Source organism: Ensifer sp. (assembly GCF_035999135.1).
GTDB lineage: Bacteria > Pseudomonadota > Alphaproteobacteria > Rhizobiales > Rhizobiaceae > Ensifer.
In genome coordinates this window covers 1-55,776 of sequence record NZ_DASYGZ010000065.1, presented here as the reverse complement: position 1 = coordinate 55,776, position 55,776 = coordinate 1, and the positions used below count along the sequence as shown (strand labels likewise).

Here is a 55,776-nt window from a genome sequence, read left to right as displayed (position 1 = left end):
TCGGTTCCCCGAAAAATAGTCTTGCGTCCGACAGGGCGAAAGACGCAGCATTTGCACTTCACTCGTGCGTTTGACGCCACATCAAAAGACCAGTCGTGTTATGAAAGGGAATGACCAGACCCGACCTCAACCTGCTCGTGACCCTCGATGTGCTTCTGTCCGAAGGCAGCGTCGCGCGCGCCGCCAGACGCCTGCATCTCAGCCCTTCGGCCATGAGCCGGGCCCTTGCCCGGCTGCGCGAGGCGACGGGCGACCCTCTTCTCGTGCGCGCCGGCCGTGGCCTTGTGGCCACCCCCCGGGCGCTCGCACTGCGCGAGCGGATCGGTCCGTTGGTGGAGGAAGCCGAGGCCGTGCTGCGTCCGGCCGAAAACCTGGACCTGAAGCGGCTGGTGCGCAGTTTCACGCTCAGGAACCGGGAGGGCTTCGTCGAGAATTTCGGGCCGGCGCTGATTTCGCGCGTTGCGAGCGAAGCCCCCGGTGTGCGCCTGCGCTTCGTCCAGAAGCTCGACCGGGACAACAGCCCGCTTCGCGACGGCGGCGTCGACCTTGAGACCGGCGTGATCGGCGAGGCGACCGGCCCGGAGCTGCGCGCCCATACGCTCTTTCACGATCGTTTCGTCGGCGTCACCAGTCCCGGCCATGCGCTCACCAAGGGTGAAATCAGCGCCAGCCGTTACGCCTTAGCCCGCCACGTCCATGTCTCGCGCCGCGGCAACGAGCGCGGGCCGGTCGACGAAGCGCTGGCGCCCCTTGGCCTTGCCCGCGAGATCGCCGCAACCGTCGGCAGCTTCTCCGAGGCGCTGGCGCTTGTCCGCGCCGCGGACCTGGTTGCCACGGTGCCCGAGCGCTACACCGGCACGCTTCGACAAGGCCTTTTGAGCTTCGCGCTGCCGGCAGCCCCGCCGCCCATCACCATCTCGCTCGTCTGGCACCCGCGCCTCGACGCCGACCCGGCGCATCGCTGGCTGCGCGGCCTGGTGCGCGAGATCTGCTCCCCATAGGGCAGCAATCGCATGAAGGGTGACGTCGGCGTCCGTCAGGACATCGGCTCATCGGGTGTGCCAATCGCCGCGGCCAGGGCATCGCGCGACACCGGCTTGGTCAGGAAGACAGCGGCGCCAGCCCGCAGACACCGCTCGCGCGTGCCCTCCTGCTCCGATCCGGTGATGACGATGGCTCTGACGGCAATGCCGCGGCGGCCGAGTTCGTCGAGCAGTTCCAGACCGGTCATGCCGGGCAGATGCAGATCGATCAGCACGGCAAAAGGAAGGCGGTCCTGCGCTTCGAGCAGAAACGTCTCGGCCGAGGAGAAAGCGATGGGCCTGAGCGCAAGCGACGCGACGAGGCGCGAAAGCGCACGACGAACCAGTTCGTCGTCGTCCACAATTGCGATGGCAGCGCCTGGCTCACTCATGTCTTGAGGTTAATCCAGGCATGCCGATGGTCCAGTTGGACCTAGGGGCAATGCAGAACGGTGACGGCGACGCACAACTGCGCAGGGTCGCGCGCAAAAGCGCCGCCCAAGCCCCCGTGAAACGCATCATCGTTGCATTTTCTCCGCGCTTGCCCCAGACAGGTCGCCAGTTCGCAGACGATCGCAGCACAGCTTCGTTGCTCCGCACGCATGCGCACACGGGAGAGAGATCATGTTCGACCACGTCAAGTTCGGTGTCAGCGACTATGCGGCAAGCGAAGCCTTTTATCTGAAGGCCCTGACGCCGCTCGGCGTCAGCGTCGTCGACCATGGCGCCCACGGCGTCGAGATGTCGACGGACGGCAAGTCGTCGCTTTGCCTCTACCAGACCGACGAAAAGCCCGCCCACCTGCACCTGGCCTTCGTTGCCAGGACGCGCGAAGAGGTCGACGCCTTCTACCACGCAGCGCTTTCCGCCGGCGGCAAGGACAACGGCCCTCCGGGACTGCGCCCGCGTTACCACGCCAATTATTATGCGGCTTTCATCATCGACCCCGACGGCCACAACATCGAGGCGGTCTGCCACGCGGCGTAAGGACTGGCGCGTCGGACGAGAGCGCCACGTGCCCTTCAGCCGGCCATGTCCTTGAGCAGGGCTTCGGCAGCGAGCTTGCCGAGCGCATTGCCCGCAAGCGGACTGTCCCCGGTCAACATCTTGCGGTCGTGATGAACTGCGCCGGAAATACCGTCGTTGAGGATCTCCATGCCGAGCTGGTCCTTGAGCTTCTCTCCGAATTTCCAGGTCAGGTGGCCGGGCATGTAGCCGATCTCGGGTGTCTGCGCGTCCATCGCATCGGGAAAGGCGCAGATCTTGTAGCCACGATAGATGTCGCTGTCACCCACCGCCAGGAATGCCGCCGGCCCGTGGCAGAGCGATATGACGAACCTGTCCTTGGCCGCCGCCCATTCCAGCGCCGCCTTCACGTCCTCGCTTTCCGGCAGACCGATCAGGGCGCCGTGACCGCCGGGAATGAAGATGGCGGCATAGTCGTCAAGCCCCTCTTCGATCACCTCGGACAACCTCAAAGGCTGCTTGAACTGCGCGCGGTAGCGCGCAAAGAAGGACTTCACGGCCTCGTCCTCTGCGGGCATGGCCCAATATTCGAACTTCACCGGATTGCCCGACAGCGTCGCCACGTCGAAGGCGAAGCCAGCCTTGTCGATGTGGTACATCGGGAGCAGCGTCTCCAGCGGGTGGTTACCGGTCGAGAAGAACGTGCCGTTGTCGGTCAGAAGATAACGCTCGTCGGCGCCGATCATCAGCACCCGTTTCACGCCTGTGTAGGGCTCTGGATAGTCAGCGCCGCTCAAATTGGACTTCGGCGATGTGAACTGGCTCAGCGAATAGGGAGACGGAAAGAAGGCGTTGTCCTCCGCGGGATCACGGGTCGGCATCTTTTCGAGAGGCTTCTGATCGGTCATTTCCAACTCCCCCTGTTCTCGTTTTGACGACGATAAACGCCCATGTTTCCTTGAAGGTTCCGCCGGCCACCGTCTCTTCGGTATCTCGCAATTCCTGACGAAAAGCCGTCGCCGCTTTCTCTGAAATTATCCTGGAGCGTCCTTTGTGCGCTCGGTTGAACGCACGGCGCTCTACCGCGCATGCTCCACCAGCCGCACCAGATCGGCAACCGTCCTTACCCCCATCTTCGCCATCATGCGGGCGCGATGGACCTTGATCGTCTTTTCCACCGTGCCGAGATCGCCGGCGATCTGCTTGTTGAGCCGTCCGGCGACGACGTGCTGCATCACCTCGGTCTCACGCGCCGTGAGACTGCCGAGCCTGGCGTGGACAAGCGCCCTCTGCTGACCGGCCTCCCGTTCGCGACTTGTCCGGCAAACTCCGGCCTCGATCGCCGCGAGCAAGGCATTCTCCTCGACCGGTTTCACCAGGAAATCGACGGCGCCGGCCTTCATCGCCTTGACGCTTGAGGGAACGTCGGCGCAGCCACTGAGGAAGACGACGGAGGGATGCCCGTCCATCGCCGCAAGCGCCTCTTGCACAGAGAGCCCGTCCGTATCGGGAAGGCCAAGATCAAGCACGATGCAGTCGGCGGCCGGCAGATCGGGCGAGCCAAGCAGCGAGCGCGCATCGGCAAACGGCGTCACCTGATAGCCCGAAAGCTTCAGCAGGCGCTGCAGGGCGCGCACGATACGCTCGTCGTCATCCACAATGAAAATGGTTCCGGCTCTGTCCTCCATCGCAGGCGCTCCCTCAAAAGCAATTGCAGGAAAAGTGTGAAACGGTTTTCCGTCCAGAATTGCACGCTTTCTAGCCCGGCGGCAACGTGACGATGGCGCGCGCCCCGCGCGCAACCTCGCCGTCAAAGACAAGCTTGCCGCCCCGCGCTTCCAGCAGCGAGCGGCAGATCGCAAGACCGAGCCCAAGTCCATTCTCCTTGGTGGTGACGAATGGCTTGAACACGTCCTTCATCTGGTCAGGCGCGATGCCGGGCCCCGCATCACTCACGGTCACGTGCCGCATGCCATTGTCGCCGAGGCCTGTTGTGATTTCAATCTTGCGCTGCTTCGGCGGCAGCTCCGCCATGGCATCGCTGGCATTGAGGATCAGATTGAGGACCACCTGCTGCAACTGCACCATGTTGGCCCTGACCGGCAGCGGCTCCGGGCTTGGGCTCACTGAAACCTGGGTCCGGCGTGCCAGCATTTCGGGGCCGACGAGCGCCACGGTAGAGCGCACGGCCTCGTTGAGATCGGTCGTCTCGACCGAGCCCTCCCCCTTGCGCATCATGCTGCGCAGCTGGGCGATCACCTCGGCGGCGCGCCTGTTGTCGGCAACGATGTCGTCGAAGATTTCCCCGATCTCGCGAAGATCGGCATCGTCTGCGGACGCGATCTTCCGCCCTGCTTCGGCATTGGCGAGGATCGAGGTCAGCGGCTGCGTCAGCTCATGCGCGAGGGTCCCTGAAAGCTGGCTCACCTGCGCGCGCCGCGACACGTGCGCAAGCTCCAGCCGCTGCGTCGAGACCGTGTCCTCCAGCCTGCGGTTGCGCCGGTTCTCAAAAACGATCACCGCAATCGAAAGCGCCTGGGCGGCGATCACCGACAGCCCGAGCATGATCGGCAGCCGAAACTGCTCCCAGGCGGTCGGTTGATAATTGAGGATGGTCGCATCCGCAGGGATGGCATCCCGCGCAATGCCGCGGCTGACCACCTGCCGCCAATCGATCAGCGCCACCTCTTTCAAGGTTTCCGGCGGCACGATGCCCTTGCCATCGAAAATCCTCAACGCGCGCGCTGCCATGTCCTCGCCGATCGCCCCGAAGGTGCTGACGTGGCCGGCGAGCACCGTGCCGTCGAAATAGCTGCTGTAAACGCTGTAGACGGGCGCGCCGGACGTGGCGGCGATCCCGCTCGCCGCATCGCGCGGGATGTAGGAGACGCCCCCGGCATCGGCAAAGACGGTGAGGATCAGAAGCACGCTGTCGGGCGGCAAGGCTGCGGCCTTCGCCTTGAAGCCATCGAGCGACAGGCCGGTGAGATAGTCGATGTCGAAGCCGGCATACTGCCTGCCAAGAAGAGCGTGGGCGGTCTCTTCCCAGCTGCGGTCAAACGGCGCCGACCCGGTGAGGATCGTCGCCCGCTTGGCGTCCGGCTGCAGCCGGCGGGCAAGCTCAAGGGTTCCCTTGACGTCGAAGCGGCTGAACACGCCGGTGACATTCGGCGGCATCGGCACGTCCTCCGGGAAGCCGCGCACCGCGCCAAAGACGATCGGCACGCCGGGTGCAAAACGATCCCGCTCGGCAAGCGCGAAGCGCAGCGCGCTCGGCCCCACCGTCAACAGAGCGTCCAGCGGCTTGCCGGCATATTTGGCCCGAACATATTCGATAAGCCTTTGCCGGTCGCCGTCCGAGCCGAAGCGCACGAGATCGAGATGCTCGGAGTAAAGCTCGACATGGCGCTTGTCCTCGACAAGCCTGCGGCTGATCCCTTGCGCGATTTCCATCGTCGCCGGCTGCGTGCTCTCGTTTTCGTAGAGGATCAGAATGCGCTCGGCAAAGGCGCTGCCACCGAAGGCGACGGCGGCGATCAGTGCAAGCCCTGCCCTGCGCAGTGAGGCACCCAATCCCATCCGGCCCGCACGCCCTTTCTGCTCACAAAAGGAGAAGAGACGATAACAAGCCCTCACCGTCGTCTCTAGGTCTATACGGTCCAAAGCAGGCGTTCGTTACAGTAACGTCGGCGTAAAATCGCAAGAGAACCCGCCCTCCGGACGCTCGCAGCTCCTGCGAAGGGCGCGATCATGTTGCCCCTAGGTCCAACTGTTCACGGCATCGGAATAGGCGAAAATGCCGCGTGTCTTGGCGCCTCCGTAGACGGGCGCAATCGAGAAGCCGTAACCTCCCGTCCCGCCCGTCAGCGCACCGGAGAGAATGCGGCCCGGCATGAGCGAAGTTTCACCGGCCATCCCTTGAAGGAGACGTTCAGTGACAGACGAAACCATGACCACCGACAACGAGAGCGCATCCCCCCACACCCCTCTAGGCTCGGGTGTCAGCCGACGCAGCGTGCTCTTGGGCGGCACCGCCCTTGCCGCCGCATCGGCCATGATCGCCTCAGGCGGTCCAAGCCCGGCGAAAGCGCAGCAGGCGGCAGCCCCCGCCGGCGGCCAGCCCAACATCCTCGTCATCTGGGGCGATGACATCGGCACCTGGAACATCAGCCATAACAACCGCGGCATGATGGGCTACATGACGCCGAACATCGACCGCATCGCCCAGGAAGGCCTCGCCTTCACCGACTATTACGCCCAGCAGAGCTGCACGGCCGGGCGCGCGGCCTTCATCGGCGGCAGCGTGCCGGTCCGCAGCGGCATGACCAAGGTCGGCCTGCCCGGCGCCAAGGAAGGCTGGCAGAAAACCGACGTGACGATGGCCACTGTGCTGAAGAGCCAGGGCTACGCCACCGGGCAATTTGGCAAGAACCACCAGGGTGACCGCGACGAGCACCTCCCCACGCAGCATGGCTTCGATGAGTTCTTCGGCAACCTCTACCACCTCAATGCCGAGGAAGAACCCGAGAACCGCGACTATCCGAAGGATCCAGAGTTCCGCAAGAAATTCGGCCCCCGCGGCGTCATCAAGGCTTCGGCCGATGGCAAGATCGAGGATACGGGTCCGCTGACGCGCAAGCGCATGGAGACCGTCGACCAGGAAACGCTGGATGCCGCCAAGGACTTCATCAACCGCCAGAACCAGGCCAAGAAGCCGTTCTTCGTGTGGTGGAACGCCACGCGCATGCATTTCCGCACCCATGTGAAGGAAAGCAACACCGGCATTTCCGGCCCGAGCGGCGACGAATACCATGACGGCATGGTCGAGCATGACATGATGGTGGGCGACCTCCTCAAGCTGCTCGACGACCTCGGCCTCACTGACAACACCGTGGTCATGTACTCGACCGACAACGGCCCACACTACAACACCTGGCCGGATGCCGGCACGACGCCGTTCAGAAGCGAGAAGAACTCCAACTGGGAAGGCGCCTATCGGGTGCCGGCCTTCGTGCGTTGGCCCGGCCATTTTCCGGCCGGAAAGACGCTGAACGGCATCGTTGCGCATGAAGACTGGCTGCCGACCTTCGCGGCCATCGCCGGCGCACCCGACGTCAAGGAAAAACTCCTGACAGGCGTCGAACTCAACGGCCGCAGCTACAAGAACCATATCGATGGCTACAACCTGGTCGACTATCTCGAAGGCAAGGTAAAGGACTCGCCGCGTCACGAGTTCTGGTATGTGAACGACGATGGCCAGGTGGTGGCGGCCCGCTACGACGACTGGAAGGTGGTGTTCCTGGAAAACCGCGGCGAGGCCTTTGGCGTCTGGCGCGAGCCCTTCACGGAACTGCGCGTCCCCCTGCTCTTCCATCTGCGCCGCGACCCCTTCGAAAAGGCGCAGCACAACGCCAATACCTACAACGACTGGTTCCTGGACCGCGCCTACGTCCTCGTGCCGATACAGGGCCTGGCTGCCAAGTTCCTGCTGTCGATGAAGGACTACCCGCCGAGCCAGTCGCCCGGTTCCTTCAACCTGACGAAGATCGAAGCCCAGTTGCGGGGTGCTGGTGGCGAATAATGTAAAACGCGCATACGTCCGGCCCACTCGGGCCGGGCGCATTCCAGCCGACAGGTCCGAACGCATTCAATCTCGCAGCCATGCCCTCGCTCCCCGCTACTTGCCGACCTCGATCACCAGCGGATAGCCCTCGTCGTCCCATTCGAGAAAGCCGCCGGCGAAATAGTAGACGTGGGTGTAGCCCCAGGCGATCGCCTTGGCGCAGGCATAGGCGGCGTGGGTGCAGTATTTGCCCTGGCAATAGAAGGCGACCTCGTCTTCCTGTCCCGCCACCCTGGCGAGGCTTTCCTTCGACAGGCCCGTGAGGAGCGACAGGTTGACGGCCTTGGGCAGATGGCCGTTGTCATAGCTGAGCGGCGCCCGAACGTCGATGAAGGGCACGCCGCGCGCAAGCAGCGCCCTTGCCTCCGCCAGATCGATCTTGATCGTTCTGTCGACGCTCATTTCGCCTTTCGTCAGCGTCATCAGCTTCGCATAGTCGTCGAGAGCAAGATCCGTGCCCGCCCCCTCGGGCAACCCGGCCTTGCGCAGGCCTTCCTGCAGGCGAGCGATATAGGGTCTGTGGTAGCCGAACGCGCTGCCATACCAGTCATAAGCGCTTTCCTGGACGGTGAGCGGATCGCCGAGGCCGGACGTGGCGAGCTTGTTGTATTGATCGATCAGCCGCGGAATGCTGCCCGTGCGTCCGAGATGGGCGTAGCTCGCGACCAGCGTTGCGTAGTCGGCCAGAAGATCGGGCTTGCTTTCGATGACCCGCTCAAAGGCGTCAGTGGCTTCCTGGTCTTTCCCTTGGGAAAACAGCGAGACGGCGAGCATGCGCAGCGTTGCCCGCGCCGGATGGGGATCGAACCGCATCGCCAGGCGCGCCTCCTGTTCCGCCTCGCTCGCACGCCCGGTCGCGTTGAGGATGCGCGCCATGCCGACATGGTTGTCAGGGTCGTTGGGCGCAAGCGCCAGCGCCTGGTCGATGGCAGCGAATGCCTCGCCATAGCGCCCCTGCTGGGCAAGCACCTGCGCCGATATCGCGTAGGCAAGCGGCGTCGGCTTCTCCATCGCCTTTGCCAGATTTCTGGTGAGGTTCTTCGAGGCGGTCTCGCGCCGATAAAAATCCCAGGACAGGTTGCTCGCACGCCAGTTTGCGGCGGCAAGCGACGCATAGGCGCGGCTGTAGCTCGGATCGAGCACGATCGCCTTCTGGAAGAAGTCTGAAGCGGCGACGGTTTCGGCGTCGCTGTCCCGGCGAAGATGATCCCAACCCCGCAACAGCATGTCATAGGCTTGCGGGTTGGTCGTTTCCGGCACCGCAGCAACACTTTTCTCGGCACTGGTCAGCTTGACCGAGAGCGTCGACACGATCTGACCGATCACCCTGTCCTGCAGGCCGAACACGCCGCTCATCTCGCCGTCGTAGCGCTCGGCCCACAGGTGGTGTCCGTCGATCGCGTCGATCAGCTGGGCATTGACCCGGACATGGCTCCCCTCGCGACGCACGCTGCCCTCGAGGATGTAGTGGACGCCCAGTTCCTCTGCCACCTGCTGCACCCTGGTGGGCTTGCCCTTGTAGGTGAAGGTCGAGTTGCGCGCGATCACGAAGATGCCCGAGAGTTTCGAAAGCTCGGTGATCAGGTCGTCGGTCATTCCGTCGGCGAAATAACCCTGTGCCGTATCGGCGCTGAGATTTTCGAAGGGCAGGACAGCGATCGAGGGCGTTTGCGGCAACGAAAGCGCCTGCTGTCCAACGGACGCGGTATCGGCACTCTCGCGCCCCAGAACGATCCACGTCACGGCAAGTCCAAGAACGACAGGAGCAGCGCAGGCTGCCACCAGTCCCCAGCCAGGCATACGCTTGCGGTGGCGGCGGCGCGGCCGGGCATTTCCCTGAAACTCCACCCGGTAGACGCGCACGGGCCGCTGGATGTTCTTCACGTGCTGCTCGCCGATGAACTCCAGCGGCAATTCGAACTTGCCCTGCAGATGGTCGAAAGCAGTGCCCGATACGAACAGGCCGCCCGGCTCGCACATCTGCTCCAGCCGGGCGGCAACATTGACGCCGTCGCCGAGCAGATCCTCCCCTTCGACCACGACATCGCCAAGATTGATGCCCATGCGCAGCAAGAGTCGATGCTCGGCGGGCATGTCCGCCTGACGGGCGGCGAGCCTGTCCTGCGATGCGACCGCGCAGGCGACGGCGTCGACCACGGAGCCGAACTCCACGATCGCGCCGTCGCCCATGAGCTTGACGATGCGCCCGTGATAATCGTTGAGAAGGGGATCGAAGATTTCGGATCGCCACGCCTTGATGGCCGCCAGCGTGCGCGCCTCGTCGGCCTCCATCAGCCGCGAGTAACCGACAATGTCGACGGCAAGAATGGCGACCAGCCGACGTTCTGCGCGAACTGCTTCCATGACCACCTCTCCCGAAGGTGTAGAAGGTCTCGCTACTCCATGGTTCCTTGTTTCCGCGGATCGGCCCTCACCCCGCCCCCGCCTTCGTCAGCCCCTCGCGCAGGTGCCCGGTGTCGGCTTCCTGCGCATAGTGCATCGTCGCCAGGAACGCCTCGATCTCGAAGGTCGGACACAGCGCCCGCACCTTCTCCATATGGGCGGCCGCCGCGATGGCGTCGCCGCGCCAGCCGTGGCAGGCGGCGACGAAGGCGTGCTGCGTTTCGTCCATGGCCGACAGATGCATGAAGGCCTCGATCGCCTCGCCATAGTGGCGGGCGGCGAAATGGGCCTTGCCGAGGTGGCTCCAGAAGCGTTCCGGATGATGCGGGTTGAGGCGCATGGCCTTCAGGATCCACTCCACCCCCTCCTCCGGCCGGCCGAGCCAGGTCAAGAGCTCGCCCTGCTGCACCACCACGAGGTCATAGTTGGGATTGAGGAACAGCGCCCGCTCCTGGTGGTAGCGCGCCGTCGTCAACGCGTTGGTGTTGACGTTGACGGCGGCGAGGATGCGGTGCACGTCGGCGTCGTTGTCGTCGAGCGAAAGCGCCCGTTCGAGCTCGGCATTGACCTCCGCCCAGGTCGCCTCCTTGTCCTCGCACCAGCCATAGACCCAGGACTGCCCGAGGATGCAGGCGCGCCAGGCATGCGCATGGGCGTATCCCGGGTCGAGCGCCACCGCCCGGTCGATCAGCGACTGCGCCTGAGCATTGTCGGCAACCGTGCTTCTGTGGTGCAGCACCTTGGCGGCCAGCGCACATTCATAGGCCGCCATGTTGGCGGGCTTGGTGCGGGAAATCTGGTCGCGCTGGGCGGCCTCAACACGGCCCGGGAGCGTGGCTGCGATCGCCGCGGTCACCTCGTCCTGGATGGCGAAGATGTCGTCCAGCTGCCGGTCGTACTTGTCGGCCCAGATATGGGCGTCGTTGACGGCGTCGATCAGCTGGACGGTGACGCGCACGCGACCGCCGATCTTGCGCACGCTGCCTTCCACCAGATACTGGGCACCGAGGCTTGCCGCCGCTTCACGCACATTAACCGATTGATTTTTATAGACGAAGCTCGAATTGCGCGAGATGACGAAGAGCTCGTGCCGGCGCGAAAGCTCGGTGATGATGTCCTCGGTCAGGCCGTCGGCGAAGAACTCCTGCTCCGGGTCGCCGCTCATGTTTGTGAAGGGCAGCACCACGATCGTCGGCTTGCAGACGGATTTGCGTGCCGCCTCGTCGGGCGACGCGGCAGGAAGCGCCTCCTCGAGCCCGATGCGGTAGAGGCGCACCGGGCGGCTGATGTTCTTCAACATCTTTTCGCCGAGGTCGTCGATTGCAAGCTCCAGCCGGTCGCCGACCTGTGTCGCCACCGCAGCTGTCACGCAGATGCCGCCGACTTCGGCCATCTGCTCGGCGCGGGCGGCAATGTTGACGCCGTCACCGAAGATGTCGTCGTCCTCGAAGATGATATCGCCGAGATTGATGCCGATCCTGAACTCGATGCGCCGATCCTCCGGCACATCTGCGTTGCGCCGCTTCATGCGTTGCTGGATCTCGACGGCGCATTTGACCGCATCGGTCACGCTCTGGAACTCCACCAGCAGCCCGTCGCCGGTGGTCTTGATCAGCCTGCCCTTGTTCTTGGCGATCGCCGGGTCGATCAACTCGATGCGGTGGGTCTTCAGCCGCGCAAGCGTGCCCGCCTCATCGGCCTCCATCAACCTGCTATAACCGGCCATGTCGGCCGCCAGCACTGCCGCAAGTCTCTGCTCCATGGATCTGCCAACTCTTGGGAAAGGCGGCCTTATCCGGACGTCCGGACCAGGGAGATTACAGGACAAATACTATCGCAGGGCGCGGCGATCTCCTACCTATTTTAGACAATGCTTCAGAAACGATGCATCAATGGCCGTCGATGGCTATTGGGCAGGAACGCCCGAGGCGGCCATATCGATCAGATGGCATTCTCCATCCGAAAGCCGATAGAACCCGTCCTGCGGCACCGGCAGCTCCAGCATCTCCCGCCGGGACAGGCCGCAATGGACGCCGCGCAGCAGCCGTCCGAACAGCCCATGCGAAATCGCGACGGTCGGTCCGGTGACATCGGCGAGCCAGCTTCTCGCCCTGGCGCACGCGGCGTCAAAGCTCTCGCCGACGGGTGAGCGAAAATACCGGTCGAAGGCGTCGGCGCCGTCGAGTTTGCCCGGAAACTCCTGGTCGATCTCAAACAGCGTCATGCCGTCCCACGAGCCGACAGTCACCTCCATCAGCCTCACGTCCTCGCGGGGCGCAAGCGGCAGCAGACGCGTGACCCGCTCCGCCGTTTCCCGCACCCGCCCAAGCGGGCTGACGTGGAGGTCGAAGGATTGCCCCGTTTCGGCGATTTCGTCCCGAAGCAGGCTTGCCATCAGGTCAGCCTGTTCAACGCCGCGCCTTGTCAGGGCAGAATCCATCTGCCCCTGGAAGCGGCCGAGCGTGTTCCAGACCGTTTCGCCGTGGCGGAGGAGGTAAATCAACTGCACGCTCTGACGCTCACAACCTGAACTTGGGTCCACGACGGTTGTGGCACGCCGCCGTGTGCGGTTCAATCCACCGGATCGAGGATATCGGGCGTGTCGTTCTTAGGCGAGCCGACTTTGCTGCCGATCTTCCACATCGTCATCAGTTCAGGCGGAAACCGCTTCATCAGCTCGGGCGCTTCCGGCTCGGGCGAAAGCCAGCGCTCGTAGTCTTCAGGGTGAAGGATGACCGGCATGCGGTCGTGAATGTCGGCCATCATTTCATTGGCATCGGTGGTGACGATCGCAAAGGTGCGGATGTCTTCGTCGGTATCGGGGTTGCGCCAGCTTTCCCAGATACCGGCAAGGCAGAAAGGTTCGCCGGTCTTCATCGCGATCGCATAGGGCTGCTTGTCCTTGCCGGTGCCGTGAATGTCCTTCCATTCGAAGAAACCGTCGATCGGCACCAGGCAGCGGCGGCGCTGGTAGGACGAGCGAAACTTGCTGGCGATCGTGTCGCTCCTGACGTTGACCAGCGGCCGGCCGGCCTTGGGGTCCTTGGTCCAGCTCGGGATCAGCCCCCAGCGTGCCGAAACGAACACCGGGCCGAAGAGATCGGGATCGCGGATCACGTCGCGGATGATGATCGGGTAGATCAGCGTCGGCGCGCCGTTATAGCGCGGAAACTGGTTGGCGATCGCCTCGACGCCGCCGCGCTCCGCAAAGCCGAAGGCCCGCAGCAGCCCCTCCAGATTGGTCTTCAGATAGACGCGTCCGCACATGGTGGCTCCTTCGGCAATCAGCGGCAACACCGCCGCCGCAGGCAAGAGGTATGGCCCGCACGCGCCGGGTCAATGGGCACCCGTCGCGCCGCCATCTTCGAGCCGCTGCAGGTCCATCGACGCGCCCGGCGTCACGGCATCTTCTCGGCATCCGGCAGTTTCCAGCTCTTGTCGAACAGCGGCTTTTCCGGGCCGTAGAGCCGGAACAGCAGCTCGAACTTGCGGGCCGGGTCGACCGGTACCCAATTGGCCTCCTTTCCGGCGGGCGCCTTGGCGCCGAAATAGACGTCGACCGAACCGTCGGCATTCTTCTTCACGCCCTCGCCGATCGAGGCGACGCTGGCCTTGTCCATGTTGCGCACGAGCGCATGGGTCTCGCGGTCGTAGACGGTCACCGACCAGTATTGCTTGACCGGCGCATCCTTCGGCACGACCAGCCGGTAGTTGGCGGCGCCGTCAAACGCGTTGCCGTCCTTGTCCTTGTTGGCCAGGAGGTAGTACTGCGCCGTGCCGAGACGCTTGATGCCGGTAAAGCCGAGCGTGTAAGTCACGCCGCGGGCATCGACCGGGTAACTGTCGGGATGATCATAGCCGTCCGAGGCCGCCTTCACCATCTCGGCCAGCGCCGCCGGGAACCAGCTGATGCCTTCGTTGAGAGGCGGGAAGCCGGCGTCGTAACGGGCGGAAAGTTCGGCCTTCGCCTCAGCCGCCGCCGCATCGAAGAGCTTCCTCGTCTCGTCGCTCGGCTGGAAGGGCTTGCCCTTCTCGATGCCGAGCGACTTCAACTGGTCGATCATCACCCGGTCGCGCTCGAGCCAGGGCTCCGTCTGCACGACCCGGTTGAGGTTGTCGAAGAAGCTTGCATCGTAGCGGATGGTCGCATCGAACAGCACGTCATAGGCGTCGGTGAAGGTGGTTTCCGGCGGCTTTCCCGCCGCTGACATCGGGTAGATCTTGACCCTCTTGCCATAGGCGACCGATTTTTCAATGTCGGCATCGGCGTGGCTCTTCAGGTTGGAGCGCAGGAGCGCAAAGCCGGTGAAGGTGTCCGAGCGAAGCGGAATGAAGCCCTCCGGCACCTCGCCCATGTAATCCGGCGGCAGGATCAGGTACTTCCCCCCCTTGCCTTCGTCCGCCCCTTGCGGTCCGGCGTCTTCAAGCGGCATCTGCCAGGCGTTGACGATGTTGCCGGCAAACGACCCGCCTTCGGCCGGCGGGATCTCGATGACAACAGGCCCGTCCTTCACGTTCCAGAATGACATCAGATAGATCGCGTCCGGATTGGGCGTCAGCGTCTGGTTCTTCCAGTTGACCGGCTTCGACCAGTAGACGACCTCGTTGACCTTGGCCTTGGTGGTCGAAAGCATGGTCTGCAACATCAGGTCGGCATTAACAGCCGGCATGCCCCAGATCACCGCGTCCGTCGCCCGGCGCTCGATGATGCGGCGTTGAAGGGTTTCGGCGGAAGGATCCTGCGCCGATACGCTGAGCGTGCCGGCAACGAGCGCAAGCGCCGTTAGGGTAAGTCGGAGCATGTCATCCTCACTTTCGGCTTCTGAATGCTGCTGGCGCTCTGCTTGACCGCGATCCGCGCGCCCAGCACGCCCGGTGGCTCGCGATGAAATGTGGCTCGCCATGAAGTAAGGTCTGCGCCCGCGCCGCGCGCAAGTACGTAACGGTTACCGCCGTTGACGCCGCACCCGCAGGCAACCGGTTGCGGGGGCCAGCGAGCCCTGCTCTGCCCGCCATGGCGCACGTCAGACCATCGGCAGAGGCTTGCCTCCACTCGTTTCCATCTCTCTCCACTTGTCGTCGATCATCGACGTGAAGCTTCGCGGATATCCCCTGGGAAAGACGTGTGACCTGATGAACGCGCGGTCCGAATAGAGAATATTGATGGTGTTGTTCACGGTTGAGGTCGCGAGCTTCTCGTCGACGTGGAGGGCGCTTCCAGACCAACTGTTGAAGGCGAGATTGAGTTTCAGGAAATAGGAATACATCCTCTTGGTCTGCTCCGAGGAGATTTCTCCAAACGGATGCATGTTTGCTTCCATCTGGAGAAGATCGGTGTCCGCCATGATGATCTGATTGTGGATCTGCCATTCCGTCTGTATCTGGGCGCTGGATTCAAAAATCTCCCTTTTCCTTGTGTAGTCGAATATGAACCAGGAAATAGCTACCGTCGCGCCTGCGGCGACTATTTCCGCGATGTTGGCAAGTACTTCCAAAGTGTTCATTCCGCCCCTCCCATGACTGTCTTCGGATTGACAATGCGCGACGGGTTCACTCTCGGCAATTGATCCATTTTCATTACAGAATTCCGCCTTCCGATCGGTGCCGGGCAAAGGCAGACTTGGTGGCTGCCCATCCCCCGCGAGGACACCATTTCAGGGACAGGGTTGACATTTGCCCGTGATTAGGTAGATCGGTCTACCTAACATCAGGAGGCACACATGAGCGACAGGGCGCCGGCGCGCGAGCGGCTTTTGAAGGCGGCAGCGGAACTCTTCTATCGTGATGGGGTCGGCGCCACCGGCATCGATGCGATCACGGCCCATGCGGGCGTCGCCAAGATGAGCCTCTACAACAACTTCTCCTCCAAGACCGATCTGGTGAACGCCTATATCGAGGCGCGCCACAGGGAATGGCAGGCGCTCTATCGCGAGCGCCTGTCGCAAGCGGCAACGCCGCGGGATCGGGTGCTCGCCATCTTCGACAGCTATGTCGACCATGCCGAGATGGCCTATTCCTGGGGCTTTCGTGGCTGCGGACTGCTCAATGCCGCAGCCGAGCTTTCCGTCGGCGATCCCGCCCGCGCCATTGTCGCCTCGCAGAAGGACGAGGTGGAAACACTCTTCAAGCAGTATCTCAGCGAAATGAAGCCCGGCGCCGGTGCGGCGATCGACGACACGGCCGAGCACCTCTCCTTCCTGCTGGAAGGCGCGATGTCGCGCGCCGGGCTCGACGGACACGACGCCAGGCTGAAGAGCGCCCGCAAGATCGCCATCTCCATCATGGACCAATTATGACCTCTCAGCCTTCCGCTTCTTTCGTCGGCATCGCCTGCGTGCTGATAGCCTCGGCGCTCTGGGGCACCACCGGCACCACCGCCACCTTGGCGTCCGGCGTCGGCCCGCTCGGCATCGGTGCTGTCGCCATGGGCCTTGGCGGCCTGCTCCTGGCGCTGACGGCACTCAGATCGATCCTCAAGAGCCGGCACCGCATCGCCGGGCAATGGCCGATGCTCGTCCTCGGTTCGCTCTCGGTCGCGATCTACCCGCTCGCCTTCTACTCTTCCATGCATCTGGCCGGCGTCGCCATCGGCACCGTCATTTCCATCGGCTCGGCGCCGCTCGCCGCCTCGCTGATCGAGCGTTTCTTCGATGGCCAGAAGCTCACGACCCGCTGGATTCTGGGTGCGGCCGCCGGCCTTGCCGGCGCAGCACTTCTCACCTTCTCCGAAAGTGCAGGCCATGGTGGCGCCGACGCTCAGGATGCGCGTGCCGTGCTTTACGGCATTCTTCTCGGCCTTCTCTCAGGCCTGCTCTACGCGCTCTATTCCTGGGTGGCGCGCCGGCTGATGCAGGCGGGTATCCCGCCGCGCGCCGCCATGGGATCGATCTTCGGCATCGGCGGCATGGCGCTGCTGCCGGTGCTTGCCGCAACCGGCGCACCGTTGCTCGCGTCCTGGACCAACATCGCCGTCGGCGTCTACATGGCGCTTGTGCCCGTGCTCGTGGCTTACGTGCTCTTTGCCTACGGTCTCGCCCGTGTCTCCGCCACCATGGCGACGACGTTGTCACTGCTGGAGCCGGTCATCGCGGCAGTCCTTGCCGTCGTCGTCGTCGGCGAGCGCCTGCCGGTCGCCGGCTGGGTGGGCGTGGGCCTCATCGTCGGCTCGCTGTTCATCCTGACGGTGCCGATCGGCGGCCGACGCCGCCACAGGGACATCGGCCGATCCGGCGCATCGGGGGCAGCACTGGCACTGGCAACGCCAGTGCGTGAAGGACGCCTGAGGCGATGAGCGATGGCGCGCTGCTTGCCCGACGCGATCCTCGAAGCGCCTGGCCGGTCCTCGCCCTGGTGCTGGTCGAAGCGGCGCTGGTGATGACCTGGAGCGCTGGCTTCGTCGGCATCCGCTTTGCAATCGACCATGCGCCGATCTTCCTGATCCTGCTCTGGCGCAGCCTCGTCTCCGGCCTCATACTCCTGCCCTTCGGGCTCCTGATCGGACCCCGTATCCGGCTCAAGGATGCCGCCGCACACATGCTGTTCGGCGCGCTGGCGATGTCCGGTTATCTCGCCGGCTTTGCGCTTGCGATCGACAGGGGTGTGCCGACCGGCCTTGTTGCGCTGATTGCCGACATGCTGCCGCTCGCCGTCGCCATCCTCTCCTGGCCCGTGCTCGGTCAGGCCCTGACCGCCCGGCAATGGCTCGGCTCGTTCATCGGCCTTGCCGGCGTCGTGATCGCATCCGGCTGGTCGATCGATCTCGGCAATGTCCCGCTTTTTGCCTATGCCCTGCCGGTCCTCGGCACCCTGTCACTGGCGCTGGCGACGCTCTTGCAAAAGCGCAGCCGGGCAAGCGCCATGCCGGTGCATCAGAGCCTCTGCATCCAGTGCCTGTCGGCAGCGGCGATCTTCGCGCTTTTTGCCGGGCACGAGGGCAGCGTGCTGCCGGTTCTCGACCCCGGCTTCGTAAGTGGCATCCTCTGGCTCGTGTTCGTCGCCACCTTCGGCGCCTGGAGCCTCTACTATCTGGCGCTGAAAAAATCCTCGCCCACCCGCGTCACCGCGGTCCTCTATCTGAGCCCGCCGGTCACGATGATCTGGGCGTGGCTGGTGTTTTCCGAGCCCCTGTCGCTCGGCATGGCCGCCGGTCTTGCCGTTTCGCTCGTCGGCATCGTCATGGTCGCCCGCGCCAAGGCGCCGCCTGAAGCCTGATGTCGGGCGCCTGACGGCCGCTTGCCCAAAAGGCCTCGCCGTCGAAGAGTGCTTGCATCACGGCTCGATTCGTAATAATCGAAGTTACATGAAAAAAGACAGCCGCCTTTCCTCCGTCCTTCACGCGCTCTTGCACATGGCCGAGCGCGGCGAGCCCATGACCTCGGACGAGCTTGCGCTTTGCATCAGCACCAACCCGGTCGTCGTACGCCGCACCATGGGCTACCTCAGGGATGCCGGCATCGTTTCGTCGACCCGCGGCCACTCCGGCGGCTGGGCGATCACCGGCGACCTCAAGGCCATCTCGCTCCGGCAGTTGCACGAAACGCTCGGCGAACCCGCGATCTTTGCCATCGGCAACCGGCAGGAAATGCCGGAATGCCTCGTCGAACAGGCGGTCAATGCCGCGCTCGACACCGCCTTTGCCGAGGCCGAGGCGCTGCTGCTCGAGCGCTTCGCCCACGTCACCCTTGCCGACCTCGCCGAGGATTTCACGCGCAGGCACAAGCTTCGATCGCATTGAAAGCACCCGATTGATCCCGTCGTGACGTGATCGATCCCTAACATCCGACATTTCCGGAACCGGCTGAACGCGGTTTCCGGCCGGAATTCCGTTGCCCAAAGCTCGGGTCGGGACACTGGTTGAAATGACCGGTGGGCTGGCCTGCGCCCAACCGAAAGGAACCGACCCCATGCAACAGGACGTCATCATCATCGGCGGCAGCTATGCCGGAATGGCCGCCGCCCTCCAGCTGCTGCGTGCGCGCCGGAGCGTGACGATCATCGACGAAGGCATCCGGCGCAACCGCTTCGCCAGCCACTCCCACGGTTTCCTCGGCCAGGATGGCGTCGACCCTTCGGAGATCGCCGCGACCGCCCGCAGGCAGCTCACCGCCTACCCGACACTCACCTGGATCGACAGCCGCGCCGAGAGTGCAAGCGGCAAGCTCGACAGCTTCGTCGTCGTGACCGCCGACGGCGTCTCCATTGAAGGTCGGCGCCTGCTATTTGCAACCGGCGTCAAGGACGGCCTGCCGGAGATCGAGGGCCTTGCCGAGCGCTGGGGCCGAAGCGTCTTCCATTGCCCCTATTGCCACGGCTATGAGCTGAACGAGGGCGCGATCGCCGTCATCGCCGCAAGCCCGATGTCGATCCACCAGGCGCAGCTCATTCCTGAATGGGGCAAGGTCACTTTCTTCACCAATGGCGTGGTTCAGCCTGACGCAGACGCGCGTGCCGATCTCGAAAGGCGCGGCGTCACCATCGACGAGACACCCGTCGCAAGGCTCGAAGGCCACGCCGACGTGGTGCTGACCGATGGCCGCCGCGTGGGCTTCTCCGGCCTCTTCGTCGCCACCCGCACGACGCCCGCAAGCGATATTGCCGAGCGTCTCGGCTGCGACATCGAGGAGACGCCGATGGGGCTGCAGATCAAGGCCACGGCCGCCAAGGAAACCTCGATACCCGGCGCCTTTGCCTGCGGCGACGTCGGTCGTGTCCCCCACTCCGTCTCGCTCGCAGTCGGTGACGGCGCCTGGGCCGGCGCGCAACTGCATCGCTCGCTGGTGTTTTAAACGCGGACGGCATCACCTTGAAGGCGGGGGCATTGAACATGCCTCGCCTTCAAGGCACCGTCGCTTCCCTGAAGGAATCAGCGACGCCCGCGTCGCCCCGATATCATTGGAGCGGATCACCGATGCCCATCGCCCTTACCTGCTTCCAGGGCCGCTGCGGCGACCACAACGACCTTGCCATTCCGGGCGCGAGGCCAATTGCGTCGCAGCTGGCGCTGAAACTCGGCCTTGAGGCCGCTGTCGTCGGCGCTCCCGCGCCGGCGATGAATGTGGACTGGTCCATCGAACTTGAAGCCGCGATGCCGGCCCTTCGGCAGATGCAGGATCGCTTCGAAGCGATTTACGCGGAGGGATCGGTTTCGCTTGCCGCGACGAGCCGATGCGCGGTTTCGCTGGCAACGCTGCCTGCCGTCGCGAGGCACCATAGGGATGCGGTCGTCGTCTGGTTCGACTCGCACGGTGATCTCAACACGCCTGAAGCCAGCGACACCGGCTACCTCGGCGGGCTGGCGCTTGCCGGCCCCTTGGGCCTGTGGCAGTCCGGCCTCGGCGACGGGCTGTCGCTCGGCAATGTCGTTCTGGTCGGCCAGCGCGACCTAGATCCGTTTGAAATCGAGCTAATCCACCAGCATCGAATCCCGCATATCCTTCCCGGGACAGACCTTGCGCAGAGATTGGCGGACGCTGTCGCCGGCAGGCCCGTCTACATCCACCTCGACTGCGATGTGCTCAATCCCGGCATCGTCCCGACCGACTATCGGCATGATGACGGCCTGTCGCTCGATGACCTGCGCGCAGCTTGCGAGGTCCTTGCCGAAAGCCGGGTCGTCGGCCTGGAAATCGCCGAGTTCCAGAATGCCTGGTCGACGGATGGCGAACCGGTTTCGCCAGTGCCTCTGATCGAGGCATTGGAACCGCTTCTGGCAGCCCTTCGTCGCTGACGTCGAGCGCGGGATTGCAGCCGGACGGTTTCGGCGTAGCATGGCGTTTTAGAAAGCACTGAAACGCCCGGCCGCCATGAACCTGCGATCCGCTCGTCTTGCCTGCGCCCGTCTTGCCTGCGCCCATGTTGCCTGCGCCCATGTCGCCTGCGCTTGTCTCCTGGGCGGCAGCACGTCCGCGCAGTCTTTGCGCGTCGATCTGGCGCTGGTGCTCGCCGTCGACGTGTCCTATTCGATGGAAGTCGAAGAGCAGCGGCTGCAGCGGCAGGGCTATGTCGCAGCTTTCCTCAACCCCGCACTGATACGCGCCATCGAAGACGGGCCGCTCGGGCGCATCGCCGTGACCTATGTCGAATGGGGAGGTTCGGCCGTCCAGGTTACGCCGTGGACGCTGATCGACGGCCGTGACGCAGCCGCACAGTTCGCGCAAGCGCTGCGCCGCCAGCCGAACCGTCGCATCGCCTTCACCTCGATCTCCAATACGCTCAACTTTTCGCGGCGCCTGTTCGAGCTCACCTCATACCAGCCGAGCCGACGCGTCATCGATATCTCCGGCGACGGACCGAACAATTCCGGCGTTCCAGCCCCTGTTGCGCGCAATTCCACCGTGGCCCGCGGCATCGTCATCGACGGCCTGCCGATCATGCCGTCGGTACACCCCGACACCGCCTCCATTCCCGACCTCGACGTCTATTACCGCGAATGCGTGATCGGCGGCGAAGGCGCCTTTCTGGTCAAGGTCACCGATGCCAGCCAGTTTGCCGAAGCCATCCTGAAAAAGCTCGTCACCGAGATCTCCGGCCCGCACATGAGCGGGTTCGAGCCGGCCGAGCAGCCACAGCCGGTTCAGTACGGCGCGGGTTACAATTGCTTCATCGGCGAGGAGATGCAGGAGCGCATGATCGGGCGCTAAGGCATGTCGCGCAACAGTGTGCGGCGGTTTGCGACACCGGCACGGGCCATATCAAGGACCGGAAGCGCCTGAAACATCGCGGCGCGCCTTGGACGAAGACGCCCACTCATCCACAGCCAGAACCAGGGCGATGTTGACTTTGATTAGGCGCCTTATTATCTGTCGCCTCATGACAATGCTGGAACAAAAACACCGGGCCCTGCTGCGGGAAGCCGAGCGTCGGGCGGCGGCCGAGACCGGCAACATGCGCGCCTGCTTCGAACTGCTTTCGCTCTCCGGCGCGATCGACCGGGACTGCGCCGCAAGATTAGCGCCGCACCGGCTTTCGGAAGGAAAGTTCGTTATCCTCTTCCTGCTTTCCGATCAACCCGAGGGCCTGGCGCCACACGAACTCGCCGATCGCGCCGGCGTCACGCGCGCCACCATCACCGGGCTCATCGACGGGCTGGAGCGCGACGGCTTCGTCGAGCGCCGATCCGACCGCAACGACCGGCGAAAGCTCGCGGTCCTGCTGACGGCGTCCGGCCGCAAGATCGCAGACAGCCTGCTTCTGGAACACAGCGCCTGGATCGCGTCGCTCTTTGCCGGCTTCACCGCCGACGAGCACCAGACGCTGCACGGCCTGCTGCAGCGCGTCTGGCAAAACCTCGGAACTGGCGGCGCGCCGCTGGACGCGCCGGAAGCATAGTCGTGAGCGAAAGCAGAACCCAAACACGCGGCGTCGCCGGCATCGACGCCCTGCGTCTCACGCAACTGAACGCCGGAGCGCCGGCGGCCACCCTGACCGAATGCCTCGCGGTCGATTTTGCGGCACTCATGCTGAGCACCCTCCCCGGCATCGGCGACGATGCGGTTGCCGAGATGGGTGCGGCCGCTTCGGCCGGCATCTCCCGGCGCATGCCGCTCGCCGCAAGGCTGATCGCGGAACGCCTTGGTCCTTCGGCGTTGGCGACGCTTGCGCTCCATCCCTCGGACACGGTCAGAGGCTGGGCCTGCTTCATGATCGCCGCCGAAAAGGACATGACGCTTGCCGCGCGCCTGGCCGCCATCAGGCCCCTTGCCGACGACGGGCATTTCGGCGTCCGCGAATGGGCCTGGATCGCCGTTCGTCCCCATCTCGCCTCGGAATTGGATCGGGCAATCGCGCTGCTCGTGGCCGAGTGGACACCAGACCCCTCCGAGCGCATCCGCCGCTTCGCCTCGGAAGCTCTCCGCCCGCGCGGTGTCTGGTGCGCCCATATCGCAGCCCTGAAGAAGGAGCCCGAGCGAGCGCTCGCCGTCATCGAGCCCCTCAACGCCGATCCCTCACCCTATGTGCAGGATTCGGTCGGCAACTGGCTGAACGACGCGGCCAAGGATCGGCCGGATTGGGTTCAAGCCCTCTGCGATCGCTGGTCCGTCGAAAGTCCAGTGCCCGCAACCGCACGCATCTGCCGGCGCGCGCTTCGATCCATTCCCACGGAACCCCGTTCCACAGGCGCCTAAAGCTGCCTGTCATCCCGACTTGTATCACTTCAGAAAACACGGAAAGCAGACCATGCCCCACTACCTGACCGAACTCTACAGCGCCAAGCCGGCCTGGCTGGCTCTCCCCCGTCAGGGTCGCCAGCAGTTCTTTTCGGCGATCGGCTCCGCCATGCCTTCGCTGAGCGCGCTCGGCGTGGAGCTCATCACCTTCGGCAAGGTCGACCAGTCGAAGCTGCATGCGGCATCGCAGACCTTCTTTGCGGTGTGGCGCTGCCCGGATGCGACGGCGCTGGAAGCGCTCGTTGCAGGCATTGCCCAATCCGGCTGGCACGAATATTTCGACACGGTCAACGCCGGCGGCAAGGGCACCGATCTTGCCGGCCACCTCGCCCAGCTCGGCGAAGCAGCCTGAGGCTTCGGCGACGTGTCGGCTGCCCGGCGGTTGACCTGATCAAGCGTCGACCGGCTGGACGGGGCTGTAAAAAACGATCTCCGGGTCGTTCTCGTCCAGATTGTCGATATAGCCGCTCGGGCGGAAACCGGCCCTGACCAGCAGGGCCTGCATCTGCTGGTTCGACATGTTCGTCGACGTAAAGAGTTTCGACCCCGCGCACATCGCCTGGAAGTGGGCGATCAGCGCCGCACCAAGCCCCTTTCGGCGGTGGGCGCTGCCGACCATCAGCATGTCGATGAACGCGTTGCCGAAGAAATGGCGGGTCAGCACGCCATAGGCTGCGACCGCGCCATCGAGCTCGACCAGATCACAGCATCCCGCGTCAAGCCAGCCGGAAATCTGGTCGCGTCGTTTCGGGTCAGCAGCGGCAACAGTGTCGACTGCGCAGAGCGCCACGAAGTCGTTCTCGTCCGCAGGTCGAATTCGCATGATCCCGTTCCGCAAGTTTTGCGCGAAACTACAGCGCCGCGCGTCTTATCAGACGCGCAAAGGTCGCTGTAGCACTTTGATTTTCTGCATGTTTTGGTCCTTTAACCGAATACGATTAAACGACCAAAACATGCAGTAGGACCTGGCGGCGTCTGACGCAACCAAATCCCATCCGTCGTCCAAGCCTCATTGCGGCGGCGCGGGGCCCGTAAATCCCTGCCGCGTCCATTGATAGACCGAGGTGTCCGTGCGGAAATTGCCGACCCTCGCCGAGGCGAGGTCGAGGATGTTGACGATGATCGAGGTCCAGACCAGCGTCAGAAGCACGATCAGGAAGCGCACCGGCCGGCCCTTGAGGCCGAACTGGTATCCGAGCGCGCCCATGCTCATGACCATCACGCCGATCAGCAACCAGAAGATCTGCCATGGCAGTCGGATGCCGAGCGCATAACGTTCCGCCGTGCTCGCGTCGAAGGTCTCATTGACGGACGCCATCAGCGACGCCGAGACGGCGTCCGGGTCCTGCTGCACGATCGTCGTGACTTTCTGCCAGATCTGCTGCTGCAGCTTGGACGTATCGCTGTTGGCCTTGGCGAGCGCGTCGCTGTTGCGCCCGGCACGCACGAACGCCTCGCGCGCCGTGGTGTAATCTTCGAGCAGCTTGGCGATATCGAGCGCTTCCGGCGTGCCGATCGCCTTGGCCCGCAGCCAGGCGGTGCCGATGGCGTTGGCCTCGGTAAGCGTGCCCTGGCGGCGCTCGGTAAAGCGCGTGGTCGAAAACGACAGCGTCAGCGCCAGCACGAAGGCGAGCAGGCCGAGCATGCCGGCAACGACGACCCCGACATTCTCGATCTGGCCGCCGGCCCGCTCCTTGCTCCTCACGCCGAAGCGATAGCCGATTTCGTGGGCGGCAAGCTGGCCGACGAGCAGGACGGCGGCGAACGCAGGGATGCTGACTTCGGCAAGCGAGATGAGAAAATCCATGGATGTCCGATGTCCCGGAAAAGGTGAGTGCAGCGCGCAGACAAGGCGCCCAGGAAGGTGGGCAACGGTGCGCCGCCCGCTACCGATGTTATCAACGAGCGTATCCGCCGCCGGCACGTGCCGGCGGCGGAGTGCGTTGCGCCTTACCTCGGAGCAAGGTTTTCCAGTTCGCCGAGCCGTTTCATCGCTGCCTGCTGCGCCAGCCAGCCATAGCTGATGCCGCTAGCATTGAGCGTGCTGCCGGCCTGGTACGGGTAATCATTGAAGTCCTTGAAGAACTCCTTGATCTTGGCCTGGATCGGCACCAGCAGCCACATGTTGCGGCCAACGAACTCCATGGATTCGCCGCCTTCCTTGATGCCGCGCTCGTAGGGGTCCATCCTGAGGTTGGTGATGTTGGCCCAGCTCGGCACTTCGCGCGTCGCCGTCGCGATATTGCCTTCGCTGTTGACCGCAAAGCTCAGCTTCCAGTCGTTCCAGCGGATCGCGTTCAGGTTGCCGCCCTGGTCGAAGTAGTAGATCGCGTCGCGCGGCGGTGTCTTTGCTTCTCCCTTCAGGAGCCCCGTCAGGTCGTAACCGTCGAGATGAACCTTGAAGGTCTTCGACGTGCCCTTGAAGCCCGCCTTCATCTCTTCCTTGACGTCGGCGATGCCGGCGGCGGTCGCAAATGTCGGCAGCCAGTCCATCAGCGTCACCGGATCGTTGATCTGCGTGCCCGGCTTTACGACGCCCGGCCAGCGCACCATCATCGGAATGCGGAAGCCGCCTTCCCAGGTCGTGCCCTTCTCGCCGTGGAACATGGTCATGGCGCCATCCGGCCACAGCGCGATTTCGGCGCCGTTGTCGGTGGTGTAGAGAACGATGGTGTTGTCGGCGATGCCGAGATCGTCGAGCTGCTGCAGGAGCTGGCCGACGTGACCGTCATGCTCCACCATGCCGTCGGCATGGATACCCTTGCCGGTCTTGCCGAGCGAATCCGGCTTCAAATGGGTGAAGACGTGCATGCGCGTCGAGTTGAACCAGCAGAAGAACGGCTTGTCGGCCTTCACCTGCCGGTCGATGTAATCCTTGGCGGCCGCCAGGAATTCCTCGTCGATCGTTTCCATGCGCTTGGTGTTGAGCGCGCCGGTATCCTCGATCTTGCCGTCGGCCGTCGACTTGATGACGCCGCGCGGACCGAACCGCTTCTTGAACTCCGGATCCTTCGGATAGAAGTAGCCTTCCGGCTCTTCCTCGGCGTTCAAATGATAGAGGTTGCCGAAGAACTCGTCGAAGCCGTGTTTCGTCGGCAGGTGCTCGTCACGGTCGCCGAGATGGTTCTTGCCGAACTGGCCGGTCGAATAGCCCTTGGTTTTCAACACGTCGGCGATCGTCGGCATCCAGTCCTGGATGCCGTGCGGATCGCCCGGCATGCCGATGGTCAAGAGGCCGGTGCGGAACGGCTCCTGCCCGAGGATGAACGAGGCGCGGCCGGCCGTGCAGCTGTTCTGACCGTAGCTGTCGGTAAAGATCGCGCCTTCGGAGGCGATCCGGTCGATGTTGGGCGTGCGGTAGCCCATCAGGCCCATCGTATAGGCACTGACCTGCGGAATGCCGATATCGTCACCAAAGATGACAAGAATGTTCGGCGGCTTGCCGCTCGAAGACGTCGATTGCTGGGCTTTGGCCGGGCTCACCGACGCGCCGGATGCCACCAGCGAGGCGGCCGCAAAGATCGTTCCGCTCAAGAGCAGGTCACGACGGCTGACGTCCGTTACCCCGTTCTCGGCCACAGCGGGATTGGCCTTGTTATCGTCACGCATGCTCATCGTACTCTCCTAGCTAAGGCGATCGGAAATGCACTGCTGTTTTAGACGTGGCGGATGATGCGCCCGGCAGGGGGCTTGTCCAAGTACGTAACAGTTACGACGTGCAGGCATCGCGTTAAGTGACAGGCGGCGCAGGCGTTCGGAAGCCGCGGCAACGGCTGCGACCATCTGCAATTGCGTAGCGCGGGTTGAACCGCGCCCGTGGCTGAACGATGCAAACCGGCCCCACCTGCCCACCCTGACAGATTGCCGCAACCACCCGTTCGGCCTTTGGCTTGGCGCAACGAGCGCTTATATGAGCAAAGCCGAAGCTGAAGGTTTTGAGATGGACAACGAGTTGCAGGGCCGCCCCGCCCATATCGCAGCGCTGCGCGAGCGCGCCGAAAGGGAGATGCAGGCAATCGGCATCAACGAGGCCTTCGTCAGCCACCTGGTCGACACGTTCTACGCCCGCGTGCTTGCGCATGCCGAGCTCGGCCCCGTCTTCGACGCCAGGCTTTCCGGGCGCTGGCCGGAGCATATGGATAAGATGAAGAGCTTCTGGTCGGCCGTCGCCTTCCGCACCGGCGCTTACGGCGGCAAGCCGGTGCAGGCACACACGGGCGTCGCCAACATGACGCCCGACCTCTTCCCGAAATGGCTCGCGCTCTTTTCGGCGACCCTCGACGACATCGCCCCGACCCCGGAAGCGAAAGCCTGGTTCATGGCGACGGCCGAGCGCATCGCCCGCAGCCTGACGCTGTCGCTGTTTTACAATCCGGCGCTCGACGATCCGGCGCTGAAGCGCGCCTAGAGCAACTCCAGGAAAGTGCGAACCGGTTTTCCGTCCGGAATTGTGTTCTTTCAAACAGTCTAAGAGCGCGCTGCCTGGCGTCAGAGCGACCGCCCGGCCATCAGGATGTCCTCGGCCTCCTCGGGCGACATCGCAAACACCCGTTTGCCAAGTTCGAAACTGAAGCCGCCGCGGGCAAAGGCCGAGAGTTCCTTGGCCGTGCGCTTCTCGTCGAGATCGGTCTTGCGGAACGGCCCGAAGGCGCGTTTGCGTGCGAGAACCACGGCGGCATAAAGATCGTCGGTCTCGGCCACCGCCGCGGCAACGGCGTCCCTGGCAACGCCCTTCTCCGACAGCTTCTGCGCGATTGCCCGTTTCGACTTGCCGCTGCGCATGGCCGAGCGCGTCTTGATCTCGGCATAGGCCTTGTCGTTGAGCGCGCCGTTGTCATAGGCGAAGGTGACGGCAGCGGCCGCCAGCAGTTCCACCTGGGTAACGCTGATATCCTCGAATTTTTCGCGCGCCTTGCGCGAGATGGCGTCGAAAAGCTGCTTTTCCGTCAGCATCTGCCGCGCCAGGCGATAGGCGGCGGAGTTGCGCGCCCAGGCCAGCATGCGCGGCGTCGGCTGGTCGGATTGCGCTTGATCGTCGATAAGGTCCAAGCCTGCCCTGCCCTTTGAAGTTCACCCAATGGTGCGACGGTGCGCGACCCGATCGGGTCGTCGCCTCGCCGGCAGCTTTGGAAATGACCTGACTCCCGCGCGCAAGGCAATCGCGCCTTGACGCCGCCCAACAGCTTTCGCGTCGATCTGGGCTCCAACCCGCCTCGCAGACGCATAGTCTCCTCGGCGGAGCACAAAAGCGCCCCGACGGAACGGCCGCACGGTTGCTCGAACCGATTGGCCATCCGTTCGCGCAGGGCGCTACTCGAACTTCTCGGTCGTATCGGCCTTGCCCTTGACCCAGTATCCGGAGGCCTTGAGAAACGGGAGCGGCAGCCCGCGTTCGGCAACAAAGTGGAAGCGGATTGCCCGCGTGACCGAGGCTTCGGCCGCGATCCAGACGAAGGTGCCAGGTTCGAGCGCCACCGCGCGCACGGCCGCAAGCAGTGCCTGGGGATCGCTTGCCTCCTCCAGCGGACGATAGGCCCAGTGGGTGGTGAGCGCGGCCTCGGTGCGGAAGCTCTGGCGTTCGTCCGGCGCGGTGACGACGGCGACGCTGGTGATCGTCTGGCCCGATTTCGCCTCCTCGATCCGCCGGCCGATCGCCGGCAGCGCCGTTTCGTCGCCGATCAGAAGCAGGCGCTCGACATCGCCTGACATGACCGCCGAACCCCGCGGCCCGCCGATCTCGAGCGGATCGCCGACCTTTGCATTCATCGCCCAGGCGGTCACGGGACCTGCCTCATGCAGCGCAAAATCGAGCGCCAACAGCCGGGCGTCGTTGTCGTAGCGGCGCGGCGTGTAGTCCCGCATCTCCGCAGTGCCGTCGGCGCCGGGCACGAAGACCTTGATGTGATCGTCGGCCCCAAGGCTGACGAAATCGGCGAGGTCTTCGCCGAAAAGCGTGATCCGGAGCATGCCCGGCGTCACCAGTTCGATGCCGGAAACGACGAGAGACCGGCGCTTCAGTTCATGGCGAACGCGCTCGATGCGCGGCGGGGTGAATTGGGAATAGCTGTGAGAGATATCCATAAAGTGTCCTTTGGGGCCGAAAACCTCGATCCGCAGGACACAGTCGCGCAGATCGAAGCCGCTTCCAGCCGTTCGATCATACGCGTTGAGTGACGTTAACGCTTACGTGGCCGGGATACGCCCGGTCATGTCACGGCAATCTGTCTACCGGAAAGGTCCGCATCGATCAATGCGTCATCTTGACCAAAAGACGAAGGTTTTTCCAGACAAAAGAAAACGCGCCCGCCGGAGCGAGCGCGTCCATTAAAAAACGGAAGTCTAGAGGTCTTAAGCCGCGAGCGCGACTTCGCCGCGGATGAGGTCGCCGAGGCGGCGGATGCCCTCGTCGATCATCTTGTCGTTGGCGCAGGAGAAGGAAACACGCAGGGTGTTTTCGCCCGAACCGTCGGCAAAGAAGGCGCGGCCGGGCACGAAGGCGACCTTCACCGTCTCGATCGATTTCGCCAGCAGCGTGGCCCCGTCCATGCCCTTCGGCAGGGTCACCCAGACGAACATGCCGCCTTCCGGCTTCGTCCAGGACACGCCCTCCGGCATGTACTTTTCGAGCGCTGCGAGCATCGCGGTCCGGCGCTGCTTGTAGACCTTGTGGATCTTGGCCACCTGCTGGTCGAAGCCGCGCTCGGCAACGGTGCAGATCGCCATCTGGTTGATGGTCGAGGAATGAAGGTCGGCCGCCTGCTTGAGGAGCACGAGCTTGCGGATCACCTTTTCCGAGGCGCAGACCCAGCCGACCCGAAGGCCGGGGGCGAGCGTCTTCGAGAACGAGCCGCAATAGATCGTGCGGGTGTTGTTGATGTCGCCCTTGCGTTCGATTTCGAGCGCGAGGATCGGCGGCACCGGCTCGCCGTCGTAGCGCAGCGACTGGTAGGCGGCGTCCTCGATGACGGCGATGTCGAGCTCTTCGGCCAGCGCCAGCACGCGCTCGCGGCCGGCCCGGTCGACGGTCTCGCCGGTGGGGTTGGCGAAATCGGCAGACAGATAGGCAAACTTGACCCGGCCGCCGGCGTCGGTTGCGGCCTGGCGATAGGCCTCGGGTGTGCGGTTGCCGTTGGGGTTCAGCTGGTCGTAGGTCGGCTCATAGGCGTTGAAGGCCTGCAGCGCACCGAGATAGGTCGGCCAGGTGACGAGCGCGGTGTCGTTGGGCGACAGGAACAGCTTGCCGATATAGTCGAGGCCCTGCTGCGAGCCCGACGTGATGAAGATGTTGTCGGCGCCGGCGGGGATGCCGATCTTTTCCATCTCCTTGGCGAGCCATTCGCGCAGCGGCTTGTAGCCTTCGCTGACCGAGTACTGAAGTGCTGCACTCACGGCCGGACCGGAAAAGATCTCCGCATAGGCGTCCTTGAATTCGGCGTCCGGAAACAGCGCAGGATCGGGAATGCCACCGGCAAACGAAATGATGTCGGGGCGATCGAGCAGTTTCAACAGTTCGCGGATTTCCGAGGCGCGCATCCGGCTCGAGCGCGTCGCGAAGATATGTTCCCAATCCAGCATGGGGTGTTTCCTCAAGAAGATTATTGGTGCGGAAAGCGGTTCTCCGCCTCCACCACGTCGTTTAGAGCGCCTTGCGTTACCACGAACGCACGAAGGATGCTCCAGTCCTGTCGTTCTAGAGCATCTTTCCGCTTCAAGCGACCCACTTGAGAGCGGAACGCTCCGGACGGTGAAGCGACAGGATCACGAAGGCCAATTTATGTCAACATTATTGACCTAAATTGGCATGCTTTTTGAGCACTGGACGATACGTCAATCGCATCACCCAACGTCAGTTTCTGCCGTCTGCCCTGCCCTTGGCCGGCAAGGGCAGGCAAACGTAACTGTTACATCCTTGCTCCCTGCACACCGGCGGAGCAGAGTCCCCGCCGACCACCGATTGCCTTCATCAGCCCAAGCCTCGGTCATCCACGCCGATATGGAGCAACGTGCCATGAGCAAGCATCCGGTAAGCAATAAGGAACAGAGTGAACAGCCCTTGAGCGTCAGCCGCCGCGACCTGTTGCTTGGCGGCAGTGCGCTGGCCGCAGCCGCCCTGACGGTTTCGGCAACTTCCGCCAGCGCCCAGCAATCGACGGCTCCAGCCGCCGGCGGCGGCAAGCCGAACATCCTGATGATCATGGGCGACGATATCGGCTGGTTTAACCCCAGCATCTACCATCGCGGCATGATGGGCTATCGAACCCCCAATATCGACCGCATCGGCAATGAAGGCGCGATGTTCACCGACTGGTATGGCGAGCAGAGCTGCACCGCCGGGCGCGCCGCCTTCATCACCGGTCAGTCGCCGATCCGCACGGGCCTCACCAAGGTCGGCCTGCCTGGCGCCGATCTCGGCCTGCAGGCTGAGGATCCGACCGTTGCCGAATTCCTGAAGGCGCAGGGTTATGCCACCGGCCAGTTCGGCAAGAACCATCTGGGCGACAAGGACGAGTTCCTGCCGACCAATCACGGCTTCGACGAATTCTTCGGCAACCTCTACCACCTCAACGCCGAGGAGGAACCCGAGAACCCGGATTATCCGAAAAACCCGGAGTTCAAGAAGCGCTTTGGCCCGCGCGGCGTCATCCACTCCTTCGCCGATGGCCGCATCGAGGATACGGGCGCGCTGACGAAGAAGCGCATGGAAACGGTCGACGGCGAGTTCCTGGCGGCAGCACTCGACTTCATCGACCGCCAGCACAATGCCCAGAAACCCTGGTTCTGCTACTTCAACTCCACCCGCATGCACGTCAACACCCATCTGAAAGCGGAATCCGAGGGCAAGACCGGCAAGGGCGTCTATGCCGACGGCATGGTCGAACATGACGGCATGGTCGGCGAACTCCTGAAGAAGCTCGACGATCTCGGCCTGGTCGAAAACACCATCGTCGTCTACACCACCGACAACGGCGCCGAGGTGATGACCTGGCCGGATGGCGGCAACACGCCGTTCCGCGGCGAGAAGGCGACCAACTGGGAAGGCGGCTACCGTGTGCCCACCTGCATCCGCTGGCCGGGCGTGATCAAGCCGAACACCGTCTACAACGAGATGTTCTCGCATTACGACCTGATCCCGACCTTCTGCGCGGCAGCGGGCGAACCCGACATTGTCGCCAAGTGCAAGACCGGCTACCAGGCCGGCAGCAAGAGCTTCAAGGTGCATCTCGACGGCTACAACCTGATGCCCTTCTTCCGCGGCGAGGTGAACGACGGCCCGCGGCGCGATTTCCTCTACTGGAACGACGACGGCGAACTGGTCTCCGTGCGCATCCAGGACTGGAAGGTGGTCTTCAAGGCACAGGAAAGCACCGGTATCGGTGTCTGGCGCGACGCGTTCACCGATCTGCGCGCGCCGAAACTCTTCAACCTGAGGGCCGATCCCTTCGAGCGCGGCGATGAATCGATCGAATACGAAAAGTGGTTCTTCGACCGCGCCTTTGTCGTTGTCCCCTCGCAGGCGCTGGTGGCGCAATGGCTCGAAAGCTTCAAGGAGTTCCCGATCCGCCAGAAGCCGGCGAGCTTCAACCTCGACGACGTGATGGACAAGCTGTCGAACGCCAAGCAGTAGGCTTCAGACCAGCCGCTCCCGTCCCCGCCCGGCAAACCGCGCGGGGGCGGCCTCCGCTCCGAACCGCCGACACGCCGGAGCCGCCACAAAGAGCAGCCGGAGACGGAGCCCGAGCATGACGGCGCCGGCGAAGCGTTCCTGCCGGACGATGCGGCGCAGCGCGCGCTTAAGCATTGATCGCGTCATCTCTCTCCACATCGCAGAGCCGGCAGCCTCCATCGCAGACCGGGAAAGCACCGGCGAAACAAACAGTTTCGCCGCGACCGGTGTCGCCGGGACTGGCCATGGCGCCGACGGTTCGATGAGAAGGGACGCAACAGATGCGCTGCGCACAAGTGCAGGGCACGTCGCTTTCCGCTACACCTCTGCTGCACTCGACAGAAAAGAGCAGCAATGGCAAACCCCGACCCCGACGACACCCTCGCCTTCTACCGTGACAATGCCGCAACCTATGCGGCGCGTGAGCGCAAGCCGCCGACCGCGCGCCTCGCCGCCTTCATGGACCGCCTGCCTACAGGCGCCGTCGCGCTCGATCTCGGCTGCGGCGGCGGTCACGACAGCCTCATCATGCTTCAGCACGGTCTCGATATCGCCGCCTGCGACGGCTCGGCGGCGCTCGCCCGCGCAGCGGAGCTCAGGATCGGCCGCAAGGTCGAGGTGATCCGGTTTCAGGAGATCGACTGGCGGGATCGTTTTGACGGCATCTGGGCTGAGGCCTCGCTGCTGCATGTGCCGCGCGCCGAACTCACCGACGTTCTCGACCGCGTTCGCCGGGCGCTGAAGCCGGGCGGTTTCCTGCATGCAAGCTTCAAGGCCGGCGAGGCCGAAGGGCACGACCGCTTCGGCCGCTACTTCAACTATCCCTCGGTCGAATGGCTGCGCACCCGCTTCGAAGCGGCCGGCTGGTCGGAGATTGAGATCGAAGAGGCGGATGGTAGCGGTTACGACGGCGAGCCGACCCGCTGGCTGCATGTCGAGGCGACCCGCTCAGCCTGAAAGCCGCTCTGCCTGAAAGCCGCGCTGGCCGCCAATACGATACCGCGAGGGCCCGGCGATCGGCCCCGCCGGAAGGCGCGCCGCACCTGCGACCTCATGTCAAAGGCCGAACCGGCATCAGCGCCGTGCCTTTACCAGACGCGTCCTTGACCGACGTGGACATGTCCGGCAACAGCCCGCCCGGCTGCCGCTTGTCGCCTCAGGCCTCGCGACTGAAGTAACTCAGGATCAGAAGCGTGCAGATCGCAGCAACGATCGCGGCGTCGAAAAGTGCAAAATGCTCGAAGAATGAGAGCATGGCATGTCCTCCTTCCAACTAAACCTATGAGAGCACATATCTTTCTCTTTTGAAAGAAAAAACCGACAATATACTGAACATCATCGAATATTACTCGGAACTATTATTGCCACGCAGCATTTTCTCTTCCGCGATGCACAATGGCATTTTCGCTGTCTTCCGCTGACATGGGCGTAGGAAGCCGCCTCCGCAGGCAAGCGCGGAAGGACTTGATTTCCCACCATCTCCCGCGGTTGAGCGGGGTACCCGCAAGGGCCGGCCCGGCACCAACCGGCATTGCCGGTGCGGCCGCAGGCGGGCAGCTGGCCGTCAGGCAAAACCCGACCCCGCCCTCCCCGCCACGCCGATTGACGACGCTACCGGGAGGTGTAGATATTAGAGACGTCGAATAAAACGACCCGCCATCCGACGGGCCGGCTTTCCAGGAGGTATACATGTCTGGACTGCAAGCGGGCCACGCGAGCACGAACGCTCGTGACCTTGAAACGACCGAGGCGACCAAAGGCGGGACGAGGCTGACGCGCCGACAGGCGCTGCTCGGCGGAGCGGCAGCGGTCGCCCTTGCCGCGGGCCTGCCTTCGGGTCTTGGCGGCATCTCGGCGACCCCTGCCCGCGCCGACGGCACGACGCCTCCGAACATCGTCTACATCATCGCCGACGACCTCGGCTGGGCCGATCTCGGTTTCCGCGGCTCCGACATCAGGACGCCCAACCTCGACAAGCTGGCCGAAACCGGTGTTGTCTTCGACGAATTCTACACCCAGCCCATGTGCACACCGACCCGTGCCGCCTTCCTCACCGGCCGCTACCCGTTGCGCTATGGGCTGCAGACCGGCGTGATCCCGGCCGCCGGATCCTATGGCCTTGCGCTCGACGAATATCTCTTGTCCCAGGCCCTGAAGGAGGCCGGCTACAGGACGGCGCTCGTCGGCAAGTGGCATCTCGGCCATGCCAAGCCGGAGTTCTGGCCGAAACAGCGCGGCTTCGACACGTTCTACGGCGCGCTGGTCGGCGAGATCGACCATTTCAAGCATTCGTCACACGGCGTGAAGGACTGGTACCGTGGCAACAAGCCGCTGGAGGAAACCGGGTTCGACAACAGCCTTTTTGCCGACGAGGCGGCGAAGGTGGTCGAAGGCCACGACCCCAAGGCGCCGCTGTTCCTCTATCTTGCCTTCACCGCGCCGCACACGCCGTTCCAGGCGCCACAGGAGTATCTCGACCGCTACAAGCACATTGCCGACGAAAACCGGCGCGCCTATGCGGCGATGATCTCGGTGGTGGACGATGGCGTCGGCAAACTGATGGCGGCGCTCGAAAAGAAGGGCATGCGCGACAATACACTGATCGTCTTTCACAGCGACAATGGCGGCGTGACCAGTTCGCTCTTTGCCGGCGACAGCAAGGTGAGCGGTGGGCTGCCGGCCGATAACGGCCCCTATCGCGACGGCAAGGGCACGCTCTACGAAGGCGGCACCCGTGTCAGCGCCCTTGCCAACTGGCCGAAGATGATCAGGCCCGGAAAGCTCAAGGGCATGGTCCACGTGGTCGACATGTATCCGACGCTGGCGGCGATCGCCGGCGCCCCGCTCGACGAGAACAAACCCCTCGACGGCGTCAATCTCTGGGGATCCCTGGTCGAGGGCAAGCCCTCGCCGCGGGCCGAGGTGGTCTACAATGTCGACCCGCTGGCGGGCGCCGTGCGCAGGGACAAGTGGAAGCTGATCTGGAAGGCGGCCCTGCCGCAGAAAATTGAGCTCTTCGACCTTTCCTCCGACCCCTACGAGACCAAGGATCTCTCGGCCGAAAGCGAAGACCGGGTGCGCGAACTGCAGGACCGGATCACCGACCTCGCCGGCGAGATGGTCCAGCCGCTGCTTCTGATGGACGCGACACGGCTCACCTTCTACGCCCCACCGATCGCCGCCGATCCCGCGACGCTGTTCAACCTTGGCGACTGATCGCCAGAGCAATTCCAGGAAAAGTGTGGAAGCGTTTTCCGTGCGGAAGTCATTTCACTGTATCGATGAAACAGTGAAATGATTTTACGAGAGTCATGCCGGACGAATGCGAACGCTGGCGTTCAGCCCTCAGAGCGCCGGACTATTCCCGTCACCCATCGCCCGGCCTCGAAAAGCCACCGGCGAAGTCATAGCCGCTGCTGATGCGCGCCCTCAGCGCGGAATTGTCGATCCACGTCTGGATCTCAGCTGTCATGGGGCCAGGAAGACAACCTCCGAAAGGACGACAACAACGTGCAGCGCCGTCATTTCGGGCCAGCCCATGGCGGTGTCGTGATGGCCGATCCATGCGGCGGGGCTGCTGTAGTCGATGACACCGCGGGCGCTCCCCTCCGATCCGTTCACGAAGAACCGGTAGGAAAGGACGCCGGGATCACCTTCGGCCGCGACCCTGTTCGCCAAAGCGGCGATCGCGCGCTCAAACCGGTCGGGCGGTGCCTTCAGCTAATAAAGGGATCGTGAGGCGGTCGCTGGTCAAATTTGCCCTTCGCTTGCGAGATTGCTGCTGCCCCTGTCGCCGGCAACCCGCGCCGGCACCGTCGTCGTGCCCGCACGTCAGCTCCTGCGGCGCTCCGATCAGCCGGCCGGCTGGACCGATTTCACGCTGCCGGCCGTGTCGACGATGCAGGTGAACTTGCGACCGCCGGCGTCGAGATCGACGTTGTAGGAGGTCGCATCGAGCGCCCGCGAGCTCGTCGGCAGCACCTTGGTACTGTCGACCTGGGCCGCACCGGCGACAGCGTGGGCGCACAGCAGTTGCAGGTCGGCCGGGGCCGTCTGCAGGCTAGTGCGCGCCATGTCCTCCGGTTTTGGCGGCGACTGGCAGCCGGCGATGACGGCGAGCACGGCAGCCGCCAGAAGAAAGCCTTTCGAACGCAACATCCCCTCGCTCACCGCGTCTCCTCCCCTTCGGCGCTTTCGCCGGATCTTGAACCTGTCACTGCCTTCAATCGAGCCGCCGCCTTTGCCCCCGGCAACCGCTCGAAATCCTCTCGAAAACGCCCCGAACACACCTGTCCCGAGGCCGTGCAACAACCGGGACCGTCAGACGCCCTTGTAGAGCGCCGCCCCCTGCATCAGCACGATCACCTTGGCGCCGATCTCGACGCGCGAATGCAGGTCGACGATATCGTCGTTGTTCATGCGGATGCAGCCGGAGGAGACGTCGAGCCCGATGGTCCATGGCTCGACCGTGCCGTGGATGCGGTAGATCGTGTCCTGGTCGCCTTCGTAGAGATAGAGCGCGCGGGCACCGAGCGGATTGTCCGGGCCGCCGGGCATGCCGGCCGCCCATTTGGCGGCGTTCGGGTCGCGCGCCACCATTTCGGCCGGTGGCGTCCAGGTCGGCCATTCGGCGGTACGCCCGACGCGCACGATGCCCGCCCAGCCGAAACCCTCGCGCCCGACGCCGATGCCGTAGCGGACCGCCTGCCCGCCCGGCTGCACGAGATAGAGAAAATGCTGGTTGCCGTCGATGATGATCGTGCCCGGCTTTTCCGCCGTGCGGAACGGCACCACCTGCCGGCGAAAGGCTTCCGGCACCTGGTTGGTGCGGGCGAAATATTGCCGCGCCTTCTTCTTGTCGTAGTCCACCCACTTCTTGGTGCGGGCGTCGTAGATCTGCGTCTGGGCAAGGGCTGCCAGCGGCCCGAGGCAGAGCGCCGCGACGACGAGGCCGAGGCCGACCCGGCGGCCGCGCGACGAGGAACGGTCGGCTTTCGCGATATCTGCCCTGTCGGTCATGGCTTTGCCCACCCGTCTATGCGGGCCGCATTGTCCTCGGCCCATTTCCTGGCATAGTCGGCCGGCGTCTGCCGTTCGACCTCGAGCGCGTAGCTCATCTTCGTCACTTCCTCGGGCGAGAAATCCACCTTGTCGAGGAACTTCACCACATCGGGATGCTTCTTGCCGAAGGCGGTGGCGTAGGCGATCTGGAAATGCGCCGCCTCCCAGGCGGTCGAGGCGCTCGATTTCGACACCCACAGCGGGTCGCTCGGCGGCAGGATCTTCCATTTGGCGGCATCGTGCGGCGGTTCTTCGAGCCTGACAATCGGGTGCAGCTCGAACACGTGGTGCGGTGCATAGCAGTAAAACACCATCGGCCGTTCGGTCGCGACCGCAGCGTCCACCGCCGCCATCGCCACCTCTTCCTCCGCCTCAAACAGGGTCAGGTTCGCGCCATAGCCGTAGCCCGCCGCCCGTGCCCGCTCGATGCCGGTCGAAAGCCAGGTCTGGGCGCCGATCCACATCTCGCCCTTGCCGTCGCCGTCGGTGTCGAGGACCCTGGTCTTTTCCGCGTCGCTGAGATCGCCGACCGTCTTGATCGTCTTTGCAGCTTCAGGCGTCGCGCAGAGCCCCTGCCAGGCGGGCACGCTACGCTCGGTCAGCTTGCCCACACCCTTCTCGGTCACGTATTTGCGAACGACATCCTCGAAGTTCGGCCGCCACACTTCCGGCTGGATGTCGACCGTGCCGGCCTCGAAGCCGACGAAGGCATTGAGCGTGCCCAGCTCCTTGACCTCGGCGGTGAGGCCGAATTTCTTCGCAATGCCTTCCTTCAGGATGTTCGCCGTCGCCTGGCCGGACGGCCAGTTCGGCATGGCGATCACCAGATCGGCGGCAAAGCTCGGCAGCGCCACTGAAGCGGCAAGACAGGCGGCCAGCGCCGCCGGCAGAACCCTCGACTTTCCCTTCACAGTCCCCTCCGGCCTCGATTGATCGATGCGAATGACGTCGTGAATGCGTATCAGGAATGCGTCGTGTGCCGGGCGCCAAGGGACGCTGCGGCCATGCGGATCTGTCAGATATGGCCCAAAGCCGGGGCGTTCCCTCCGCCATCGGCCGGCTTCTCATGCTGGCCGGCAGGATGCATAGAACCGCGGCTTTCGTCAACGACGGACGATCACACGTTGTGGGTTGCCTTGCGCGGAAAACCTGGGAGCGGGGCCGGACACCCTGCATGTCCGGCCCCGCCTCCATCAGGCGGCCTCTGCGTCGGTTGCCCGACGCCGGTCGCCGATGCTGCGATTTGCGGCGGAAGAGCCCGCCTCGCGCCGCTCGGTGCGGCGGTTGAGCTGGAAGCGGTTCACCAGCTCGGTCAGCCGCTGCGCGCCTTCCGCCAGCCGGACGCTGACGTCGGCGGTGCGGTCCACCATGCTGGCGTTCTTCTGGGTCATGGCGTCGATATCGTTGACCGCCCCGTTGATGTCGCCAAGGCCGGCCGTCTGCTCGGTCGCCGCCGTCGCGATCGCCTCGATGCGCGTGTCGATCGACGCGACATAGTCCTCGATTTCCTTCAGCGCGTTGCCGGTATCGCCGACAAGGCGCACGCCTTCGGCGACCTCAGAGACGGAATTGTGGATCAGCGCCTTGATCTCCTTGGCGGCCTTGGCCGAGCGCTGCGCAAGCTCGCGCACCTCGGAGGCAACGACCGCAAAGCCCTTGCCAGCCTCGCCCGCCCGCGCGGCCTCCACGCCGGCATTGAGCGCCAGGAGATTGGTCTGGAAGGCAATCTCGTCGATCACGCCGATGATCTGGCTGATCTCCTCGGAAGCCGCCTTGATGCGCTGCATGGCCGTCACGGCGTCCTGCACCACCGCGGACGAGGCGTGCGCCGACTGGCGCGCGCTCTGCACCAGCGCGCGTGTCTGCTGGGTGTTTTCCGTCGAGGTGCGCACGGTGACGGTCGCCTGTTCCAGTGCTGCCGACGTCTGCTCGAGGGCTGCTGCCTGCTGGCGCGTGCGGTCGGCGAGATGCTCGGCCGCATCCTTCATCTCATGGCTGTCGTTGTTGAGCGCGCGGGTCTGGTTGAGCACCGCCGAGAGCGTTTCCTGGAACATGCCGATCGAGGTGTTGAAATCGCGCCGGAGGCCTTCAAGTTCACCGGCGAAAGGCTCGTCCAGCGTCATGCGGATATTGCATTCGGCAAGGCGCCCAAGTCCCGCACCGATCTCCCTGACCGCAAAGACCCGGTCGGAAACGTCGACCGCGAACTTGACCACCTTCGAAACGCGCCCGGCATCGTCGAGGATCGGGTTGTAGGACGCCTGGATGAAGACGGTGCGCCCGCCCTTGCCGATGCGCATGAACTGGTCGGTGGCAAAGCGCCCGGCTGAAAGATCCCGCCAGAAGGCTGCGTAATCGGGCGAGTGCGCGTAGGCCGGCTCGCAGAACATGGAGTGATGACGGCCGACGATCTCGTTCAGCGCGTAGCCCATGGTCGACAGAAAATTCTCGTTGGCGGTGATGATCTCGCCCGAAGGCGTGAACTCGATGACCGCCTGGGCACGCGACAGCGCGTCGATCTTGCCCTGGTCGTCCGCGCTCTTTGCCCTGGTCGCGGTGATGTCGGTTGCGAACTTCACCACCTTGTAGGGTGTCTTGCCCCTGAAGACCGGATTGTAGGAGGCCTCGATCCAGATTTCGCGGCCGCCCTTGCCGATGCGCTTGTATTGCTGGCTGTCGTACTCGCCGCGGGAAAGCCGCGCCCAGAAGTCGCGATAGGCGCTCGACGCCGCCTCCTCCGGCAGTACGAACATGCGGTGGTGCCGGCCGACGATTTCGTTCAGCGCATAGCCCATGGCCTGGCAGAAATTCTCGTTGGCTGTGAGGATATTACCGTTGAGATCAAATTCGATGATCGCCTGCGACCGGTTGATCGCATCGAGGATGGCTTTGGCATCAGATGTGAGGAATGACGGCAGGCCAGACATGGGAAAGCGGAGCCTCATAGCTAACAAATTGAAAATGGATGCATGCAAATTCTAGCTATTCGTATGATAAATTTCTTAAGCGATGGTTTTCGCAACCGCTCGTTTTTGCTTCCATTTTGGTTGGATTGGGGCGTTTTTCGCACGGCCCGCGACAGCGCCGCCTGCGATGCAACTCAGCATGGAAAAGACGGTCATCGCCGCTTTTCAGGGCCGGTGGCCCGTGACTACCAGTTACCGGGGTCAGCCGTATGATCGACGCCGGAAAATTCGTCCGCCTCGTCCCGGTCGAGCGTCAGGCTGGTCGCCTTGCCGGCGACATCGGTGACCGCGTAGGTGAGCGGCGCCGCCTCACGGGTCAGAAACTGATACATCAGCAGGGCGGCCTCCTCGGCGCTGTCGGCTTCGAACTCCCTGACGACGCTGACTGAGAATTTGTGCATGACGTGACCCTGCCCTCATTGCCCGGAACGCTCGGACGAACGCTACGATAGGAAATGGCGCGCATTCGTCCGGCGTCAATGCGCAAAGGTCAATGCGTGACCGGCCCGTCCACCATCTTCCAGGCGGCAATGCCGCCCTCGATGTGGCAGGCGCTGGAGATGCCGGCGGCCTGGGCCGCCTCGACCGCCATGGCCGAGCGCTCGCCGAAGGCACAGTAAAAGACGATGCGTTTTCCGGTCGCCTCCGCCAGTTCGTTGAGCACGCCGCCGGCTGCGATGTTTTCCTGCAGGTTGGAATAGGGTGCATGCAGCGAGCCGGGAATGGTGCCGTGTTTTTCACGCTCCGACCTTTCGCGCAGGTCGACGAGCGCGATCCTGGCGTGCCCGCACAGTGCCAGCGCCTCCTTGGCGGAAAGCGCCCAGCCGCGTCGCGCGATCTCGTCCTGGTGCAGGCCGATATGTACATTGGCCGGCACCGCGACATCCATCATCTTCGGGTTCGGCAGGTTGAGGTTGTTCATCAGATCGACATACTCATCGACCGACTTGACGCTCAGGCGCGGGTTGAAGCGCTTCTCCTCGCCGATGGTCGACACCGTGTCGCCCTTGTAGTCATGCGCCGGATAGACCAGCGTCTCCTCGGGCAGCTTCAGGAGCTTGTTGAAGATCGAGTCGTATTGCTGGCGCGGGTCGCCGTTCTGGAAATCGGTGCGTCCGGTGCCGCGGATGAGCAGCGTGTCGCCGGTAAAGACCCGCCGGCCGAAATCGCTCCCCATCAGGAAGGAATAGGAATCGTCCGTATGGCCGGGCGTGTAGAGCACGTCGAGGCTGAGCCCCTCGATCGACACCCGGTCGCCCTCCGTAACCCGCATCGAGACGACGTCGGCTGCCGTCTGCTCGCCCATGACGGTGATGCAGTGGGTCTGGTCGCGCAGCGCCCCGAGCCCGGTGATATGATCGGCATGCAGATGCGTGTCGACGGCTTTGACCAACTTCAGGTCGAGTTCGCGCACGAGCTGCAGGTAGCGCTCGACCTTGTCGAGAACCGGGTCGATGATCAGCGCTTCGCCGCCCTGGCGGCTGGCGATCAGGTAGGTATAGGTGCCGGACACGCTGTCGAACAATTGCCGGAAGATCATCGGCGGCTCCCATGCAGAGGATAACGCGGCTTCCAATCGTGGCGCATTGCGGCGCGGTTGGGTCAGGCAAGTTGCCCCTCATCCGCGCGGTGAGGAAGGCCCCTCATCCGCCTGCCGGCACCTTCTCCCCGCAAGCGGGGCGAAGGGACGTTGCCGCACGCCCCGAGTTTCTCGCTATCGTCGCTGCGACAAGCAACTTTGCATGGCGACCGCTCCCAGCCCGGACTTCGAGACATCGACGAAGCTCGGGCCGGGCGGGTGCCACATGTCCCTTCTCCCCGCGGGCGGGGAGAAGGTGCCGGCAGGCGGATGAGGGGCATCCTCACCGCGCCGCGCCGAATGTCAGCCGCCTCAGCCCTTCGGCTGCGGCACGATGCGGATATAGGGCTTCGGCGCCTTCCAGCCGTCCGGATAGACCTTGCGGGCGTCGTCATCGCTGACGGAGCCGGCGATGATCACGTCGTCGCCCTGCTTCCAGTTCACCGGCGTCGCCACCTTGTGCTTGGCGGTCAGCTGCAGCGAGTCGATCACCCGCAGCACCTCGTCGAAGTTGCGGCCCGTCGTCATCGGATAGATCAGGATCAGCTTGATCTTCTTGTCCGGGCCGACGACGAAGACGTTGCGCACCGTCTGGTTGTCGGCGGGCGTGCGCTGCGTCGGATCGCCGGAAACCGGCGCCGGCAGCATGCCGTAGAGCTTCGACACGGTGTAGTCGACATCGGCGATCATCGGGAAATTCGGCGCGTGGCCCTGCGTTTCCTCGATGTCGGCCGCCCAGCCGGCGTGGCGGTCGAGCGGATCAACGGAAAGGCCGATGATCTTGACGCCGCGCTTGTCGAATTCCGGCTTGATGCGCGCCATGTAGCCGAGCTCGGTCGTGCAGACCGGGGTGAAGTCCTTCGGATGCGAGAACAGCACCGCCCAGGAATCGCCGATCCAGTCGTGAAACCGGATCGTGCCATCGGTCGTCCCCACCTCGAAATCCGGTGCGAGATCATTAATTGCAAGCGTCACGATACCCTCCAGTTGTCTATCATCGCCGCGCCCGAATGGGCACGGTCTCTGCAGTCTCATTGTTGGCAGCACGCGCTGTCCGCCAAGGCGTCATAAGGTCGCTGTTCGTCTCTGGTTTCGTCCACGTCCAGCGCTCCGGCCGAAACGTTCCGAAGACAAAATCCCTTATAAAATCAGATTATTACAATTACGTTCGTCGGGCGACGGACCCGTCGGCGCCATGATGCGCCGTCCAGTGTGCCACTTTTGCCGCCCAAGGCAACCGGAAAGACCGATGGCGGCTTCCCGCACCGGCCGCCTACCTCAGAAGCGCGCCATAGGTCGCCAGGTCGACATTGCCGCCGCTCAAGACGATGCCGACGCGCTTGCCGGCGCAGGGGATCACGCCCTGGAGCACGGCCGCCGCCGCAAGGCACCCGGTCGGCTCGACGACGATCTTCATGCGCTCGCCGAAAAAGCGCATGGTCTCGACGAGCTGCGCGTCACTGACCGTGACGATTTCATTGACGCTGCGCTGGATGATCGGAAAATTGGTCCGCCCGACGCTCGGCGTCAGGGCGCCGTCGGCGATCGACTTCGGGATCTTGATCTCGACGATCTTGCCCTGGCGAAGCGATTGCTGGCCGTCGTTTCCGGCCTCCGGTTCGACGCCGACGAGCATTGCGCCCGGCGAGCGCTCGCCGGCGCTGAGCGCCGTGCCGGCAAGCAGGCCACCGCCGCCAAGCGGCGTGACGATCAGGTCGAGTTCGCCGACCTCCTCGATCAGTTCCAGAGCCGCCGTCCCCTGGCCCGCGATCACGTCGGCGTGGTCGAAGGGCGGGATCAGCACGGCGCCGCGCTCGGCCGCCAGCTTGGCGCTGATGGCGCTGCGGTCCTCCGCGTAGCGGTCATAGAACACCACGTCGGCGCCATATCCGCGGGTCGCCGCGACCTTCATTTCGGGCGCATCGCTCGGCATCACGATGGTCGCGGCCACACCCTGCAGCCGCGCCGCATAGGCGATCGCCTGGGCGTGATTGCCGGAGGAAAAGGCAACGACGCCCTGCCGCGATCCGCTCTCCCTCAGGGCGGCGATCGCGTTGTAGGCGCCGCGAAACTTGAAGGCGCCGCCGCGCTGCAGGTTCTCCGCCTTGAAGAACAGGCGGGCACCGGTCGCGGCATCCGCCGTGCGCGCAGTCAGCACCGGTGTCCGGTGCGCAACCCCGGCAATGCGGCCCCTGGCCTTCTGCACGTCATCGAATGTCGGAATTCGCATTGCCTCGCCTGCCGCTGAAACTGCCATCGAGTCGCCCCCTGAGCCCGCCACGTCGAAGGCTATTAAAGACGGTCATGCAAGGCAAGGATGTCGGCTTCATCCCCCATTTTTGGACGGGCTTGGGGATCCGGCCCGGTAGTGATCGACAGCGAAGCTGAAGAGCACCTTGAGCATGAAGAGGCCGGCGACAGCCGCCATCGGCGGCGTCAGCCCGGGGATGAGCGGCAGAAAGGCAAGGCCGAGCGAAAGCAGCACGCCGGCGACGAAAGTCTGCGCCGCGCGGCCGGCCAGCAGATTGACGGCCGTCGCGGCTGAGATCGTATAGGCCCAGACGACGATTGCCGGACCAAGTCCGCTGCCGAGAAGCCATGCGACGGCGACAACATGCACGTGGATGGCGATGAAGACCGAGCGATTGCGCGGACGCGCGGCGTAGAAATCGTTGGTCGACGGCGTGAAATTGGCAACGCACCCGGCGGCGATATCGAGCACGAGGAGAACGGCGAGCGCCGCACGCCAGAAGGACACGGCGGCCAGAACCGGCCACACCGACAGCGCAAAGGCGACGGCAACGGTGAGGCCGAAGAGGACGATTGCCAGCAGATAGATCGGCGGCTGCGCCTTGCCGAAGACATCGTGGAGATGCGGATGAATGGAAACTGTCTTCATGACCGTCCTGCGCCACGAGCCCAAATGATGGCGCACTATGGCCGGGTGGGTTCGATAGGCAAGCGGCTAACGGTAACGACGTGCCGTCACGCCGGATGCGACGCACCGGATGGCGGCGAGACGCGTGGCCCGCCCGGACCGTGATGGCGCGCGTTCACCCCCGATTGCCGGTGATGTCACCGAGAACCGCCGCAAGCGCCGCGATGCCGCTCGCGATCTCCGTCTCGGTGAGGCTCGCATAGCCCATGACGATCCCCGCCCGGTCGGGCCGGCCGCCGGCAGACGCATAAAGCGGCGCGACCGGATAAAGCCCGATGCCGGCCGCCCGCGCCTTTTCGACAAGCACGGCTTCGAGCGCGCTATCCAGCCGCTCGAACCAGACCACGACATGCAGCCCGGCATCGGCGCCCGATATGCTCACCGCATCGCCAAGTACTGCCTTCAAGGCAGCGAGCAGCGCCTCGCGCCGCCGGCCATTGCTGCGCCGGCTGCGGCGGATATGACGCTCATAGGCACCATCGACAATCATCGCCGAAAGCGCCTCCTGCTCGAGAACGGGCGAATGGCGGTCGATCAGCTGCTTGGCGGCGGCAAAGGCCGGCCGGAGCGGCGGCGGCACGACCAGATAGCCAAGCCGCAGCATCGGCGACAGGCTCTTGGAAATGGTGCCGAGATAAAGCACGTTCTCGGCATCCGCCATGGTCTGGAGCGGCGGGATCGGCTGGATGTCGTAGCGATATTCGCCGTCGTAATCGTCCTCGATCACATAGGCGCCGGTCCGCCCGGACCAGGACAGCAGCGCCTGCCGTCGCCGCGCCGAAAGCACGCCGCCGAGCGGAAACTGGTGCGAGGGCGTGACATAGGCGAGCCTCGCGTCGCCGACGCCGTCGAGCAAGTCCGTCTTCAGCCCCTCCTCGTCGACCGCCACCGGAACGACATAAGCGCCGGCCGAGGCAAACACGCGCCGCGCCATGACATAACCGGGATCCTCCATCACCACCCGGTCGCCCGGATCGACGAGCACGCGGGCGGCAAGGTCCAGCCCCTGCTGCGAGCCGTTGACGATGATGATCTGGCCGGGATCGCAGCGAAGCCCCCGCGCACGCCAGAGATAGGCCTGAAGCGCTGCGCGCAGGTTCGCAGAACCGCTCGGATCGTCATAGGCAAGGCGCGGCCGCCTTCGCCTGAGCGCCGCATTCACCGCCTGCCGCCAGGCCGCATCCGGAAAATCCGCAGCTGACAGATCGCCATAGCGAAAATCGGCGATCGGCCCGGCGGACGCCGGCGGCAACCATGTCGGCCCGTCCGCGAGGCTCGTGCCGAACCGCGATAGGCGCGCCTCTGCTGCCAGCCCCTGTCCGGATGGTGTTTGTGTTGAGCCTGACGGGCTTGCCTGCCTGCGCGCCGTCGGCTGCTGCCGCTCGAGCGGCGCAACGCGCGACCGCGCACCCTGCCGGCTTTCCAGATAGCCCTCGGAAAGAAGTTGTTCGTAGGCCGCCGTGACGGTGGTGCGCGATACGCCGAGTTCGGCGGCAAGCGCGCGGGTCGATGGCAGCCAGGCCCTCGCCGCATAGGTGCCGTCAAGGATCTGCGCCTTCAGCGCCTCATAGATGCGCCGCGTGGCTCCACCCCTCGCCCGGCCGTCTCCATGCATCAACTGGCCCACTCATTTATAGGAGAACTGGATATTCGCGTCAGTCCAGTTTGCAACTATCAAAGGCCAAGCACAAGGAGCGCGACGATGTACACACCCCCGGCCTTCAAGGAAGAAGCATTGAGCGTCCTGCACGACATCATCGATGCCGCCTCGCTTTCGACCCTGGTGACGGCAACCGCCGAGGGTCTGCTCGCAACGCCGTTGCCCTTGCTGCTCGACCGGAGCGAGGGTCCGAATGGCACGCTCTACGGCCATATCGCCCGCGCCAACCCACAGGGCGCGATGTCGGTCATCGGCAAGGCCATGGCGATCTTCGCAGGCGCGGACGCCTATGTGTCGCCCTCCTGGTACGCCTCCAAACGCGAGCACGGCAAGGTGGTGCCGACCTGGAACTATGTCGCCGTACACGCCTATGGCGAGCCTGAGTTCTTCACCGACGAGCACCGGCTGCTCGATGTCGTCACCCGCATGACGAACCGCCACGAGGCCGGACGTGCCGAGCCCTGGCGCGTGGATGACGCGCCGGCCGCCTTCGTCAAGGCCCAGCTGCGCGGCATCATCGGCCTGCGCCTGCCGATCGACCGGCTCGACGGCAAGCGCAAGATGAGCCAGAACCGCAGCGCCGATGACCGGGCGGGCGTTGCGGCCGGGCTTGCAGCAAGCGAGCGCGCGGGAGACCGCCTCGTCGCGGAAGAAATCCCGGCCTGACGCGGCATTCCGGCAGCGATAAGAACGCCTCGCCGCCGACGCGCGGCACCCCGGGGCGTTTCGTCCGGTGGCCGTGATATTGTCCTTCAACTTTTCCGCGCAAGGCCCTAAAACGTTACCCTGACAAGGCCGCGCATCCGCAAGACGAGGTGTAAACAGCATGCCATCGCTCGAAATCCTCCTCACCTTCTTCGTCACCACGGCGATCTTCGCCTATATCCCGGGCCCGGCCATGCTTTATGCCGCCGCCCAGACCGTGGCGCGCGGTCGTCTTGCCGGCCTGATGGCCTCGCTCGGCATCCATATCGGCTGCTATGTGCATGTCTTTGCCGCCGCAGCCGGGCTTTCCATCCTGTTTCATGCGGTGCCGACGCTTTATATGGTGGTGAAGCTTGCGGGTGCCGTCTATCTCGTCTGGCTCGGCTTCACGCTGATGCGCGCCAAGGCGAGCGGCGAAGACGGAATGCCGTTGGTGGAGGCGAAATCGGCGCGCCGCGCCTTCTTCGAGAGCATCACCGTCGAAGTGCTGAACCCGAAAACGGCGATCTTCTTCATCGCCTTCCTGCCGCAGTTTACCGATGTTTCCGCTGCCTTTCCGGTGTGGCTGCAGTTCCTGCTGCTCGGCATGGTGGCCAACCTGCTCTTTTCCTCCGCCGACCTCGTCTGCGTGTTTCTGGCCGGCGCCGTCGTGTCGAGAATGCGCCGCTCGGGCAAGGCGCAGCGCCTGATGCAACGGGCCGGCGGCACGGTGCTGATCGGGCTCGGGGCCCATCTCGCCCTGCAGCGGACCTGACGGCGCGCGGTATCGCGTCCTGACGCCGGTCGGCTGCGTCTTGCGCGGCGGCATGGTGCAGTTATCATGCGCCGAGGCCATCGGGGGGACAGGCGCATGGGAGAAGGCGGCCAAAGAGCGCGCACCACGGGTGCGGATATCCTTGTCGACACGCTGCTGGCAAATGACGTGAATGTCTGCTTCGCCAACCCCGGCACATCGGAAATGCACTTCGTCGCAGCCCTTGATCGAAAGCCGCAGATGCGCTGCATCCTCGGCCTTGCCGAAGGCGTCGGCCGCGACCCTGCTGCACACCGGACCGGGCCTCGCCAACAGCCTAGCCAACCTGCACAATGCGCGGCGCGCCCGCACGCCTGTGCTCAACATCGTCGGCGATCACGCCTCCTATCACCTGGCGCTCGATGCACCGCTCACCAGCGATATCGAGGGCCTCGCCCGGCCGATGTCGAACTGGGTGCGGCGGGCGAAGGATGCCGGCGATGTCGGCCCGACGGCGGCCGCCGCCTATCGCGCCTCCCTGTCGCCACCGGGCGTCGCCACCATGATCCTGCCGGCAGACGCGTCTTGGGCGCCGCTGTCGGCTGACGCGCCGCCTGAAAAGGTGCTCCTCGAAGCGCCGTCGCCCGCGAGCCCCGAGACCGTCCGTGAGGTGGCCCGCCTCATCCGTTCGAATCCTGCAGGGGTCGCCATGGTCTTGAGCGGGGAAGCCGCAAAGGCAGAAAGCCTTGCCGTTGCCGGGCGGATTGCTGCGGCCTCAAATATCGAGCTGTTCAACGAGGTCCTCGTTGCCCACGCTCAGCGCGGTCGCGGGCGGGTGGCGCCGCGGCGGATCCCCTACCCGATCGACATGGCGCTGGAGACACTCAAGGACGTCAAGGTGCTGATCCTCGTCGGCGCGCCGGAGCCGGTGGCCTTCTTTGCCTATCCGGGAAAGCCGGGCCGGCTGGTTCCGGAAGGCAGCGCCGTCGTCACGCTTGCCCGCCACGGCGAAGACCTCAAGGCGTCGCTCGAAGCGCTGCGCGACGAACTCGGAATCAGCGCGACCCATCCTCTGCCGGCGCTGGCGGCAGCCTCCGACGAAGGCGAGCCGACGGGCACGCTCACCGAGGACGCGATTGCCGTCATCGTCGCCCACAAGGTGCCGGAGGATGCCATCGTCTGCGACGAGGCGGCCACCTCGGCCCGTCGATATTTCGCCCTTTCGGCCTTTTCGGCCCCGCACGACTTCATCATGCAGACCGGCGGCGCCATCGGCGGAGGCATCCCGCTTGCGACCGGGGCCGCGATCGCCTGCCCGGATCGCAAGGTGATCTGCCTGGAGGCGGACGGCTGCGCCATGTACAACATTCAAGGCTTGTGGACGCAGGCGCGCGAAGATCTCGACGTCGTCACCGTGATCTTTTCCAACCGCACCTACGCCATCCTGCATGCCGAAATGCGCAACGTCGGCGTTGAAGAGATCGGCACGAACGCCCGCCGCATGCTGAACCTCGATCAGCCGGCGCTCGACTGGGTATCGCTGGCCCGCGGCTTCGGCGTCGAGGCCGCGATCGCCACCTCCTGCGAAGCCTTCGCGGCCCTCTTCGATGCGGCACTCTCGCGCCGCGGCCCGTTCCTTATCGAGGCAAGGCTGGCGTAGTCTCAAGTTCACGCCGCGGACTGACGCGGCGTGAGGCGCTAGGGAAGAGGCATCCACGCGAGCGAAACCGCCCCCCTCACAGTCGGCCGCCGTGTCGTCACAAACGCTGCTCTGGGAGCGATCCGCTCGCCACAAAGTCCCGTCTCCCTGCCTTCGGAGAGAGGGTGGCCGGCAGGCCGGATGACGGGCGATTTTCAGCGCGTTCAGCCGCCAAAACCCCGAAAGTCACAGCCTAACAAATTGAATACATTCGATATTAATCAATACAACCGCCGCAAACTTGCAACGGCGAACTTCGCGCTTATATTAGCGACGCCCTAGGTTAGCGATCATCTCATTTGAGTCGTATTTCAGTTTTGGGCCCCCTTCACCCGGCAGTCCCTTGCCGGTGGACCAACGAAGGAGACACTTCATGTCCTTTAAGAAAGACCTACATAAAGCTCCGGGCGCAAATCTGTCCCGCGTCAAAATCGGAGCCGCAATCAAACGTTCGCGTGAAACCGCCGGCTACTCGGTCGATGACCTCTCGGTCACGACGGGCCTGACGGAAATCGAAATATCCAAGATCGAACTTGGCGCCGATACCGATCCCGCCAAGCTGCAGCGCATCGCCGCCGCCTTGCAGGTCTCGCCGCAGACCTTCACCGCCTGACCAAGGCGGGCGGTGCGCAAGAAAAAAGCGCGCCGCCGCCTGCCCCTTCCAAGCCTTTTCGCGCCCCCAAGCGAACCTCCGGGTCTGCCGCTGGTCAAGGCCCGGCCGTCACCGTCGCGGAACGCGCGGCGCCGCAAACGGTCGGCCGCCGGACGCCCCTTGAAGAGCCCGGATTTCAGTCCTCAACCAGCGAAATAAGGCGCCAATAGACAGAAAAAATGCGCACGAAAAACCCGCCATTTCAGGCTTTTGGCGATGGTTTCCCCTCGATGCGGAACTGAATAATCCGATATTTTCATTGAGTTTCGAAAAGTATCGTCTATATATCACCCCATCGAATATTGCTTGTGACCTTTGACGCGGCGCTTTTGCGCGGCCAGATCTCCTCTCAAATATCGATCAACGCCAGAGAAGTATTTTCTGGCAAACTCAACGATTGAAAGGAAATCGTCATGGCTTCAGGCACTGTAAAATGGTTCAACGGCACCAAGGGTTTCGGCTTCATTCAGCCTGACGACGGCAGCACCGATGTGTTCGTTCACATCTCTGCAGTCGAGCGCGCCGGCATGCGTTCGCTCGCCGAAGGCCAGAAGGTGACCTACGATGTGGTTGCCGACCGCAAGTCGGGCAAGAGCTCGGCTGACAATCTCAAGTCGGCCTAAGCACAATTTGTCATTCGCCCTCCTCTGACCACGGATGAACTGGCAGGGAGGCGCTTGAATGACGGGAAGAGGTCGGGAAACAACCCGACCTTTTTGCGTCTTGGGGCCTTTCATGCCCAGGACGGGACGTCCGACCACCGCGTCGACATAGATCAAGTCCGGGACCGCAAGCCGGCCCGACAGACAGGTGCACGCGCCGGATCCGCGCCGCCACCGACAAACAGGAGAACACGTTTTGCAGGTACTCGTCAGGGATAACAACGTCGACCAGGCATTGCGCGTCTTGAAGAAGAAGATGCAGCGCGAAGGCCTGTTTCGCGAATTCAAGGCACGCAGCAGCTACGAGAAGCCGTCGGAAAAGCGCGCACGCGAAAAGGCCGAAGCCATCCGCCGCCAGCGCAAGCTGACGCGCAAGAAGCTTCAGCGCGAAGGCCTGCTGCCGGCACCCAAGCGCGCCGTACGCCCCCGCTGAGGTCTCGCTCGGTCGGCAAGAGCGCCCGGCTCAGGCGATATCACCGAGGACGGACATACGTCCGGTGAGAATGGGCGTCTGGCATGAATGGGCTTGGATCCTTGTGCGCTGCTGTGAACGCGGCGTTCAAGGAACGCCCGCTTCAGGAGACACGTCATGAAGCCAACCCCGGAAGCCGCGTTCAAACCGGCCAGAACATCGGCCAGCGACAAAGCGGCCGCGACCGACCATACGGCGCGCACGATCGTCGCCGCCGAGAAGGTCGCACGCGACAAGAAGACCGAGAAGCTCAAGGCGCAGCGCCTGGAGCGTGCCGCCGCCGAAACGGCGACGGCCTCGACGGACACGGTGAAGCCGTCGCGAAACTCCCCTAAGACAAAATAGAGGTGAGGATGCTGCAAACGCTGGCAAACAAGATCCCCCGATACGACTACGCTTCGGCGGCAATCAAGACGTCGCTCGCGCTTTCGCTGCTGTTCGTTGCAGGCATGGTCCTCAACGGCCTGGTATGGTAGCCAAGCGTCGCAACTGACTGGTCGCCGCACCGATCTCTGGATTTGACGGCTGGCGACCCGCGGTCGCTCCCCTTCCCGGTTTGCACCTGGTTGCGAGGGGCTGGCAGCTGAGGGAAAATTGCCCCTCGATGGGTCAAGGTCGCGCCCCGGCAAACCAACCGGGGCGGGCGCGTTGACCCGACAGACCGGTATCGCCAAGTCCAAGGCGCCCTCAATGGAACATCCCATGCCGCTTCACATCGAAACACCCCTGATCGAATCCGTGCCGCTCGGCCTTGCGTCCGGTCGCCCCGTCTTTCTGAAGATGGAGGCGCTGCAGCCGCCGGGCTCGTTCAAGATCCGCGGCGTCGGCGCCGCCTGCGAAGTCCACGCCGCATCCGGCAAGCGCCGCTTCGTCTCGTCGTCCGGCGGCAATGCCGGCATGGCGGTCGCCTATGCCGGGCGCCGCCTCTCGATCCCGGTCTCCGTCTTCGTTCCCGAAACGACGACCGAGCGGGCAAGAAGCCTGATCCGCCAGCAGGGCGCCGAGGTGATCGTGCACGGCGCCGCCTGGGACGAGGCGAATGCCGCCGCCCTTGCCTCCGTCGATGCCGATACCGCCTTCATCCATCCATTCGACGACCCCTTGCTCTGGACCGGGCACGCGACTGTTATCGACGAGGTCGTCAAGTCCGGTCTCGCCTTCGATGCCGTGGTGCTGTCGGTCGGCGGTGGCGGGCTGTTTGCCGGCGTGGCCGAGGGGCTTCAGCGCAACGGCCTTGCTCATGTGCCGATCCTTGCCGTCGAAACCGAAGGCACCGCATCGCTCGCCGCCTCGATCGACGCGGGCGCGCTCACGGAACTCCCGTCCGTCAGCGGCATCGCCACCTCGCTTGCCGCCCGCAAGGTCAGCGAGCGCGCCTTTGAACTCTCACAGACCCGCCCCGTCGAAAGCGTCGTCGTCAGCGACGCGGATGCAGCAACGGCCTGCATCCGTTTCCTCGACGATCACCGCGTGCTGGTCGAGCCCGCCTGCGGCGCAGCCCTTTCGGTCGCCTACACCCATGCCGACCGACTGGCCGCGCACGCACGCATCCTGATCATCGTGTGCGGCGGCGCCACCACCACCGTCGAGCGGCTACAGGCCTGGCAGGAGTTTTGACAGCGCCACGGGAGCCTTCGACACGGCTCATTACGTCCGCCTCAGGAGGTAACGACAACGTCGATGAATGCCATCAGCATGCGCGGAATCTTGGATGAGGCATCAACCAGAAACGACAGGTCGGCGTTGGTTCCGTTGCCGGCTCCGATGCGGTCCGCTGCAGCCTTCGCCTTTACCGTGAGCGCCAGTAACTGCTTCAGAAGATCGTTCTGTGTAGAGAGCGGAGCGGTAAACAACTGTGTCTGGATAAGCAAGGAGAGATCCTTTTTGCTGATATCCTGGGAAAAGCGTTTCTCGTCTGTCAGCAATGTGAGTGCTTCGATGGCCGTTTGGTAGCTGGAGGCCGCTGATTTCATTGCCGCGAGCAGTTGCTCATCTTCGCCATTGACGATCGCCAGCAGGGCCTTGCCTATCTGACAATTGCCTTCCTCGAGGCTCATTACTGCTTTGCCAGTCACGTCTCCTTCGTCGACACGTCGTCTTACGTCTCTGAACCGCTCACGCTTGTATTTAATCAAGCCAATCTGATCTTTCGGCGGCTGCTCGCTGGGTGTCTCCTGCGCGAATGCGAACCGGGGATCCGGCAGCAAAGATAAGGCCGTAGAGAGCAAAAGCGCGCCACAACCCAGCAACCACGCTCTTCTGGAGCTGCCATTTCTCGACATGTTTCCTCTCCCTTGGCAAGCTGGGCGCGACTACTGGGTGTTTTTCTCACAAATGGCTCGTGTGTCCGCCAGCGGGTCGTCGACATCTTTAAAGAAATTCTCGTCCTTCAATCGTCTGCAATATCTGCTGATGAACGCCTGCCATCCGTTCACAAATCCGCCGTCCTCATGAAGGTCGTTCGCGATCACAAACGCGCTGTTGAAATCGAACAATCTGTTCGTCAGTTCGTCTGCGCTTGCCATTGCGGCTTCGGTGAGCTTGTTTGCCACCAGGATCTGAACCTCATAGCGGTTCTTCGCATCAGTAGCCGCCAAGGTGCTTTTCAGCGCGTCGCCGGCGATCTTGTTCGAGTAGGTCGTCAGTCCTGCGGCCAGAAAGGCGGCAAGCATCGAAAGCACGGCAATCGTTGTGGTGACGCGGCTTTCGCCGCCTGCATTTCGCGCATCACGTCCGTCGTTCAAGAAAACCCGGTGAGAGTTCGCGGCTCTCAGTACAGCCTCGTTCGCAATGAGCGCATCAGCTTTGTCGCTGTCGATCGTCACCCTGCCATCGGCTTCCCTCCTGTACATGGAGGACTTGGCCAAGGCCACTCCGAGCTCTGCGAGAAGAGAGCTGCTATATCGCTTCGTACGTTCGCTCACGTACTCGTCGATCGTCATACGGCCCATCGCGCCCCTCCGAAGACACGCAGGATCAAGCCGGCAAATATGTCAGAATACCAATATATTCGCAATTACTAATTGATTATCCGCGACGATACCACCGAGCACGCCACCGGCAACGCTCACGGCTCCGCCCAACGAAAAAAGCCGGAGCAATCGCCCCGGCTTTCTTCATTCATCCGTTCGATAAGGCTTAGTTCTTCGCCTTGTCGACCAGCTTGTTCTTGCCGATCCAGGGCATCATGCCGCGAAGCTTCGCGCCGACTTCCTCGATCTGGTGGTTGTCGTTGACGCGGCGGATGCCCTTGAAGCGGGCCGCACCCGACTTGTACTCCTGCATCCACTCCGAGGTGAACTTGCCGGTCTGGATGTCCTTGAGGACACGCTTCATCTCGGCCTTGGTTTCTTCGGTGATGATGCGCGGGCCGGTGACGTATTCGCCCCACTCGGCCGTGTTCGAGATCGAGTAGTTCATGTTGGCGATGCCGCCTTCATAGATCAGGTCGACGATCAGCTTCACTTCGTGCAGGCACTCGAAGTATGCCATTTCCGGAGCGTAGCCGCCTTCGACCAGCGTTTCGAAGCCGGCGCGGATGAGCTCGACGAGACCGCCGCACAGAACGACCTGTTCGCCGAAGAGGTCGGTTTCGCACTCTTCCTTGAAGTTGGTTTCGATGATGCCCGAACGGCCGCCGCCGACGCCGCAGGCGTAGGAGAGTGCGAGGTCAAGGGCGTTGCCCGAAGCGTCCTGGTGAACGGCAACGAGGCAGGGAACGCCGCCGCCCTTCTGGTATTCGCCGCGAACCGTGTGGCCCGGGCCCTTCGGCGCGATCATGACGACGTCGAGCGAAGCCTTCGGC

Annotated in this window: 56 protein-coding genes and 1 pseudogene; 26 read left to right on the top strand and 31 right to left on the bottom strand. The window is 63.9% G+C overall.

Features of this window, described 5'->3' with window-relative positions; all coding sequences use genetic code 11:
• Positions 1-110 precede the first annotated feature (110 nt).
• Positions 111-1,001, top strand: a complete 891-nt coding sequence (locus VGO12_RS07400; protein ID WP_327512073.1) for a LysR family transcriptional regulator — start codon at positions 111-113, stop codon at positions 999-1,001.
• A 35-nt stretch (positions 1,002-1,036) separates the two neighbouring features.
• Here the strand turns inward: VGO12_RS07400 and VGO12_RS07395 are convergent, their stop codons facing one another.
• A complete protein-coding gene (locus tag VGO12_RS07395; RefSeq protein WP_327512072.1) occupies positions 1,037-1,414 on the bottom strand; it encodes a response regulator transcription factor in 378 nt (125 codons plus the stop codon).
• A gap of 232 nt (positions 1,415-1,646) precedes the next feature.
• Between VGO12_RS07395 and VGO12_RS07390 the strand changes: the two genes are divergently transcribed.
• Positions 1,647-2,009 (top strand): VOC family protein, encoded by a 363-nt coding sequence (locus VGO12_RS07390; RefSeq protein WP_327512071.1) that lies wholly within the window; start codon positions 1,647-1,649, stop codon positions 2,007-2,009.
• 35 nt (positions 2,010-2,044) lie between these two features.
• Here VGO12_RS07390 and hchA read toward each other — a convergent pair whose 3' ends face one another.
• The 4 genes from hchA to VGO12_RS07370 form a co-directional block, all read right to left on the bottom strand.
• Positions 2,045-2,896: a glyoxalase III HchA gene (gene hchA / locus VGO12_RS07385; protein WP_327512070.1), complete on the bottom strand. Its 852-nt coding sequence runs from the start codon at positions 2,894-2,896 to the stop codon at positions 2,045-2,047.
• A 171-nt stretch (positions 2,897-3,067) separates the two neighbouring features.
• Positions 3,068-3,676: a response regulator transcription factor gene (locus VGO12_RS07380; RefSeq protein WP_327512069.1), complete on the bottom strand. Its 609-nt coding sequence runs from the start codon at positions 3,674-3,676 to the stop codon at positions 3,068-3,070.
• A 70-nt stretch (positions 3,677-3,746) separates the two neighbouring features.
• Positions 3,747-5,561, bottom strand: coding sequence for a sensor histidine kinase (locus VGO12_RS07375; protein ID WP_327512068.1), 1,815 nt, complete (start codon positions 5,559-5,561; stop codon positions 3,747-3,749).
• 186 nt (positions 5,562-5,747) lie between these two features.
• Positions 5,748-5,882 (bottom strand): hypothetical protein, encoded by a 135-nt coding sequence (locus VGO12_RS07370; protein WP_327512067.1) that lies wholly within the window; start codon positions 5,880-5,882, stop codon positions 5,748-5,750.
• Between the two features lie 55 nt (positions 5,883-5,937).
• Here VGO12_RS07370 and VGO12_RS07365 point away from each other — a divergent pair, with 55 nt between their 5' ends.
• The gene (locus tag VGO12_RS07365) at positions 5,938-7,569 is read left to right on the top strand and encodes an arylsulfatase (RefSeq protein ID WP_327512101.1); all 1,632 of its coding nucleotides are present in this window, start codon (positions 5,938-5,940) and stop codon (positions 7,567-7,569) included.
• 96 nt (positions 7,570-7,665) lie between these two features.
• Here VGO12_RS07365 and VGO12_RS07360 read toward each other — a convergent pair whose 3' ends face one another.
• From VGO12_RS07360 to VGO12_RS07335, 6 genes are all read right to left on the bottom strand, one after another.
• On the bottom strand, positions 7,666-9,975 hold the full coding sequence (locus tag VGO12_RS07360; protein WP_327512066.1) for a rhodanese-like domain-containing protein: 2,310 nt from the start codon (positions 9,973-9,975) through the stop codon (positions 7,666-7,668).
• Positions 9,976-10,042: 67 nt separating this feature from the next.
• Entirely contained in the window at positions 10,043-11,776 is a 1,734-nt protein-coding gene (locus VGO12_RS07355) for an adenylate/guanylate cyclase domain-containing protein (RefSeq protein WP_327512065.1), read from the bottom strand.
• A gap of 144 nt (positions 11,777-11,920) precedes the next feature.
• Positions 11,921-12,517, bottom strand: coding sequence for a histidine phosphatase family protein (locus VGO12_RS07350; protein WP_327512064.1), 597 nt, complete (start codon positions 12,515-12,517; stop codon positions 11,921-11,923).
• Positions 12,518-12,585: 68 nt separating this feature from the next.
• Entirely contained in the window at positions 12,586-13,281 is a 696-nt protein-coding gene (locus VGO12_RS07345) for an SOS response-associated peptidase (protein ID WP_327512063.1), read from the bottom strand.
• A gap of 131 nt (positions 13,282-13,412) precedes the next feature.
• Positions 13,413-14,816 (bottom strand): DUF1254 domain-containing protein, encoded by a 1,404-nt coding sequence (locus VGO12_RS07340; protein ID WP_327512062.1) that lies wholly within the window; start codon positions 14,814-14,816, stop codon positions 13,413-13,415.
• Positions 14,817-15,038: 222 nt separating this feature from the next.
• Entirely contained in the window at positions 15,039-15,518 is a 480-nt protein-coding gene (locus VGO12_RS07335; protein WP_327512061.1) for a hypothetical protein, read from the bottom strand.
• 216 nt (positions 15,519-15,734) lie between these two features.
• Between VGO12_RS07335 and VGO12_RS07330 the strand changes: the two genes are divergently transcribed.
• The 10 genes from VGO12_RS07330 (at position 15,735) to VGO12_RS07285 (ending at position 23,532) form a co-directional block, all read left to right on the top strand.
• Positions 15,735-16,310, top strand: a complete 576-nt coding sequence (locus VGO12_RS07330) for a TetR/AcrR family transcriptional regulator (protein ID WP_327512060.1) — start codon at positions 15,735-15,737, stop codon at positions 16,308-16,310.
• Positions 16,307-17,305, top strand: coding sequence for a DMT family transporter (locus VGO12_RS07325; protein ID WP_327512059.1), 999 nt, complete (start codon positions 16,307-16,309; stop codon positions 17,303-17,305). Before VGO12_RS07330 ends, VGO12_RS07325 begins: the two co-directional genes overlap by 4 nt.
• Positions 17,302-18,225 (top strand): DMT family transporter, encoded by a 924-nt coding sequence (locus VGO12_RS07320; protein ID WP_327512058.1) that lies wholly within the window; start codon positions 17,302-17,304, stop codon positions 18,223-18,225. The genes VGO12_RS07325 and VGO12_RS07320 overlap by 4 nt, the downstream gene beginning before the upstream one ends.
• 88 nt (positions 18,226-18,313) lie before the next feature.
• Complete coding sequence (locus tag VGO12_RS07315) at positions 18,314-18,748, top strand: Rrf2 family transcriptional regulator (RefSeq protein WP_327512057.1); 435 nt, start codon at positions 18,314-18,316, stop codon at positions 18,746-18,748.
• 169 nt (positions 18,749-18,917) lie between these two features.
• Complete coding sequence (locus VGO12_RS07310; protein WP_327512056.1) at positions 18,918-19,799, top strand: NAD(P)/FAD-dependent oxidoreductase; 882 nt, start codon at positions 18,918-18,920, stop codon at positions 19,797-19,799.
• Between the two features lie 122 nt (positions 19,800-19,921).
• Entirely contained in the window at positions 19,922-20,740 is an 819-nt protein-coding gene (locus VGO12_RS07305; protein ID WP_327512055.1) for an arginase family protein, read from the top strand.
• A 76-nt stretch (positions 20,741-20,816) separates the two neighbouring features.
• Positions 20,817-21,653: a DUF1194 domain-containing protein gene (locus VGO12_RS07300; RefSeq protein ID WP_327512054.1), complete on the top strand. Its 837-nt coding sequence runs from the start codon at positions 20,817-20,819 to the stop codon at positions 21,651-21,653.
• Positions 21,654-21,822: 169 nt separating this feature from the next.
• Positions 21,823-22,341 carry a MarR family transcriptional regulator gene (locus VGO12_RS07295; protein ID WP_327512053.1) on the top strand — a complete coding sequence of 173 codons (519 nt, stop codon included), beginning with the start codon at positions 21,823-21,825 and terminating at the stop codon, positions 22,339-22,341.
• Between the two features lie 2 nt (positions 22,342-22,343).
• Positions 22,344-23,138 carry a DNA alkylation repair protein gene (locus VGO12_RS07290; protein ID WP_327512052.1) on the top strand — a complete coding sequence of 265 codons (795 nt, stop codon included), beginning with the start codon at positions 22,344-22,346 and terminating at the stop codon, positions 23,136-23,138.
• A 52-nt stretch (positions 23,139-23,190) separates the two neighbouring features.
• Positions 23,191-23,532, top strand: coding sequence for a DUF6616 family protein (locus VGO12_RS07285; protein ID WP_327512051.1), 342 nt, complete (start codon positions 23,191-23,193; stop codon positions 23,530-23,532).
• A gap of 39 nt (positions 23,533-23,571) precedes the next feature.
• On the opposite strand, the gene VGO12_RS07280 is transcribed toward VGO12_RS07285, so the two are convergent.
• The 3 genes from VGO12_RS07280 to VGO12_RS07270 all read right to left on the bottom strand — a co-directional run bounded on the left by VGO12_RS07280 (position 23,572) and on the right by VGO12_RS07270 (position 26,795).
• Positions 23,572-24,003: a GNAT family N-acetyltransferase gene (locus VGO12_RS07280; protein ID WP_327512050.1), complete on the bottom strand. Its 432-nt coding sequence runs from the start codon at positions 24,001-24,003 to the stop codon at positions 23,572-23,574.
• Between the two features lie 186 nt (positions 24,004-24,189).
• Positions 24,190-24,987 (bottom strand): hypothetical protein, encoded by a 798-nt coding sequence (locus tag VGO12_RS07275; protein ID WP_327512048.1) that lies wholly within the window; start codon positions 24,985-24,987, stop codon positions 24,190-24,192.
• Between the two features lie 143 nt (positions 24,988-25,130).
• Positions 25,131-26,795, bottom strand: coding sequence for an arylsulfatase (locus tag VGO12_RS07270; RefSeq protein WP_414650688.1), 1,665 nt, complete (start codon positions 26,793-26,795; stop codon positions 25,131-25,133).
• 325 nt (positions 26,796-27,120) lie between these two features.
• Here VGO12_RS07270 and VGO12_RS07265 point away from each other — a divergent pair, with 325 nt between their 5' ends.
• Entirely contained in the window at positions 27,121-27,588 is a 468-nt protein-coding gene (locus VGO12_RS07265; protein ID WP_327512100.1) for a truncated hemoglobin, read from the top strand.
• An 80-nt stretch (positions 27,589-27,668) separates the two neighbouring features.
• On the opposite strand, the gene recX is transcribed toward VGO12_RS07265, so the two are convergent.
• From recX to VGO12_RS07250, 3 genes are all read right to left on the bottom strand, one after another.
• Entirely contained in the window at positions 27,669-28,229 is a 561-nt protein-coding gene (recX, locus tag VGO12_RS07260) for a recombination regulator RecX (RefSeq protein ID WP_414650687.1), read from the bottom strand.
• Between the two features lie 261 nt (positions 28,230-28,490).
• Complete coding sequence (locus VGO12_RS07255; protein WP_327512046.1) at positions 28,491-29,261, bottom strand: siderophore-interacting protein; 771 nt, start codon at positions 29,259-29,261, stop codon at positions 28,491-28,493.
• A gap of 267 nt (positions 29,262-29,528) precedes the next feature.
• Entirely contained in the window at positions 29,529-30,755 is a 1,227-nt protein-coding gene (locus VGO12_RS07250) for a PLP-dependent aminotransferase family protein (protein ID WP_327512045.1), read from the bottom strand.
• A gap of 433 nt (positions 30,756-31,188) precedes the next feature.
• Between VGO12_RS07250 and VGO12_RS07245 the strand changes: the two genes are divergently transcribed.
• The 3 genes from VGO12_RS07245 to VGO12_RS07235 all read left to right on the top strand — a co-directional run bounded on the left by VGO12_RS07245 (position 31,189) and on the right by VGO12_RS07235 (position 36,060).
• Positions 31,189-32,805 carry an arylsulfatase gene (locus VGO12_RS07245; protein WP_327512044.1) on the top strand — a complete coding sequence of 539 codons (1,617 nt, stop codon included), beginning with the start codon at positions 31,189-31,191 and terminating at the stop codon, positions 32,803-32,805.
• 393 nt (positions 32,806-33,198) lie between these two features.
• Positions 33,199-33,801, top strand: a complete 603-nt coding sequence (locus tag VGO12_RS07240) for a class I SAM-dependent methyltransferase (RefSeq protein WP_327512043.1) — start codon at positions 33,199-33,201, stop codon at positions 33,799-33,801.
• Between the two features lie 732 nt (positions 33,802-34,533).
• On the top strand, positions 34,534-36,060 hold the full coding sequence (locus tag VGO12_RS07235) for an arylsulfatase (protein WP_327512042.1): 1,527 nt from the start codon (positions 34,534-34,536) through the stop codon (positions 36,058-36,060).
• Between the two features lie 252 nt (positions 36,061-36,312).
• Here the strand turns inward: VGO12_RS07235 and VGO12_RS07230 are convergent, their stop codons facing one another.
• The 11 genes from VGO12_RS07230 to VGO12_RS07180 form a co-directional block, all read right to left on the bottom strand.
• Entirely contained in the window at positions 36,313-36,522 is a 210-nt protein-coding gene (locus VGO12_RS07230; RefSeq protein WP_327512041.1) for a hypothetical protein, read from the bottom strand.
• A 174-nt stretch (positions 36,523-36,696) separates the two neighbouring features.
• Positions 36,697-37,002 carry a hypothetical protein gene (locus tag VGO12_RS07225; RefSeq protein ID WP_327512040.1) on the bottom strand — a complete coding sequence of 102 codons (306 nt, stop codon included), beginning with the start codon at positions 37,000-37,002 and terminating at the stop codon, positions 36,697-36,699.
• 162 nt (positions 37,003-37,164) lie between these two features.
• Positions 37,165-37,863 carry a L,D-transpeptidase gene (locus VGO12_RS07220; RefSeq protein WP_327512039.1) on the bottom strand — a complete coding sequence of 233 codons (699 nt, stop codon included), beginning with the start codon at positions 37,861-37,863 and terminating at the stop codon, positions 37,165-37,167.
• Positions 37,860-38,816: a glycine betaine ABC transporter substrate-binding protein gene (locus VGO12_RS07215; protein WP_327512038.1), complete on the bottom strand. Its 957-nt coding sequence runs from the start codon at positions 38,814-38,816 to the stop codon at positions 37,860-37,862. Before VGO12_RS07215 ends, VGO12_RS07220 begins: the two co-directional genes overlap by 4 nt.
• A gap of 282 nt (positions 38,817-39,098) precedes the next feature.
• The gene (locus VGO12_RS07210; protein WP_327512037.1) at positions 39,099-40,832 is read right to left on the bottom strand and encodes a methyl-accepting chemotaxis protein; all 1,734 of its coding nucleotides are present in this window, start codon (positions 40,830-40,832) and stop codon (positions 39,099-39,101) included.
• A 224-nt stretch (positions 40,833-41,056) separates the two neighbouring features.
• Positions 41,057-41,272 carry a hypothetical protein gene (locus VGO12_RS07205; protein WP_327512036.1) on the bottom strand — a complete coding sequence of 72 codons (216 nt, stop codon included), beginning with the start codon at positions 41,270-41,272 and terminating at the stop codon, positions 41,057-41,059.
• An 89-nt stretch (positions 41,273-41,361) separates the two neighbouring features.
• Positions 41,362-42,411: an MBL fold metallo-hydrolase gene (locus VGO12_RS07200; protein WP_327512035.1), complete on the bottom strand. Its 1,050-nt coding sequence runs from the start codon at positions 42,409-42,411 to the stop codon at positions 41,362-41,364.
• Between the two features lie 351 nt (positions 42,412-42,762).
• A complete protein-coding gene (locus VGO12_RS07195; protein WP_327512034.1) occupies positions 42,763-43,425 on the bottom strand; it encodes a peroxiredoxin in 663 nt (220 codons plus the stop codon).
• A 298-nt stretch (positions 43,426-43,723) separates the two neighbouring features.
• A complete protein-coding gene (locus VGO12_RS07190) occupies positions 43,724-44,707 on the bottom strand; it encodes a threo-3-hydroxy-L-aspartate ammonia-lyase (protein ID WP_414650686.1) in 984 nt (327 codons plus the stop codon).
• A gap of 69 nt (positions 44,708-44,776) precedes the next feature.
• Positions 44,777-45,349 carry a hypothetical protein gene (locus VGO12_RS07185; protein WP_327512033.1) on the bottom strand — a complete coding sequence of 191 codons (573 nt, stop codon included), beginning with the start codon at positions 45,347-45,349 and terminating at the stop codon, positions 44,777-44,779.
• Positions 45,350-45,503: 154 nt separating this feature from the next.
• Positions 45,504-47,003 (bottom strand): PLP-dependent aminotransferase family protein, encoded by a 1,500-nt coding sequence (locus tag VGO12_RS07180; RefSeq protein ID WP_327512097.1) that lies wholly within the window; start codon positions 47,001-47,003, stop codon positions 45,504-45,506.
• Between the two features lie 87 nt (positions 47,004-47,090).
• On the opposite strand from VGO12_RS07180, the gene VGO12_RS07175 reads away from it, so the two are divergent.
• From VGO12_RS07175 to VGO12_RS07135, 9 genes and pseudogenes are all read left to right on the top strand, one after another.
• Positions 47,091-47,714, top strand: coding sequence for an FMN-binding negative transcriptional regulator (locus VGO12_RS07175; RefSeq protein ID WP_327512032.1), 624 nt, complete (start codon positions 47,091-47,093; stop codon positions 47,712-47,714).
• Between the two features lie 160 nt (positions 47,715-47,874).
• On the top strand, positions 47,875-48,507 hold the full coding sequence (locus VGO12_RS07170; RefSeq protein WP_327512031.1) for a LysE family translocator: 633 nt from the start codon (positions 47,875-47,877) through the stop codon (positions 48,505-48,507).
• 96 nt (positions 48,508-48,603) lie between these two features.
• Positions 48,604-50,146: pseudogene (locus VGO12_RS07165) on the top strand (acetolactate synthase large subunit).
• Positions 50,147-50,558: 412 nt separating this feature from the next.
• Positions 50,559-50,798: a helix-turn-helix transcriptional regulator gene (locus VGO12_RS07160; protein WP_327512030.1), complete on the top strand. Its 240-nt coding sequence runs from the start codon at positions 50,559-50,561 to the stop codon at positions 50,796-50,798.
• Positions 50,799-51,250: 452 nt separating this feature from the next.
• Positions 51,251-51,460 (top strand): cold-shock protein, encoded by a 210-nt coding sequence (locus tag VGO12_RS07155; RefSeq protein ID WP_327512029.1) that lies wholly within the window; start codon positions 51,251-51,253, stop codon positions 51,458-51,460.
• A gap of 235 nt (positions 51,461-51,695) precedes the next feature.
• Positions 51,696-51,932, top strand: a complete 237-nt coding sequence (gene rpsU, locus VGO12_RS07150) for a 30S ribosomal protein S21 (RefSeq protein WP_327512028.1) — start codon at positions 51,696-51,698, stop codon at positions 51,930-51,932.
• Between the two features lie 156 nt (positions 51,933-52,088).
• Positions 52,089-52,316 (top strand): hypothetical protein, encoded by a 228-nt coding sequence (locus VGO12_RS07145; RefSeq protein ID WP_327512027.1) that lies wholly within the window; start codon positions 52,089-52,091, stop codon positions 52,314-52,316.
• Positions 52,317-52,324: 8 nt separating this feature from the next.
• Positions 52,325-52,447 (top strand): hypothetical protein, encoded by a 123-nt coding sequence (locus tag VGO12_RS07140; RefSeq protein WP_327512026.1) that lies wholly within the window; start codon positions 52,325-52,327, stop codon positions 52,445-52,447.
• A 226-nt stretch (positions 52,448-52,673) separates the two neighbouring features.
• Entirely contained in the window at positions 52,674-53,588 is a 915-nt protein-coding gene (locus tag VGO12_RS07135; RefSeq protein ID WP_327512025.1) for a pyridoxal-phosphate dependent enzyme, read from the top strand.
• Between the two features lie 41 nt (positions 53,589-53,629).
• On the opposite strand, the gene VGO12_RS07130 is transcribed toward VGO12_RS07135, so the two are convergent.
• The 3 genes from VGO12_RS07130 to ilvC form a co-directional block, all read right to left on the bottom strand.
• Entirely contained in the window at positions 53,630-54,253 is a 624-nt protein-coding gene (locus tag VGO12_RS07130) for a hypothetical protein (protein ID WP_327512024.1), read from the bottom strand.
• 30 nt (positions 54,254-54,283) lie between these two features.
• Positions 54,284-54,922: a hypothetical protein gene (locus VGO12_RS07125; RefSeq protein ID WP_327512023.1), complete on the bottom strand. Its 639-nt coding sequence runs from the start codon at positions 54,920-54,922 to the stop codon at positions 54,284-54,286.
• A gap of 187 nt (positions 54,923-55,109) precedes the next feature.
• The coding region (gene ilvC / locus VGO12_RS07120) for a ketol-acid reductoisomerase (protein ID WP_327495824.1) at positions 55,110-55,776 on the bottom strand (667 nt) is incomplete at its 5' end.

What these genes read in the sequence shown, in the direction of transcription:
- VGO12_RS07185 (WP_327512033.1), bottom strand. Translation starts at nt 45,349, where the DNA reads ATGAAGACAGTTTCCATTCATCCGCATCTCCACGATGTCTTCGGCAAG.
- VGO12_RS07180 (WP_327512097.1), bottom strand. Translation starts at nt 47,003, where the DNA reads ATGCATGGAGACGGCCGGGCGAGGGGTGGAGCCACGCGGCGCATCTAT.
- VGO12_RS07155 (WP_327512029.1), top strand. Translation starts at nt 51,251, where the DNA reads ATGGCTTCAGGCACTGTAAAATGGTTCAACGGCACCAAGGGTTTCGGC.
- VGO12_RS07205 (WP_327512036.1), bottom strand. Translation starts at nt 41,272, where the DNA reads ATGCACAAATTCTCAGTCAGCGTCGTCAGGGAGTTCGAAGCCGACAGC.
- VGO12_RS07300 (WP_327512054.1), top strand. Translation starts at nt 20,817, where the DNA reads ATGAACCTGCGATCCGCTCGTCTTGCCTGCGCCCGTCTTGCCTGCGCC.
- VGO12_RS07325 (WP_327512059.1), top strand. Translation starts at nt 16,307, where the DNA reads ATGACCTCTCAGCCTTCCGCTTCTTTCGTCGGCATCGCCTGCGTGCTG.
- VGO12_RS07175 (WP_327512032.1), top strand. Translation starts at nt 47,091, where the DNA reads ATGTACACACCCCCGGCCTTCAAGGAAGAAGCATTGAGCGTCCTGCAC.
- VGO12_RS07160 (WP_327512030.1), top strand. Translation starts at nt 50,559, where the DNA reads ATGTCCTTTAAGAAAGACCTACATAAAGCTCCGGGCGCAAATCTGTCC.
- VGO12_RS07345 (WP_327512063.1), bottom strand. Translation starts at nt 13,281, where the DNA reads ATGTGCGGACGCGTCTATCTGAAGACCAATCTGGAGGGGCTGCTGCGG.
- VGO12_RS07265 (WP_327512100.1), top strand. Translation starts at nt 27,121, where the DNA reads ATGGACAACGAGTTGCAGGGCCGCCCCGCCCATATCGCAGCGCTGCGC.
- VGO12_RS07235 (WP_327512042.1), top strand. Translation starts at nt 34,534, where the DNA reads ATGTCTGGACTGCAAGCGGGCCACGCGAGCACGAACGCTCGTGACCTT.
- VGO12_RS07250 (WP_327512045.1), bottom strand. Translation starts at nt 30,755, where the DNA reads ATGCTGGATTGGGAACATATCTTCGCGACGCGCTCGAGCCGGATGCGC.
- VGO12_RS07340 (WP_327512062.1), bottom strand. Translation starts at nt 14,816, where the DNA reads ATGCTCCGACTTACCCTAACGGCGCTTGCGCTCGTTGCCGGCACGCTC.
- VGO12_RS07355 (WP_327512065.1), bottom strand. Translation starts at nt 11,776, where the DNA reads ATGGAGCAGAGACTTGCGGCAGTGCTGGCGGCCGACATGGCCGGTTAT.
- VGO12_RS07275 (WP_327512048.1), bottom strand. Translation starts at nt 24,987, where the DNA reads ATGGATTTTCTCATCTCGCTTGCCGAAGTCAGCATCCCTGCGTTCGCC.
- VGO12_RS07135 (WP_327512025.1), top strand. Translation starts at nt 52,674, where the DNA reads ATGCCGCTTCACATCGAAACACCCCTGATCGAATCCGTGCCGCTCGGC.
- VGO12_RS07130 (WP_327512024.1), bottom strand. Translation starts at nt 54,253, where the DNA reads ATGTCGAGAAATGGCAGCTCCAGAAGAGCGTGGTTGCTGGGTTGTGGC.
- VGO12_RS07220 (WP_327512039.1), bottom strand. Translation starts at nt 37,863, where the DNA reads ATGACCGACAGGGCAGATATCGCGAAAGCCGACCGTTCCTCGTCGCGC.
- VGO12_RS07140 (WP_327512026.1), top strand. Translation starts at nt 52,325, where the DNA reads ATGCTGCAAACGCTGGCAAACAAGATCCCCCGATACGACTACGCTTCG.
- VGO12_RS07170 (WP_327512031.1), top strand. Translation starts at nt 47,875, where the DNA reads ATGCCATCGCTCGAAATCCTCCTCACCTTCTTCGTCACCACGGCGATC.
- VGO12_RS07370 (WP_327512067.1), bottom strand. Translation starts at nt 5,882, where the DNA reads ATGCCGGGCCGCATTCTCTCCGGTGCGCTGACGGGCGGGACGGGAGGT.
- VGO12_RS07390 (WP_327512071.1), top strand. Translation starts at nt 1,647, where the DNA reads ATGTTCGACCACGTCAAGTTCGGTGTCAGCGACTATGCGGCAAGCGAA.
- VGO12_RS07240 (WP_327512043.1), top strand. Translation starts at nt 33,199, where the DNA reads ATGGCAAACCCCGACCCCGACGACACCCTCGCCTTCTACCGTGACAAT.
- VGO12_RS07125 (WP_327512023.1), bottom strand. Translation starts at nt 54,922, where the DNA reads ATGGGCCGTATGACGATCGACGAGTACGTGAGCGAACGTACGAAGCGA.
- VGO12_RS07365 (WP_327512101.1), top strand. Translation starts at nt 5,938, where the DNA reads ATGACCACCGACAACGAGAGCGCATCCCCCCACACCCCTCTAGGCTCG.
- VGO12_RS07200 (WP_327512035.1), bottom strand. Translation starts at nt 42,411, where the DNA reads ATGATCTTCCGGCAATTGTTCGACAGCGTGTCCGGCACCTATACCTAC.
- VGO12_RS07335 (WP_327512061.1), bottom strand. Translation starts at nt 15,518, where the DNA reads ATGAACACTTTGGAAGTACTTGCCAACATCGCGGAAATAGTCGCCGCA.
- VGO12_RS07280 (WP_327512050.1), bottom strand. Translation starts at nt 24,003, where the DNA reads ATGCGAATTCGACCTGCGGACGAGAACGACTTCGTGGCGCTCTGCGCA.
- VGO12_RS07305 (WP_327512055.1), top strand. Translation starts at nt 19,922, where the DNA reads ATGCCCATCGCCCTTACCTGCTTCCAGGGCCGCTGCGGCGACCACAAC.
- VGO12_RS07210 (WP_327512037.1), bottom strand. Translation starts at nt 40,832, where the DNA reads ATGTCTGGCCTGCCGTCATTCCTCACATCTGATGCCAAAGCCATCCTC.
- VGO12_RS07295 (WP_327512053.1), top strand. Translation starts at nt 21,823, where the DNA reads ATGACAATGCTGGAACAAAAACACCGGGCCCTGCTGCGGGAAGCCGAG.
- VGO12_RS07395 (WP_327512072.1), bottom strand. Translation starts at nt 1,414, where the DNA reads ATGAGTGAGCCAGGCGCTGCCATCGCAATTGTGGACGACGACGAACTG.
- VGO12_RS07190 (WP_414650686.1), bottom strand. Translation starts at nt 44,707, where the DNA reads ATGGCAGTTTCAGCGGCAGGCGAGGCAATGCGAATTCCGACATTCGAT.
- VGO12_RS07145 (WP_327512027.1), top strand. Translation starts at nt 52,089, where the DNA reads ATGAAGCCAACCCCGGAAGCCGCGTTCAAACCGGCCAGAACATCGGCC.
- VGO12_RS07255 (WP_327512046.1), bottom strand. Translation starts at nt 29,261, where the DNA reads ATGGATATCTCTCACAGCTATTCCCAATTCACCCCGCCGCGCATCGAG.
- VGO12_RS07400 (WP_327512073.1), top strand. Translation starts at nt 111, where the DNA reads ATGACCAGACCCGACCTCAACCTGCTCGTGACCCTCGATGTGCTTCTG.
- VGO12_RS07315 (WP_327512057.1), top strand. Translation starts at nt 18,314, where the DNA reads ATGAAAAAAGACAGCCGCCTTTCCTCCGTCCTTCACGCGCTCTTGCAC.
- hchA (WP_327512070.1), bottom strand. Translation starts at nt 2,896, where the DNA reads ATGACCGATCAGAAGCCTCTCGAAAAGATGCCGACCCGTGATCCCGCG.
- VGO12_RS07245 (WP_327512044.1), top strand. Translation starts at nt 31,189, where the DNA reads ATGAGCAAGCATCCGGTAAGCAATAAGGAACAGAGTGAACAGCCCTTG.
- VGO12_RS07270 (WP_414650688.1), bottom strand. Translation starts at nt 26,795, where the DNA reads ATGAGCATGCGTGACGATAACAAGGCCAATCCCGCTGTGGCCGAGAAC.
- VGO12_RS07330 (WP_327512060.1), top strand. Translation starts at nt 15,735, where the DNA reads ATGAGCGACAGGGCGCCGGCGCGCGAGCGGCTTTTGAAGGCGGCAGCG.
- VGO12_RS07285 (WP_327512051.1), top strand. Translation starts at nt 23,191, where the DNA reads ATGCCCCACTACCTGACCGAACTCTACAGCGCCAAGCCGGCCTGGCTG.
- VGO12_RS07310 (WP_327512056.1), top strand. Translation starts at nt 18,918, where the DNA reads ATGCAACAGGACGTCATCATCATCGGCGGCAGCTATGCCGGAATGGCC.
- VGO12_RS07360 (WP_327512066.1), bottom strand. Translation starts at nt 9,975, where the DNA reads ATGGAAGCAGTTCGCGCAGAACGTCGGCTGGTCGCCATTCTTGCCGTC.
- VGO12_RS07380 (WP_327512069.1), bottom strand. Translation starts at nt 3,676, where the DNA reads ATGGAGGACAGAGCCGGAACCATTTTCATTGTGGATGACGACGAGCGT.
- VGO12_RS07225 (WP_327512040.1), bottom strand. Translation starts at nt 37,002, where the DNA reads ATGTTGCGTTCGAAAGGCTTTCTTCTGGCGGCTGCCGTGCTCGCCGTC.
- VGO12_RS07320 (WP_327512058.1), top strand. Translation starts at nt 17,302, where the DNA reads ATGAGCGATGGCGCGCTGCTTGCCCGACGCGATCCTCGAAGCGCCTGG.